55 protein-coding genes (2 of these 55 cut by a window edge) are annotated in these 56353 nt (G+C 66.7%); 30 read left to right on the forward strand and 25 right to left on the reverse strand.

All coding sequences use genetic code 11. The features are described 5' to 3' along the window. On the forward strand, positions 1–670 hold the 3' portion of the coding sequence (locus OB895_RS10670; protein ID WP_079112041.1) for an SDR family oxidoreductase. The gene continues 959 nt to the left of window position 1, outside the view; the window shows 670 of its 1629 coding nt (coding positions 960–1629); its start codon lies beyond the left edge, outside the window; the stop codon is at positions 668–670. Positions 671–821: 151 nt separating this feature from the next. Here the strand turns inward: OB895_RS10670 and OB895_RS10675 are convergent, their stop codons facing one another. Genes OB895_RS10675 through OB895_RS10685 form a run of 3 tightly spaced genes read right to left on the reverse strand, consistent with a single transcriptional unit; the run spans position 822 to position 5167 of the window. Beyond that, positions 822–2816 carry a BCCT family transporter gene (locus OB895_RS10675; protein WP_311877490.1) on the reverse strand — a complete coding sequence of 665 codons (1995 nt, stop codon included), beginning with the start codon at positions 2814–2816 and terminating at the stop codon, positions 822–824. Positions 2817–2863: 47 nt separating this feature from the next. Continuing rightward, positions 2864–4555 (reverse strand): ABC1 kinase family protein, encoded by a 1692-nt coding sequence (locus OB895_RS10680; protein ID WP_311877492.1) that lies wholly within the window; start codon positions 4553–4555, stop codon positions 2864–2866. Between the two features lie 24 nt (positions 4556–4579). Further along, positions 4580–5167 (reverse strand): PadR family transcriptional regulator, encoded by a 588-nt coding sequence (locus tag OB895_RS10685; RefSeq protein ID WP_042540719.1) that lies wholly within the window; start codon positions 5165–5167, stop codon positions 4580–4582. 241 nt (positions 5168–5408) lie between these two features. On the opposite strand from OB895_RS10685, the gene OB895_RS10690 reads away from it, so the two are divergent. Next, on the forward strand, positions 5409–6938 hold the full coding sequence (locus OB895_RS10690; RefSeq protein WP_311877496.1) for a glycosyltransferase family 2 protein: 1530 nt from the start codon (positions 5409–5411) through the stop codon (positions 6936–6938). Positions 6939–6941: 3 nt separating this feature from the next. Here the strand turns inward: OB895_RS10690 and map are convergent, their stop codons facing one another. Then, positions 6942–7730 (reverse strand): type I methionyl aminopeptidase, encoded by a 789-nt coding sequence (map, locus tag OB895_RS10695; RefSeq protein ID WP_311877498.1) that lies wholly within the window; start codon positions 7728–7730, stop codon positions 6942–6944. Between the two features lie 79 nt (positions 7731–7809). Between map and OB895_RS10700 the strand changes: the two genes are divergently transcribed. Together OB895_RS10700 and OB895_RS10705 are read left to right on the forward strand one after the other, a co-directional pair. Continuing rightward, positions 7810–8088 (forward strand): helix-turn-helix domain-containing protein, encoded by a 279-nt coding sequence (locus OB895_RS10700; protein WP_056376399.1) that lies wholly within the window; start codon positions 7810–7812, stop codon positions 8086–8088. Between the two features lies 1 nt (position 8089). Beyond that, complete coding sequence (locus tag OB895_RS10705) at positions 8090–8848, forward strand: SDR family NAD(P)-dependent oxidoreductase (RefSeq protein ID WP_311877500.1); 759 nt, start codon at positions 8090–8092, stop codon at positions 8846–8848. A 210-nt stretch (positions 8849–9058) separates the two neighbouring features. On the opposite strand, the gene OB895_RS10710 is transcribed toward OB895_RS10705, so the two are convergent. Continuing rightward, complete coding sequence (locus tag OB895_RS10710; protein WP_042540718.1) at positions 9059–9364, reverse strand: ArsR/SmtB family transcription factor; 306 nt, start codon at positions 9362–9364, stop codon at positions 9059–9061. Between the two features lie 99 nt (positions 9365–9463). Between OB895_RS10710 and OB895_RS10715 the strand changes: the two genes are divergently transcribed. From OB895_RS10715 to OB895_RS10725, 3 genes are all read left to right on the forward strand, one after another. Beyond that, positions 9464–10681 carry an MFS transporter gene (locus OB895_RS10715; RefSeq protein WP_311877503.1) on the forward strand — a complete coding sequence of 406 codons (1218 nt, stop codon included), beginning with the start codon at positions 9464–9466 and terminating at the stop codon, positions 10679–10681. A gap of 455 nt (positions 10682–11136) precedes the next feature. Further along, positions 11137–11625, forward strand: coding sequence for a DUF2975 domain-containing protein (locus OB895_RS10720; protein ID WP_311877506.1), 489 nt, complete (start codon positions 11137–11139; stop codon positions 11623–11625). Beyond that, on the forward strand, positions 11625–11828 hold the full coding sequence (locus OB895_RS10725; RefSeq protein WP_042540715.1) for a helix-turn-helix domain-containing protein: 204 nt from the start codon (positions 11625–11627) through the stop codon (positions 11826–11828). The genes OB895_RS10720 and OB895_RS10725 overlap by 1 nt, the downstream gene beginning before the upstream one ends. Positions 11829–11885: 57 nt before the next feature. Here OB895_RS10725 and panB read toward each other — a convergent pair whose 3' ends face one another. The 5 genes from panB to OB895_RS10750 all read right to left on the reverse strand — a co-directional run bounded on the left by panB (position 11886) and on the right by OB895_RS10750 (position 15548). After that, the gene (gene panB / locus OB895_RS10730) at positions 11886–12755 is read right to left on the reverse strand and encodes a 3-methyl-2-oxobutanoate hydroxymethyltransferase (RefSeq protein ID WP_311877508.1); all 870 of its coding nucleotides are present in this window, start codon (positions 12753–12755) and stop codon (positions 11886–11888) included. Then, complete coding sequence (gene panD, locus OB895_RS10735) at positions 12752–13138, reverse strand: aspartate 1-decarboxylase (RefSeq protein WP_079112033.1); 387 nt, start codon at positions 13136–13138, stop codon at positions 12752–12754. The genes panB and panD overlap by 4 nt, the downstream gene beginning before the upstream one ends. Then, complete coding sequence (gene panC, locus OB895_RS10740) at positions 13138–14049, reverse strand: pantoate--beta-alanine ligase (RefSeq protein ID WP_311877510.1); 912 nt, start codon at positions 14047–14049, stop codon at positions 13138–13140. Before panC ends, panD begins: the two co-directional genes overlap by 1 nt. Beyond that, positions 14046–14837 (reverse strand): DUF2520 domain-containing protein, encoded by a 792-nt coding sequence (locus tag OB895_RS10745; RefSeq protein ID WP_311877511.1) that lies wholly within the window; start codon positions 14835–14837, stop codon positions 14046–14048. Before OB895_RS10745 ends, panC begins: the two co-directional genes overlap by 4 nt. 240 nt (positions 14838–15077) lie before the next feature. Next, on the reverse strand, positions 15078–15548 hold the full coding sequence (locus OB895_RS10750; RefSeq protein ID WP_311877512.1) for a hypothetical protein: 471 nt from the start codon (positions 15546–15548) through the stop codon (positions 15078–15080). Positions 15549–15797: 249 nt separating this feature from the next. Here OB895_RS10750 and OB895_RS10755 point away from each other — a divergent pair, with 249 nt between their 5' ends. Beyond that, positions 15798–17300 (forward strand): SulP family inorganic anion transporter, encoded by a 1503-nt coding sequence (locus OB895_RS10755; protein WP_042540710.1) that lies wholly within the window; start codon positions 15798–15800, stop codon positions 17298–17300. A gap of 141 nt (positions 17301–17441) precedes the next feature. Here OB895_RS10755 and OB895_RS10760 read toward each other — a convergent pair whose 3' ends face one another. The 4 genes from OB895_RS10760 to OB895_RS10775 form a co-directional block, all read right to left on the reverse strand. Then, entirely contained in the window at positions 17442–18764 is a 1323-nt protein-coding gene (locus OB895_RS10760) for an enolase C-terminal domain-like protein (protein WP_311877515.1), read from the reverse strand. Then, the gene (locus OB895_RS10765) at positions 18761–20347 is read right to left on the reverse strand and encodes an aldehyde dehydrogenase (NADP(+)) (RefSeq protein ID WP_311877517.1); all 1587 of its coding nucleotides are present in this window, start codon (positions 20345–20347) and stop codon (positions 18761–18763) included. Before OB895_RS10765 ends, OB895_RS10760 begins: the two co-directional genes overlap by 4 nt. Before the next feature lie 48 nt (positions 20348–20395). Further along, positions 20396–21331 (reverse strand): 5-dehydro-4-deoxyglucarate dehydratase, encoded by a 936-nt coding sequence (locus tag OB895_RS10770; RefSeq protein ID WP_311877519.1) that lies wholly within the window; start codon positions 21329–21331, stop codon positions 20396–20398. 116 nt (positions 21332–21447) lie between these two features. Beyond that, positions 21448–22425: a 2-hydroxyacid dehydrogenase gene (locus tag OB895_RS10775; protein ID WP_311877522.1), complete on the reverse strand. Its 978-nt coding sequence runs from the start codon at positions 22423–22425 to the stop codon at positions 21448–21450. A 260-nt stretch (positions 22426–22685) separates the two neighbouring features. Between OB895_RS10775 and OB895_RS10780 the strand changes: the two genes are divergently transcribed. The 4 genes from OB895_RS10780 to OB895_RS10795 are packed head-to-tail and all read left to right on the forward strand — an operon-like array spanning position 22686 to position 26973. Further along, complete coding sequence (locus OB895_RS10780; RefSeq protein WP_311877524.1) at positions 22686–24254, forward strand: ABC transporter substrate-binding protein; 1569 nt, start codon at positions 22686–22688, stop codon at positions 24252–24254. 35 nt (positions 24255–24289) lie between these two features. After that, a complete protein-coding gene (locus tag OB895_RS10785; RefSeq protein WP_082041104.1) occupies positions 24290–25279 on the forward strand; it encodes an ABC transporter permease in 990 nt (329 codons plus the stop codon). Continuing rightward, positions 25272–26240 (forward strand): ABC transporter permease, encoded by a 969-nt coding sequence (locus tag OB895_RS10790; protein ID WP_311877529.1) that lies wholly within the window; start codon positions 25272–25274, stop codon positions 26238–26240. Before OB895_RS10785 ends, OB895_RS10790 begins: the two co-directional genes overlap by 8 nt. 7 nt (positions 26241–26247) lie before the next feature. Further along, on the forward strand, positions 26248–26973 hold the full coding sequence (locus OB895_RS10795) for a sulfite exporter TauE/SafE family protein (protein ID WP_311877532.1): 726 nt from the start codon (positions 26248–26250) through the stop codon (positions 26971–26973). Between the two features lie 62 nt (positions 26974–27035). Here the strand turns inward: OB895_RS10795 and OB895_RS10800 are convergent, their stop codons facing one another. Continuing rightward, the gene (locus OB895_RS10800) at positions 27036–28043 is read right to left on the reverse strand and encodes a 2-hydroxyacid dehydrogenase (protein WP_311877533.1); all 1008 of its coding nucleotides are present in this window, start codon (positions 28041–28043) and stop codon (positions 27036–27038) included. After that, complete coding sequence (locus OB895_RS10805) at positions 28040–29353, reverse strand: glucarate dehydratase family protein (protein ID WP_311877535.1); 1314 nt, start codon at positions 29351–29353, stop codon at positions 28040–28042. Before OB895_RS10805 ends, OB895_RS10800 begins: the two co-directional genes overlap by 4 nt. A gap of 133 nt (positions 29354–29486) precedes the next feature. Here OB895_RS10805 and OB895_RS10810 point away from each other — a divergent pair, with 133 nt between their 5' ends. From OB895_RS10810 to OB895_RS10840, 7 genes are all read left to right on the forward strand, one after another. Then, positions 29487–30395 carry a LysR family transcriptional regulator gene (locus tag OB895_RS10810; protein ID WP_042540702.1) on the forward strand — a complete coding sequence of 303 codons (909 nt, stop codon included), beginning with the start codon at positions 29487–29489 and terminating at the stop codon, positions 30393–30395. A gap of 123 nt (positions 30396–30518) precedes the next feature. After that, complete coding sequence (locus OB895_RS10815; RefSeq protein WP_311877537.1) at positions 30519–32225, forward strand: dipeptide ABC transporter ATP-binding protein; 1707 nt, start codon at positions 30519–30521, stop codon at positions 32223–32225. 515 nt (positions 32226–32740) lie between these two features. Beyond that, entirely contained in the window at positions 32741–33814 is a 1074-nt protein-coding gene (locus OB895_RS10820; protein ID WP_311877538.1) for an extracellular solute-binding protein, read from the forward strand. A gap of 41 nt (positions 33815–33855) precedes the next feature. Beyond that, the gene (locus OB895_RS10825; RefSeq protein ID WP_311877539.1) at positions 33856–34872 is read left to right on the forward strand and encodes an ABC transporter ATP-binding protein; all 1017 of its coding nucleotides are present in this window, start codon (positions 33856–33858) and stop codon (positions 34870–34872) included. 172 nt (positions 34873–35044) lie between these two features. Continuing rightward, a complete protein-coding gene (locus OB895_RS10830) occupies positions 35045–36757 on the forward strand; it encodes an ABC transporter permease (protein ID WP_311877541.1) in 1713 nt (570 codons plus the stop codon). Next, positions 36754–37782 (forward strand): LacI family DNA-binding transcriptional regulator, encoded by a 1029-nt coding sequence (locus tag OB895_RS10835; protein WP_311877544.1) that lies wholly within the window; start codon positions 36754–36756, stop codon positions 37780–37782. The genes OB895_RS10830 and OB895_RS10835 overlap by 4 nt, the downstream gene beginning before the upstream one ends. A gap of 40 nt (positions 37783–37822) precedes the next feature. Further along, complete coding sequence (locus OB895_RS10840; RefSeq protein WP_311877547.1) at positions 37823–38716, forward strand: metallophosphoesterase; 894 nt, start codon at positions 37823–37825, stop codon at positions 38714–38716. A gap of 73 nt (positions 38717–38789) precedes the next feature. On the opposite strand, the gene OB895_RS10845 is transcribed toward OB895_RS10840, so the two are convergent. Then, the gene (locus OB895_RS10845) at positions 38790–39368 is read right to left on the reverse strand and encodes a DUF7255 family protein (protein ID WP_311877550.1); all 579 of its coding nucleotides are present in this window, start codon (positions 39366–39368) and stop codon (positions 38790–38792) included. Beyond that, entirely contained in the window at positions 39368–39571 is a 204-nt protein-coding gene (locus OB895_RS10850; protein ID WP_311877552.1) for a hypothetical protein, read from the reverse strand. The genes OB895_RS10845 and OB895_RS10850 overlap by 1 nt, the downstream gene beginning before the upstream one ends. A gap of 200 nt (positions 39572–39771) precedes the next feature. Between OB895_RS10850 and OB895_RS10855 the strand changes: the two genes are divergently transcribed. Continuing rightward, entirely contained in the window at positions 39772–41616 is a 1845-nt protein-coding gene (locus OB895_RS10855) for a DUF262 domain-containing protein (RefSeq protein WP_311877553.1), read from the forward strand. 182 nt (positions 41617–41798) lie between these two features. Here OB895_RS10855 and OB895_RS10860 read toward each other — a convergent pair whose 3' ends face one another. Then, on the reverse strand, positions 41799–42074 hold the full coding sequence (locus tag OB895_RS10860) for a zinc-binding dehydrogenase (RefSeq protein ID WP_311877555.1): 276 nt from the start codon (positions 42072–42074) through the stop codon (positions 41799–41801). A gap of 4 nt (positions 42075–42078) precedes the next feature. Between OB895_RS10860 and OB895_RS10865 the strand changes: the two genes are divergently transcribed. Then, complete coding sequence (locus OB895_RS10865) at positions 42079–42666, forward strand: MarR family winged helix-turn-helix transcriptional regulator (protein ID WP_311877557.1); 588 nt, start codon at positions 42079–42081, stop codon at positions 42664–42666. Between the two features lie 297 nt (positions 42667–42963). Here OB895_RS10865 and OB895_RS10870 read toward each other — a convergent pair whose 3' ends face one another. Next, entirely contained in the window at positions 42964–43629 is a 666-nt protein-coding gene (locus tag OB895_RS10870; protein WP_311877559.1) for a hypothetical protein, read from the reverse strand. A gap of 960 nt (positions 43630–44589) precedes the next feature. Here OB895_RS10870 and OB895_RS10875 point away from each other — a divergent pair. From OB895_RS10875 to OB895_RS10890, 4 genes are all read left to right on the forward strand, one after another. Continuing rightward, complete coding sequence (locus OB895_RS10875; protein ID WP_311877561.1) at positions 44590–45564, forward strand: DNA cytosine methyltransferase; 975 nt, start codon at positions 44590–44592, stop codon at positions 45562–45564. A 14-nt stretch (positions 45565–45578) separates the two neighbouring features. Beyond that, a complete protein-coding gene (locus OB895_RS10880; protein WP_311877563.1) occupies positions 45579–46550 on the forward strand; it encodes a DNA cytosine methyltransferase in 972 nt (323 codons plus the stop codon). Between the two features lie 49 nt (positions 46551–46599). Further along, entirely contained in the window at positions 46600–47763 is a 1164-nt protein-coding gene (locus OB895_RS10885) for an HNH endonuclease (protein ID WP_311877565.1), read from the forward strand. 230 nt (positions 47764–47993) lie between these two features. Further along, positions 47994–48995: an SDR family NAD(P)-dependent oxidoreductase gene (locus OB895_RS10890; RefSeq protein WP_311877567.1), complete on the forward strand. Its 1002-nt coding sequence runs from the start codon at positions 47994–47996 to the stop codon at positions 48993–48995. Positions 48996–48998: 3 nt separating this feature from the next. Here OB895_RS10890 and OB895_RS10895 read toward each other — a convergent pair whose 3' ends face one another. Beyond that, positions 48999–49274, reverse strand: a complete 276-nt coding sequence (locus tag OB895_RS10895) for a hypothetical protein (protein ID WP_311877569.1) — start codon at positions 49272–49274, stop codon at positions 48999–49001. Positions 49275–49348: 74 nt separating this feature from the next. Here OB895_RS10895 and OB895_RS10900 point away from each other — a divergent pair, with 74 nt between their 5' ends. Both OB895_RS10900 and OB895_RS10905 read left to right on the forward strand, forming a co-directional pair. Beyond that, positions 49349–49660, forward strand: a complete 312-nt coding sequence (locus OB895_RS10900; RefSeq protein ID WP_311877573.1) for a hypothetical protein — start codon at positions 49349–49351, stop codon at positions 49658–49660. A gap of 32 nt (positions 49661–49692) precedes the next feature. Further along, the gene (locus OB895_RS10905; protein ID WP_311877575.1) at positions 49693–50073 is read left to right on the forward strand and encodes a hypothetical protein; all 381 of its coding nucleotides are present in this window, start codon (positions 49693–49695) and stop codon (positions 50071–50073) included. Positions 50074–50484: 411 nt separating this feature from the next. Here the strand turns inward: OB895_RS10905 and OB895_RS10910 are convergent, their stop codons facing one another. Beyond that, positions 50485–52035, reverse strand: coding sequence for a reverse transcriptase domain-containing protein (locus OB895_RS10910; protein WP_311877576.1), 1551 nt, complete (start codon positions 52033–52035; stop codon positions 50485–50487). Between the two features lie 401 nt (positions 52036–52436). Between OB895_RS10910 and OB895_RS10915 the strand changes: the two genes are divergently transcribed. Further along, the gene (locus OB895_RS10915; RefSeq protein ID WP_311877578.1) at positions 52437–53030 is read left to right on the forward strand and encodes a hypothetical protein; all 594 of its coding nucleotides are present in this window, start codon (positions 52437–52439) and stop codon (positions 53028–53030) included. A gap of 48 nt (positions 53031–53078) precedes the next feature. Here the strand turns inward: OB895_RS10915 and OB895_RS10920 are convergent, their stop codons facing one another. The 3 genes from OB895_RS10920 to OB895_RS10930 form a co-directional block, all read right to left on the reverse strand. Then, positions 53079–53648, reverse strand: coding sequence for a TetR/AcrR family transcriptional regulator (locus tag OB895_RS10920; protein WP_311877581.1), 570 nt, complete (start codon positions 53646–53648; stop codon positions 53079–53081). Positions 53649–53675: 27 nt separating this feature from the next. Then, positions 53676–54236: a dihydrofolate reductase family protein gene (locus tag OB895_RS10925; RefSeq protein ID WP_311877585.1), complete on the reverse strand. Its 561-nt coding sequence runs from the start codon at positions 54234–54236 to the stop codon at positions 53676–53678. A gap of 143 nt (positions 54237–54379) precedes the next feature. Further along, entirely contained in the window at positions 54380–54700 is a 321-nt protein-coding gene (locus tag OB895_RS10930; RefSeq protein WP_311877587.1) for a hypothetical protein, read from the reverse strand. A gap of 85 nt (positions 54701–54785) precedes the next feature. Between OB895_RS10930 and OB895_RS10935 the strand changes: the two genes are divergently transcribed. Beyond that, positions 54786–55172, forward strand: coding sequence for a VOC family protein (locus OB895_RS10935; RefSeq protein WP_311877590.1), 387 nt, complete (start codon positions 54786–54788; stop codon positions 55170–55172). 351 nt (positions 55173–55523) lie between these two features. Beyond that, positions 55524–56353 carry the 5' portion of a G5 domain-containing protein gene (locus OB895_RS10940; RefSeq protein ID WP_311877593.1) on the forward strand. It continues 139 nt past the right edge of the window, so the window shows 830 of its 969 coding nt (coding positions 1–830); the start codon lies at positions 55524–55526; the stop codon falls past the right edge of the window.

Here is a 56353-nt window from a genome sequence, read left to right on the forward strand (position 1 = left end):
CGCGCTGGGTCGCGACGCCGCAGACACCATCGAGACGAGCTGGAAGGATGCCGAGGTCTCGGGCGCCCCGAGCGATTCGCTGCCGAGCGACCCCGACTGGGCCGGCCGCACGGTGTTCACCGATACGCGCAAGCTGCGCACCGACGCACCGGTCGACGGCCTGTGGCGCGTGATCATCGGCATCGGCGGCTCGAACGGCTGGTACTCGTCGAAGTTCCTGTGGGCCGTGCGCGGGTGGATGGACCGCCTCGTCGGCGGCGTGGGCCTTCGGCGTGGGCGCCGCAGCAAGGCCGAGGCGCGCGTCGGCGACGCCATCGACTTCTGGCGCGTCGAGGCCGTCGAAGAGCCCGGCCGCAAGACCGACTCCTCCCCCGCGAGCGGCGGACTGCTGCGCCTGCGCGCCGAGATGAAGGTTCCTGGCGATGCGTGGCTCGAGCTGCGCGCGCTGCCCGATGGCGACGGGTCGCGCTACGAGCAGCGCGCCGTGTTCTTCCCCCGAGGGCTCGCCGGTCGGCTGTACTGGCTCGGTGTGCTGCCGTTCCACGGCTTCATCTTCGCGGGCATGGCGGCGAAGATCACCGCCGCCGCGGCCGTGCCGGTCGAGACCGTCGCGGGTGACGAGACCGCTCCGGGCGAGACCGCTGCCGAGTCGGAGACGGCCGCGGTCTGAGTCCGCCTGCGCGACTCGCGTGCGCATCCCGCGCGCGGGGTCGATGTCGCATCGCGACTCGCGTGCGGGGTCGATTTCGCACCGGAAACGGCTGATTCGGATGCACTTTCGACCCCGCACCGCGTACGGACCGGCGCCGCGACGCGTGAGGTCAGGAAGGGCGCTCGGCGAGGCCGGAGGGGTCCGATCCTGCGTCCGCACCTGCACCCGCATCCGCATCCGCACCTGCATCCGCATCCGCATCCGTGGAGCTGGCGGCGTCGGCGGGGATGATGTCGATCGCCTCGGTGGCCGTCGCGTAGACCTCGGCCAGGCTGTCGTCGACGTCGGCCTCGTCGATCCAGGCGAGGTCGTCTCCCGAGTGGTCGTACTCGACCGGCACGAGGGCGAAGTCGTCGCCGTACTCCTCGAGACCGGCCATGACGCTGTGGCGCACGGCCATGCGGGCATAGCGCTCGCGCAGGATCATCGGGTCGCGCCGCAGGTCCTTCATGAACGCGACCATCATGAACGCCATGATCACCGCGAACGGCAGAGCGGCGATGATCGTGACGTTCTGCAGCGATCTCAGACCGCTGCCCTCTTCGCCGGTGACGAGCAGCACCGCGGCGATCACGCCGACCAGGACTCCCCACACCACGGCGACCCAGCGAGACGGCTCGGGGCGGCCCTGCTGCGAGAGCGTGCCCATCACGAGTGAGGCCGAATCGGCTCCGGTGATGAAGAAGATCGAGATGAGCAGGATCAGGACGATGCTGGTGATCAGCGGGAACGGCAGGTTCTCGAGCACGCCGAAGAGCACTTCCTCCGGCGGATCGACCGAGAGGTTCGCGCCGTTCATCTGCTGCTGGATCGCCGTCGTGCCGAAGATCGCGAACCACACGAGCGAGATCACGGCGGGCACGACGATGACGACCGAGACGAACTGGCGCAGCGTGCGGCCGCGCGAGATCTTGGCGATGAACATGCCGACGAACGGCGACCACGAGATCCACCACGCCCAGTAGAAGATCGTCCAGCTCGACAGGAACATCTGCGCCTCATCGCCCTGCGATGCCGAGCGGGCGACCATCTCGGGCAGGTCGCCGAGGAACTGCACGGCGACGGAGGGGATGACGTTGAGGATGAGCAGCGTCGGACCGACGAAGAACACGAAGAAGGCGAGCAGCAGCGCGACGACCGCGTTGATGTTGGAGAGCGCGCGGATGCCCTTCGATACGCCCGATACGGCAGATGCGATGAAGCAGGCCGTGAGCACGGCGATCGCGGCGATGAGCACGCCGTTGCCGAGCTCGCCGATGCCGCTCACGATCTCGACGCCGTGGCCGATCTGCAGTGCGCCGAGGCCGAGTGATGCGGCGGTGCCGAACAGCGTGACGATGATCGAGAAGATGTCGATCGTGCGGCCGAGCGGGCCCGTGGTGCGGCCCTCACCCAGCAGCGGGGCGAAGATCGACGAGATCAACGGGGTGCGGCCGCGGCGGAACGCGCCGTAGGCGATCGCGCCACCGACGAGCGCGTAGAACGCCCACGCCTGAGGTCCCCAGTGGTAGAGGACCTGGGCCTGCGCGGTGTGCATGGCCTCGAGAGTGTCGGCCTCGACGGTGCCGGGCGGCGGGTTCTCGAAGAAGGTGAGCGGCTCGGCGGCGCCCCAGAAGACGAGCCCGATGCCCATGCCGGCGGCGAAGAGCATCGAGATCCACGAGAACATCGAGAACTCGGGCTCTTCGTCGTCACGGCCGAGGGGGATGCGTCCGTAGCGGCTGAAGCCGATGAACAGCATGAAGACGAGGATGACCGTGGCGATCGTCGTGAAGAAGAAGCCGAAGTACTCGACGACCCATGCGAGCACGGTGGACGTCGTGCCCGAGAGGTTGTCGCCCGCGAAGACTCCCCATGCGATGAAGGCGACTGTCAGCGCGACGGCGATGCCGAAGACGAGCGGATCGGTGCGATAGGTGCGCCCGGTCTCTTCGACCGAGACCCCTGGCACGAGCGCGGGGTGCACGCCGCGCGGCGGCACGGCCGCGATGTCGCGGACGATCTTCTGGGCGGCTTCCGTGGCCTTCGCAGCCTGTCGGACTGCGGCGGTGTTGGTCTTCGGAGCGTCGGTCCGTGAGGTGGGGGTGTCGTCCGGAGTGTCCATGGGAACCAATTCTCCCATGCCGGCATTCTGCGGCCGGGGTCGGCCCGTCAGCGCGGCTGGCGGCGACCGCCGAAGACCGAGTGCAGCAGGGGCAGTGCCGAGACGCAGATGAGCGTGATGCCGAGCGGCGGGATCGAGGGCACCAGCAGCGCGCCGCCGACGAGCATCGCGGCGAAGAGCACCCCCGAGCCGATGCGGCGCGCGATGCCTTCGAGTCGGTCGAGGCGGCGTTCGAGGGCCGAGGTGTCGAACGTGACGTTGCCGTCGTCGACGCGGGTGATGATCGCGTCGATGCGCTTGGGCAGGCGGTATGTGACGGCGGCGGTCTCCATGGCCTGCTGCGCCATGTCCTGCATGAGGTTGCCCGATTCGTCGCGCAGCAGCCGTGCGGCGTAGGGCTCGGCAGCATCCCACACGTTGAACGAGGGGTCGAGGCTCGAGCACATGCCCGAGGTCAGCGACACGGCGCGGATCAGCAGCAGCATGTTCTCGGGCAGCTGCAACGGCAGCGAGCGCACCATGTCGCCGAACTCGTCGGCGAAGTCCGTGAACTCACGGGGGTCGACCTTGCTCAGCTCGGCGAAGCCCATGCCGCCGAAGCGGGCGAACAGCGCACGGAGCGCCCGTTCGAGCTCGGCGGTGTCGGCCGACGGCAGCAGCACGCCGATCTCCTGCGCCGCGGTGACGAGCCCGCGGCTGTCGCGACCGGCGACCGCGATCAGCAGCGTGCGCAGGCCGTCGCGAAGGTTGTCCGGCACCTCGGCCATCATGCCGAAGTCGATGAAGGTCAGGCGGAAGTTCCTGCCGGTGGCGGATGCCGGCTCCGGCGTCACGAAGATGTTGCCGGGGTGCGGGTCGGCGTGCACGAAGCTGTGCGTGAACACCTGATCGAACATGACCTCCGCGAACACGTCGGCGACCTCCGACGGATCGATGCCCGCCGCACGCAGAGCATCGGTGTCGTTGATCTTGATCGCCGTGACGTCGGACAGCGTGAGCACGCGGCGCGTCGACCGCTCCCAGACGATCTCGGGGGCGTCGACGCGAGCATCCCCGGCGAAGTTCTCCCGGAACCGCTCGGCGCTCGCGGCCTCGTGCAGGTAGTCGATCTCCTCGAGGCTGGTCTGGGCGAACTCCTCGACGAGGCCGGGGGCGTCGACGCGGTCGCTGACGAGCCTGACGCGCATCGCCCAGCGAGCGACGCGGCGCAGCGCCGCGAGGTCGACCGCGACGATCTCGTCGATGCCCGGACGCTGCACCTTGACGACGACGTTCGCGAGTCCGGTGTCGACGGCATCCTGCGCCGACAGGCGGGCTCGGTGCGCCTGGCCCAGGGATGCCGCGGCCACCGGATTCTCGTCGAACCAGGCATACGCCTGCTCCAGCGGCATGCCGAGTTCGGCCTCGGCGGCCGCGCGGATGCCGGTGAACGGCACCGCCGGAACCTCGTCCTGCAGGCCCTCGAGCTCTTTCGTGATCTCAGGGGGCAGCACGTCGAGGCGCGACGACATGAACTGCCCGACCTTGATCATGAGTCCGCCGAGCTCGACCGCGAGCACGTGGAACCGCTTCGCGAAGCGCTGCATGCGCGGGGCGCGGGTGCGCTCGGCGATCGAGCTCATGCCGAAGCGCGGCAGCACGAGCTCGAACCACCAGACCTTGATGAACTCGCGCGCCGCGAACGACAGGATGCGGCGGTACCGGGCACGATGGGCGCCCTGCGCCGCAGCATCCGTCATGTGTCGTCCCTGGGTCGTGTGCGATCAGTCCTGAGCGAGGATCGAGTACAGCCTACGGCGGGCCTCATCGAGGATCTCGACCGCCTGCTGCACCTGCTCGGTACTGCCGCTGCGACCGACCGCTGCGGCGGCGGCCGCGAGGTCGACACCGGCCTTCGGCAGTGCGCTGTAGCGGGGGTTGTCGTGCGAGCCCTCGCCCTTCGACTGCGACTCCCACGGGGCAGGGGTCTCGGTGTGCTCGGCGGCGACGGCACGGCCGGCCTCGGTGAGCGAGTAGGTCTTGCGACCGTTCTGCTCATCGGCCTCGATGAGGCCCTCGTCGGCGAGCAGCTGCAGCGTGGGGTAGACCGAGCCTGCGCTGGGCTTCCACGAACCGCCGCTGCGATCGGCGATCTCGTTGATGATCTGGTAGCCGTGCATCGGCTTCTCGGCGAGCAGCGACAGCACCGCGGTGCGGACGTCTCCCTTCGCCATGCGCGAGCCGCCGCTGGGGCGCTGCTCGAACGTCTTGCGGAGCTGGTCCATGGCATCGAAGATCGCGGATGCGGGTCCGCCGGGGCCCGAGCCGAAGCCGGATCCGCCGAACGGGTTCGAGGGGAATGCGTTGTTCATGATGACCTCCCGGAAGGGTGAGCGATAGTCAACGATATATCGTTAAGGCTGAGTGCCGGGTGGGAATCCGGCATCGTCGAGAAACTCCGGCGGATGTGCGCAGCTCACACCCAGGGGCGCTGACGCGCACTGCACGCACGGGCTCCTGAAAGCAAGCCCCCTGCGCTCCACAGCCGACGATGTTTCACTGATGTCGATGTCGAATTCTGCTGCCGTTTCCCCTGCGTCCACTTCCATCCGGGTGAGCGTGGTCGTCCCTGTGTTCCGACCGGGAGCGGCATTCGACGAACTCATCGACTCCCTCGACCGACAGACGCTCGATCACGACCGGTTCGAGGTGCTGCTGTGCGACGACGGCTCGGGCGAGGAGACGGCCGCGCGATTGGTCGAGATCGCGCGCGATCGCGACTACGTGCGCGTGGCGTACCTTGCGCATTCGGGGTGGCCGGGAACCCCGCGCAACCACGGCATCGACGATGCACGCGGCACGTACATCCAGTTCGTCGATCAGGACGACTGGCTCTACGACGGCGCCCTCGAAGCCCTCTGCGACTATGCCGACCAGCACTCCTCCGATGTCGTGGTGGGCAAGGAGGTCGGCATCGGCCGCCGGCTGCCGAGCCGGATCTTCCGGAAGGACGTGCCCCGGGCGCGCCTCGGCGAGGATCCGCTGCTCGAGATGCTGACGCCGCACAAGATGTTCCGCACCTCGTTCCTGCGCGAGAACCGCATCCGCTTCCCCGACGGCAAGGTGCGGCTCGAAGATCACCTGTTCGTGATGCGGGCATACTTCGAGGCGTCGACGATCTCGATCCTCGCGAGCCAGCCCTGCTACGCGTGGGTCAAGCATGCGGGCAGCGCGAGCTCGTCGCGCATCGAGCCGGAGACGTACTTCCCTCATCTCGAGGCCGTTCTCGACCTGGTCGAGCGTTTCACCGAGCCCGGGCGACTGCGCGACAGGCTGCTGCGTCACTGGTTCCGCGGAAAGATCCTGAAGCGGCTGACCGGCAAGAAGTTCCTCGGCTATCCGGATGAGTATCGCGACTGTCTGATCGACGTGGTCGGGCCGCTCGCGAAGCGCCGATTCGGACCGGGCGTCGACGGCGGCCTGTCGTTCCCGAACCGCATCCGGGCAGGGCTGCTGCGCGCCGATCGGCGGGCCGACCTGGTGAGCTTCGCACGGTTCGAGATGGAGATGAAATGCCGCGCGGTCGTGACGTCGGCCCGGTGGTCGCGGGGTGGCGGCCTGTATCTGACGTTCGACGTCTCGGTCACCCGCGATGGACAGGAAGCCCTCGTGTTCGAACACGGCACGGGGCGTCTGACCTCGTTGCCGGTGTCGATGGACGGCCTGCCGACCGCTCTGCTCGAAGCAGGGCGCGAGCTGCAGAACGATCAGGTCGAGCTGGTGCTGCGCGACAAGGCCGCAGGGGTCGAGCGTCGCATCGCCTCCGTGCATCCGCGCAGCCTCGGTGCGATCTCGGTCGCGATCGATCCGCTGAAGGTGTTCGGGCCTGCCGACGAGTCACGCGGCGCGAAGCTGTTCGTGACGGTCAGGCGGGCGGGGTGGACGTTCGACGTGCCCCTCACCGCGGATGCCGAGACCCTCGCGGCCGCGGGGCACTCGCCGCTGCTCGCGGGTCGCACGTGCACGCCGGTCGTCGGGCGTGGCGGTTCTGTCGAGCTGCGCCGGCAGTGGCCCGGTGGGCGGCTCAAGGACCTGGCCGGCCGTGCGGTGCGCCGCGTGCGGAGCGGGTCGCGCAAGAAGTGACGATCAGCGCGGGAGCGTGAGGATCTCGGCTCCGGTCTCGGTGATCGCGATCGTGTGCTCGGTGTGGGCTGTGCGGCAGCCGGTGGCGCTGCGGAGGGTCCAGCCGTCGGCGTCGGTCACCAGCACGTCGGTGTCGACCATGACCCACGGTTCGAGCGCGAGCAGCAGACCAGGGCGCAGCGTGTAGCCACGACCGGGGCGCCCAGCGTTCGCGACGTGCGGGTCCTGATGCATCGTCGAGCCGATGCCATGGCCCCCGAACTCGAGGTTGATCGGGTAGCCGGCATCGCCGAGCACCGTGCCGATCGCGTGCGAGAGGTCGCCGATGCGGGCGCCCGGGCGGGCGACGGCGATGGCCGCGGCGAGCGCCCGTTCGGTCGCGTCGATCATCGCCAGATCCGCGGATGCGGCATCGTCGGTGGATCCGACACTGTCGCCGACCACGAAGCTGATGGCGGCATCCGCCGAGATCCCGTGCAGAGTGACCGCGAGATCGAGGGTGAGCAGGTCGCCGTCCGCGAGCGCGTAGTCGTGCGGCATCCCGTGCAGCACCGCATCGTTCACCGCGGTGCAGACGTAGTGTCCGAAGGGCCCGCGGCCGAACGACGGGGCGTAGTCGACGTAGCAGGACACTGCGCCGGCGTCCTCGATCATCTGCTTCGTCCAGCGGTCGAGGTCGAGCAGGTTCACGCCGACCGTCGTGCGCTGCTTCAGCGACTGCAGGATGCTGCCGACGAGCGCCCCGGCATCCCTCGCCCGGGCGAGCTGGTCGTCGTTGAGGATCTCGATCATTGTGGTCTCCGCATTCGGCGTCGTGGTCAGTCCAATAACTATCCCGGTAATACTATCCCGGTATTAGAATGGGCACATGATGGTTCGCATGCCCCTGACTCCCGCCGAGGTCGAACGCGGAGAGCGTCTCGGCGCCCTGCTGCGGCGAGCGCGCGGCGAGCGGTCGATGCTGAGCGTCGCCCTCGACGCGGGCGTCTCACCCGAGACTCTGCGCAAGATCGAGTCGGGTCGGGTCGCGACTCCCGCCTTCTCGACCATCGCGGCGATCGCCGGTGTGCTGCACCTCTCGCTCGATTCGGTCTGGGCCGAGATCGAGCCGCCGGTGCACGCGATCGGTCGTGCGCAGGTCGCGTCCTGAGATGGCGCATGCGCTGATCACGGGCAGCTCGCGAGGCATCGGTCGCGCGGTCGCTCAGGCGTTCGCCCGCCGAGGCGACCATGTCGTCGTGCACTACGGCCGCGATCGGGATGCCGCAGAGCAGACCCTCGCCTCACTCGAGGGATCGGGGCACGCGGTCATCGGCGGCGACCTCGGGGATCCGGTCGAGGCGCAGCGCGTGGTCGAGGAGGCCGTCGCCGCCCTGGGTTCGCTCGACATCCTCGTGAACAACGCCGCGGTCGCGCCGAGCGCTGCCAACGCGCATCGCGTCGACTCGGCGTCGTATGCCGAGTGGCAGGCCGCCTGGTCTGCGATGGTGTCGGTCAACCTGCTCGGGGCGTCGAACGTGACCATTCTCGTCGCGCAGCACCTGATCGAGCGCGGATCCGGCGGGGCGATCGTCAACGTCGGGTCGCGTGGAGCGTTTCGCGGCGAGGCCGACCACCCCGCATACGCCGCGACGAAGGCGGGGCTGCAGGCGTTCGGCCAGTCGATGGCCCTCGTTCTCGCCCCGCATGGCATCTCGGTGACCTCCGTCGCTCCCGGCATGGTGGCGACCGAGCGACAGTCGGCGAAGCTCGAGAGCGAGCAGGGCGACAGCATCCGCGGGCAGAGCCCGTTCGGTCGCGTCGGCACCCCCGAAGAGGTGGCGGATGCCGTCGCCTACCTCACGTCTTCCTCGGCGGTATGGGCTTCGGGCACCGTGCTCGACCTCAACGGGGCGTCGTACTTCCGCTGAGCTCGCCGCTCCCTCGGCCCCGCACACCCTCGGGCACACACCCTCGGTCTCGCACACTCGGGCAGACACCCTCGGGCTCGCACACCCTGGGGCTCGCACACCTTGGGGAGGAGATCTGTCCGCGGGGAGGAGACTTCGCGCGAATCTCTCCTCCCGAGGGGCAGATCTCCTCCCGAGCGGCGAGCTCGCTCCCCGCGCGCGGACCGGTGTTCAGGCCCGGAGAACGGACTCGAGCAGCCCAGGGAACAGCGCGTCGAGATCGTCGCGCCGCAGCGTCAGCAGCCGTCGCCGACCGTTGGCCTCATTGCGGATCACACCCGCCTCACGCAGCACCTTCATGAAGTGCGACTTGGTCGACTTGGGGAGGTTCGGATCGGTCGAGTGGCACGCGGCCATGTCGAGCGGGCCGTCGGCGAGCTGCCGCGCGATCGCCAGGCGCTCGGGGTCACTGAGCGCGAAGAGCACGTCGGTGAGCTGGATCTCGGAGCGATCCGGGTGCGGGAGTTCGCCTGGCATGGTTCGAGAATAGTTGAACAATCCGTGGAACGCGAGTACGCTCCGATAGTTCGATGATTCTCGAACTCAGGACTCGAGACCGACCCCGCGGGAGCACGCATGACCACCACGGCACCGATCACCACGACCCCGGGGCCAGCATCCGCCATCCGCCGCCCGCGGTTCGGATTCGCGCTGGCGATCGTGACGCAGATCGCGATGATGACCGGCGCGAGCGCTCCGTCGCCGTTCTATCCGGTGCTCGCCGCCGAGATCGGATTCGACGCGATCGTCATCAGCGCGGTCTTCGCCGTCTACGCAATCGCACTGCTGCTCGCGCTGCTCTCGGCCGGCTCCCTCTCCGATCACATCGGACGCCGTCCCGTCGCGATCGGCGGGCTCCTGCTGCTCGCCGGCAGCATGCTGCTCTTCTGGCACGCCGACTCGGTCGCGACTCTGATGCTCGCGCGCATCCTGCAAGGTGCCGCGAGCGGTGTGCTCATCGCAGCACTCTCGGCCGCTGCCCTGGATCTCGCACCCGGCGGACGCTCGAGGGTCGCCGCCCTCTGGAACGCCCTCAGCCCCGGAATCGGCCTGGCGCTCGGCGCGCTCGTCTCGGGCATCGCACTCGATGTGACCGGCCAACCGCTGCTCGACGTCTTCGCACCGCTCACCGTCATCTACCTCGCGCTCGCCGCACTGTTCTTCCTCGCACCCGAGACTGCACCGCTGCATCCTGGGGCGTGGGGGTCGCTGAGTTTCCGGCTGTCGGTGCCCGCCGGCATCCGCTCGGACTTCTGGCGGGGCGCACCGGCGATCATCGCCGGGTGGGCGACGGGCGGGCTCTTCCTCTCGCTCGGCGCCAACATCGTGCGCACCGAGCTCGGCGGCGACGCGCATGTCTGGCAGGGCCTCGCCGTCGCGATGCTGGCGGGCATCGGCGCGATCACCGCGTTCGTGTTCCGCAATCGCCGACCGCGCACCTCTGTGATCTTCGGCACCGCGGCTCTCGCGACCGGCACGGCACTGTCGCTCATCGCGCTCAGCGTCGAGTCGCTCCCCTTCTACCTCGCCGCGACGGCTGTGACCGGCATGGGCTTCGGCACCGCGTTCTCCGGAGTCGTCGCCTCACTCGCACCGCGCATCCCCGCCACCGACCGCGCCGACACTTTCGCCGTGATCTACCTGCTCGCGTACCTCGCATTCGGCGTGCCGGCCGTCGTCGCCGGAACCCTGGTCGGCGTGTTCGGGCTCGGCGCGGTGTGCGTGGGATACGGGGTCGTGGTCATCGTGCTCGCGGTGGTGGCTCTCGTGCTGCGGGTACGCCGCGCGGAGTAGGCGGGCGCGGGGTTGGCGCGCGCGGGCCCTCACTTTTCGTGAGGCCGCATCGGGGTGCGCAGCGAGAGGACCCGCATCGGAGGACCCGCATCACAGAGTGCTCACCTCTTCGGGAGGAGAACTGCGCCTCAGGAGGAGACCTGCCCCAGGGAGGAGATCTGCTCCTGGGGAGGAGACTTCGCGCGAATCCCTCCTCCCGAAGGGCGGATCTCCTCCCGAGGCGCCGCGTCCCCGCGGGGCTCACAGCCCTCTTCGGGAGCCCGCATCGAGAGGACCCGCATCACAAGGTGCTCACCTCGTAGGGAGGAGAACTGCGCCTCGGGAGGAGACTTCGCGCGAATGCCTCCTCCCGAAGGGCAGATCTCCTCCCGAAGCGCCACGTCCCGCATCCGCCGACTTCCCCTATCGAACGATTAACGATAGATTTCTGTTGTTGCTCGATGAGAGGTGGAGTCATGGGGAAGTCGACGATCGTGGTGTTGAAGGTCGTGATCGTGGTGGCGCTGATCGGATCCGTGGCGGTGCAGGCGCTCATCGTGCCGCTGCTGTGGATCGACCTCGCGGCCGAAGAGCTGTGGGGCCGGATCGCCTTCGTATCGATCGTGGTTCTCGGCGTCGGCACCCTGCAGGTCTTCGGCATCTGCGTATGGATGCTGCTGACGAAAGTGCGCCGCGGATCGATCTTCTCGACCTCGTCGTTCCGCTACATCGACGTGATCATCGGAGCGATCCTCGCGGCCGCGGCACTCGCCTGGATCCTCGCGGCGATACTCGCCCCGGGCTCGGCCGCGCCGGGCCTCGTGGCGCTCATCGGCGGCGCGGGCGTCGTGCTCGGCGGCATCGCCCTGCTGGTCGTCGTCATGAAGGCGCTGCTGCGACAGGCCATCGAGCGCGACACCGAAGCACAGTCGCTGCGCTCGGAGCTCGACAACGAGGTGATCTGATGCCCGTCGTCGTGGATATCGACGTGATGATGGCGCGGCGCAAGATGGGTGTCGGCGAGCTGGCCGAGCGCATCGGCATCACCCCCACGAACCTCGCTGTGCTCAAGAACGGGCGCGCGAAGGCCGTGCGCTTCTCGACCCTCGACGCTCTGTGCGAGGTCTTGGAGTGTCAGCCGGGCGACATCCTGCGCTGGGAGGCGTGAGGGTCGGGAGGCCTGCGACGCGGATGCGACGCACGCGCAGCACCGGATGCCGGATGCCTACCGCCCCGCGAGCAACTCCCGCAGCCGTTCGGCCTCGCCCTCGGCCATCCCGTATCCGTGCTCGGGCCCCGGGTACACGCCCTCGCGCACCTCGCTCGCGTACGCCGCGACTCCGGCCACAGACACAGACCGCACATCGGCATAGCGCTTGACGAACTTGGCGGCCCCGCCGGCATAGATCCCCAGCAGGTCGTGGAAGACGAGCACCTGGCCGTCGGCATCCGTTCCGGCTCCGATGCCGATCAGCGGAATGCGCAGCAGGGGCGCGAGCACCGCGGTGACCTCCGACGGCACCGCTTCGATGACGATCAGTGAGACTCCGGCGTCCTGCAGGGCGAGGGCATCGTCGATCACGGTGAGTGCGGCGTCGGCGGTGCGTCCCTGCGCACGGTACCCGCCGAGCGACGTGGCTGTCTGCGGCGTCAGTCCGACGTGCCCGACGACGGGGATTCCGGCATTCACGAGCGCGCGGGCACGATCGACCGTGGCGCCGCCGCGTTCGATCTTGACGAGGTCGACTCCCGCCTCTTTGACGAAGCGCTGCGCGGTCGCGATGGCGATCTCGTCCGACGCCTCGTACGACCCGAAGGGGAGATCGCCGACGAGCAGCGGCGTGGTGAGTCCTCGCCGCACCGCCTTCGTGAGCATCAGCATCTCGTCGGTCGTGACGGGCACCGTGCTGTCATAGCCGAGCACCGTCATCGCGGCCGAGTCGCCGACGAGCACCATGTCGACGCCGGCATCCTCGACGATCTGCGCGCTCGGAAAGTCGTACGCGGTGACCATGACGATGGGTTCGCGGGCATGCTTCTTCACGTCGAGATCGCGCAGGGTGAGGCGCTTGGTCGGGGCGGCGTGAGCGCTCATCGGGTCGCCACCAGTTCACCGACGGCGTCGTCGACGCGGACGATGGCGTTCGACCGATCCACGTGCACGACGACAGGTTCGTAGTCGGCGAGGTCTTCGGGCGAGTAGTCGGCATAGGAGATGACGATGATCGTGTCGCCGGAGTGCACGAGGCGGGCGGCGGCACCGTTGACCTGGATGACGCCGGACCCACGTTCGCCGACCAGCGTGTAGGTCTCGAAGCGCGAGCCGTTGTCGACGTCGACGACGTGCACCTGCTCGTGCGGCAGGATGTCAGCGGCCTCGAGCAGGTCGGGGTCGACGGTGATCGAGCCGACGTAGTGGAGGTCACTGCCCGTGACGGTGGCGCGGTGGATCTTCGACTTCAGCATGGTGCGTCGCATCAGGCATCTCCCTTTCCGTCGGTGTTCGTGCTGGTCTCGGTGGTCGTGCTGGTCTCGGTGGTCGATGTGAGAGTCAGCAGGTGGTTGTCGATCAGCCGGGCAGCGCCGACGCGCGCGGCGACGAGCAGCAGCGCGTCGCGGTCGAGCACCGCCACCGGCCGCAGGGTCTCGGCATCCCGGAGTTCCAGGTATTCGGCGTCGATTCCGGCCGCCGAGAGCACAGCGTGGGCGGAGGAGAGGATGCTGTCGCCGTCGCGCTCCCCCGATCGGTGCGCCGCGTCGGCGGCATCGAGGGCGCGGTTGAGCGCGGTCGCCTGGGCGCGAGCATCCGCGTCGAGGTAGACGTTGCGCGAGCTCATCGCGAGCCCGTCTGCTTCGCGCACGATCGGGCACGCCACGACGCGCACGTCGAGGTCGAGGTCGCGCACGACCCGGCGCACGACCAGCACCTGCTGCGCATCCTTCTGACCGAAATAGGCGACGTCGGGCTGGACGATGCCGAACAGCTTGGTGACGACGGTGGCGACGCCGTCGAAGTGGTGGGGTCCGCGGCTCGCTCCGTCGAGCACCTCGGTGATGCCCGCGACGTGGATGTTCGTGGCGAACCCATCGGGGTAGATCTCGGCCCTATGCGGTGCGAACAGGATGTCGACGCCTTCGGCCTCGGCGAGCGAGGCGTCGTGGGCCTCGTCGCGCGGGTAGGTGCTGAGGTCTTCGTTCGCGGCGAACTGGGTCGGATTGACGAACAGCGAGACGACGACGAGGTCGTTCTCCGTTCGCGCCGCCCGCATGAGCGAGAGGTGCCCCTCGTGGAACGCGCCCATCGTCGGCACGAGTCCGACCGAGCGGCCCGCTGCCTTGGCGTCGCGAACCGCGGCTCGCACCTCGGCGATCGTGCGGAGGATTCTCATGCCTGTGGCTCCTCGGTGACGGCGGTCTGTTGGGTGGCCGCGTGATCGGCGGTCGTGTGGGCGGTCGCATGTGGCGCGCGTCCGGCGACCGCGCGGGTGGCGGTGGCGAGCGCGTCGAAGAGGTCTCGGTAGTCGCCGGATGCTGCGCGCTGCCGCGCCACGGTGGCCTCGTCACCGCGGGCGATCGGCCCCGTGAGCGAGGATGCCGCGCCGCGCGCCGCCCAGTTGTCGACCGTCTGTCGCACGAGTGGTGCGAGGTAGGCGCGGTCGATGCCTGCATCCTTCGCGAGGTGTTCAGCGGCATCGAGCACGGTCAGCACGAAGTTCGAGGCGAAGGATGCGGCGGCGTGATACTCCCCGCGGTGGGCGTCGTCGACGTGGAAGGGGTTCGCACCGATCACCCGCGCGAGCGCTTCAGCCGCCTCGAGCGCCTCGGGCGTGCGCCCATCGACGGCGACGCCGATGCCGCGGAAGACCTCGCTCGTCTCCTTGCCGGTGAAGGTCTGGAGCGGGTGGAGGCTGAAGTCGACGTCGGTGAGCGGCGTCGCACCGGAGACGTGCGCCACCAGCCGCGCGTGGGGGCGGGCGGCGAAGGCCACCGGTGCGATGGCGGAGTCCGGGACGCAGAGCAGCGCGATGTCGGCATCCGGCATCGAGTCCTCCCGGCGCAGAGGCCCCCGGACGACAAGGCCCGCCGCGCGCAACGCCCGTGCGAGTACGCCGCCGAGACGGCCGGCGCCGACGATGGCGATGGTCGTGTCAGGGGCGAGAGCAGGGGTTCTGTGCATGTCGATTCCCGGCCGAGACGTGCGGCGCGGATGGGATGAGTATCCGCCCGAGACGGGGTGCGCGCAAAATCTGAGAGCGATGTGCACACCGTTTCGCGTGTATGGGTTGCAGAAATCATCAACTATCGCGCTGCGAGCCGTGCTTATTGATTCGGCTCAACTTCCGCCCGGTCGTCGAGCGAGGCCGGCGAAGCCGCCCGAGACGAGACGCCCCGAACGCTGCGACGCCGCAGTCCCGAGTTACAGGTAGTACGTGCGCGAGACCAGTCCACCGTCTTCGCGGACCCACTCGATCGTGACGCCGCGCACCGCTGGACCTCCCAGAGTCCGAACCAGAAGCACCTCGAACGACGCTGTCGGCGGCACGTCGAGCGGAAGCTGCTCGCTCAACGTCACCTCGATGCCGGCCGTCGCCGTGATGCCTGACACGGTCAGAACCTCCCCGCTCGTGTTGCGGAAGCTCCCGACCCGTCCATCGCTGCGGAACATCCACGGCTCCGGCTCGGCAACCGACGACGCCCGGAGGCTGCGGCCACCCGGCTGTGCCGTCGGCTCGCGGTTGAGCGCCTCCCCGATCTCGCGCACCCCGCCCTTCGCGGACAGGCTGTTGATGAATGCGATGACAGCGACGGTCGACGCCGCGATGGATGCCACGGCGCCGAGCCACGAGGGCACGACGACGCCCCAGAAGTCGGTCGGCACGGGTTCCATGACCGCACTCTATCCGCGGCCGCCGACACCGGACAGGGGGGCTCAGCTCGATGACGGGCCCTCGCCGCGTTTCGTCTCAGTCGACTTCGTCGTCTTCGCTCAACGACCGGGGACTTCGCTCAACGACCGGGGGACGTCACTCAACGACCGGGGACGTCGCTCAACGACCCGGGGAACGGCAGGCCCCCGCATCCGCCGTACCCTTAACTGTTCTGCCCCACCCCCGGGCACCTTCTCTGGAGCATCCCCATGTCTGCAACTGCGGTCGACGATCGTGCCCGCTATCGGGCGAACCCGACGGTTCTCGAAGCGCTGAAGAGTCCGAGGATGCTGACGCGTGAGGTGCTCGCGGGTCTGGTCGTGGGTCTCGCGCTGATTCCCGAAGCGATCGCGTTCTCGGTGATCGCGGGCGTCGACCCGAAGGTGGGACTGTTCTCGTCGTTCATCATGGCGGTGTCGATCGCCTTCCTCGGTGGGCGTCCGGCGATGGTGACCGCGGCGACCGGAGCCGTCGCGCTCGTGATCGCCCCGGTCGCGCCGACGTACGGGATGGACTACTTCATCGCGACGGTGATCCTCGCCGGCATCTTCCAGGTCATCCTCGGGGTGCTGGGTGTCGCGAAGCTGATGCGCTTCATCCCCCGCAGCGTCATGGTCGGGTTCGTGAACGCGCTGGCGATCTTCGTGTTCAGCTCGCAGTTCCCGCAGCTGATCGATGCGCCGTGGCTGGTCTACCCGCTGGTCGCGCTGGGAATCGTCGTGATGATCGTGATGCCGAAGATCACCACGATCGTGCCGGCGCCGCTCGTGTCGGTGATCATCGTGACCGCTGTGGTGATGGCGTTCGCGATCACGGTGCCGACGGTCGGCGATCAGGGCGAGCTGCCCAAGAGTCTGCCCGAGCTGTTCATCCCGAACGTGCCGCTGACGTGGGAGACGTTCACGATCATCGCGCCGTTCGCGCTCGGGGTGGCGCTGGTCGGACTCATGGAGTCGCTGCTCACCGCCAAGCTCGTCGACGAGATCACCGACACCCACTCGAACAAGACGCGGGAGTCGTGGGCTCAGGGCGTGGCGAACATCCTCTCCGGAACCTTCGGAGGCATGGGCGGATGCGCCGTCATCGGCCAGACCATGATCGGCGTCAAGGCCTCGGGCGCCCGCACCCGCATCTCGACGTTCTGCGCCGGCATCTTCCTGTTCCTGCTGGTCGTCGTCTTCGGCGACTTCGTGAGCACGATCCCCATGGCCGCCCTCGTCGCCGTGATGATCATGGTCGCCATCGGAGCGTTCGACTGGCACAGCGTCAAGCCGTCGACCCTCAAGCGGATGCCGAAGAGCGAGACGTTCGTGATGGTGGCGACCGTCGTGCTCGTGCTCATCACCCACAACCTCGCGGTCGGCGTCGTCGGCGGAGTGCTGGTCGCGTCGGTGCTGTTCGTGCGGAGGGTCGCGCATTTCGTGTCGGTGAGCCGGACCCTGTCGGATGCCGGCGACGCCGTCACCTACACGGTGACCGGCGAGCTGTTCTTCGCCTCGAGCAACGACCTGACGACCCTGTTCTCGTACCCGGAGGATCCCGACCGCGTCGTCATCGACCTCACCGGATCGCACATCTGGGACGCCTCGACGGTCGCAGCTCTGGATGCGATCGAGACGAAGTACACCGCGCTCGGCAAGACGGTCGAGATCATCGGGATGAACGACAGCAGCCAGCGGATGCGGGGAAGGCTCACCGGCGGGTTCGAGTAGTCCCGCGCCGAGCATCCCCGGTCGTTGAGCGAGCACGGCGGAGCCGCGCGAGACGAAACGCACCTCGCCGGGTCCGTCGGGCCACCACGTTTCGTCTCAGGCGACTACGTCGTCTTCGCTCAACGAACGACAGGCGCCCGTTCAGCGCACCAGAGAGGGCCGCTTGCTGTCGAACTCCCAGCCAGGCACGAGGTACTGCATGCCGATGGCGTCGTCCCTGGCTCCCAGCCCGTGTTCGACATACAGCTCATGCGCCTCGGCGAGCCGAGCGCGGTCGATCGTCACGCCGAGCCCCGGGCGGTCGGGCACCCGCACCGCCCCGTCTCTGATCTCGGGCGCATCGACCGTCAGCTGCTGGCCGTCCTGCCAGATCCAATGCGTGTCGAGTGCGGTGATCTCGCCGGGCGCCGCTGCGCCGACCTGTGTGAACATCGCCAGCGAGATGTCGAAGTGGTTGTTCGAGTGCGACCCCCATGTCAGGTCGAAGTCGTGGCACAGCTGCGCCACCCGCACGGAACCGGCCATGGTCCAGAAATGCGGATCCGCGAGCGGGATGTCGACGGCGTCGGAGCGGATCGCATGCGCCATCTCTCGCCAGTCCGTCGCGATCATGTTCGTCGCTGTTCGCAGACCGGTGCGCCGACGGAACTCCGCCATCACTTCTCGACCCGAGAATCGGCCTTCCGCGCCGCACGGATCCTCGGCGTAGGCGAGCACATCGGCCAGGCGGCGGCCGATGCGCACCGCATCCTCGAGCAGCCACCCGCCGTTCGGGTCGAGCGTGATGCGCGCTTCGGGAAACCGTTCGGCGAGCGCGGTGACGACGTCGGCCTCGACCTCGCCGTCGAGCACGCCGCCTTTGAGCTTGAAGTCCGAGAACCCGTAGCGGATCTGCGCGGCTTCGGCCAGGCGCACGATGCCATCGGCCGTCATGGCCTCTTCGCGCCGCACGCTCTCCCACCCGTCGCCGCTCTCGCGCAGATAGGGGAGGTCGGTGCGGTCAGCATCGCCGATGAAGAACAGATACCCCAGCATCGGCACACTGTCGCGCTGCTGGCCGTCGCCGAGAAGCTCCGCGACCGGCACGCCGAGGTGCTGGGCGTGCAGATCGAGGAGCGCCGACTCGATGCCGGTGACGGCGTGCACGGTCGTGCGCAGATCGAACGTCTGCTGCCCTCGACCGCCCGCGTCGCGGTCGGCGAAGCGGGTCGCGATCGCCCGCAGCAGCGAGCGGTATCGGCCGACCGGCTGGCCCGCGAGGAACTCCGCGGCCTCGGCGATGGTGCCGCGGATCGACTCGCCGCCGGGGACCTCGCCGAGCCCCTCCCGTCCGTCCGAGTCCGTCGCGATGACGATGTTGCGTGTGAAGAACGGCCCGTGCGCGCCCGAGAGGTTCAGCAGCATCGAGTCGTGGCCGGCGACCGGGACGACCTCGATCCTCTCGATCGTGGGCACGGAGGTCATGCCGACACCTCGCGCCGCCCGTCGACGAGACGCGACACGTGCCAGGGGTTGGCGTCGCGCAGCACCTCGGGCAGCAGCCCGTCGGGGATGTTCTGATACGCCACCGGGCGCAGGAAGCGCTCGATCGCGAGGCTTCCGACGCTCGTCGTGCGCGAGTCGCTGGTGGCGGGGAACGGGCCCCCGTGCACCATCGCGTGCCCGACCTCGACCCCGGTGGGCCATCCGTTCGCGAGGATGCGCCCGACTTTGCGCTCGAGCACCGGAAGGAGCGCGGCGGCGAGTTCGTGATCGTCGGCGCTCAGCTGCAGCGTGGCGGTCAGCTGACCCTCGAGCCGTGAGGCGGCCTCCACCAGCTCGGCGGCGTCGCCGTAGCGCACCACCAGGGACGCGGCCCCGAAGATCTCCTCGTTCAGCACGGGATTCTCTTCGAACGACGAGAGCTCGGCGGCGTGGATCACCGGCGCCGGAGCGTGCGGCCCCTCGCCGTCGGTTCCCCGCGCGAGCACCTCGGCGTTCTCGTCTCTGGTCGCGACGCCGTCGCGCCACGCGTGCGCGATGCTCGGCGAGAGCATGGTCTGCCCTGTGGCCGCACGCAGGGATTCCGACACGGCCCGCAGGAACGCCTCGCCCTCGGCGCCACGAGGGACGAAGACGACACCGGGCTGCGTGCACAGCTGCCCGCTCGACCCCGTCGCACTCTGCACGTACCCCGCGGCGAGCGCCTCGACGTCGCCGTGCAGGGCCCCCGGCAGGATGAACACCGGGTTGACCGAGCTCATCTCGGCGTAGACGGGAATCGGCACCGGCCGCGCCTGTGCCGTGCGCACGAGCGCGAGACCGCCCTCGCGTGATCCGGTGAACCCGACGGCGTGGATGTCGGGGTCGGCGACGAGCGCCTGCCCGACGCTGCGTCCGGGACCGAAGATGTGCGAGAACACTCCGGGGTGCAGTCCGTGCGCGTCGATGGCGCGTGCGATCGCCGATGCGACGAGCTCGCTCGTGCCGGGATGCGAGCTGTGCGCCTTGAACACGACCGGGCACCCGGCGGCCAACGCGGATGCGGTGTCTCCCCCGGCAGTCGAGAACGCGAGCGGGAAGTTCGATGCCCCGAACACGGCCACCGGCCCGAGCGCGATCTTGCGCTGGCGGATGTCGACACGCGGAAGAGGTGTGCGGTCCGGCTGCGCCGGGTCGATCCGCACGCCGCGGTGCTCTCCGGCACGCACGACGTCGGCGAACAGCCGCAGCTGCCCGGTGGTCCGAGCACGCTCACCGAGGAGTCGCGCCTGCGGCAACCCGGTCTCCTGCATCGCCCGCGCGATCAGCGTGTCGCCGATCGCGTCGATCTCGTCGGCGATCGATTCGAGGAACGCCGCGTGAGCCTCGGGGGCGAGTCGGGAGAACGACGTGAAGGCCTCGGCCGCGGCGGCGGTCGCCGCGCGGAGCTGCTCGACGTCGATCTGCGAGTAGGGGGGTTCGAGCTGCTCGTCGGTGGCCGGGGCGATGGCGTACAGCGCGGTGCCGGTGCCGGGCACCGAACGTCCGGCGATCGACGAATGCCCGGTGAGGATGGCGGTGGTCATGTCACACTCCTTGAGTCGACGGCGGTGGTGCCGAGAGGATCGGCGAGGTCAGACTGGAACGGCGGCGAGCAGGCCGGCGCGCTCGAGAAGCTGCGCCAGATCGGCGTCGTCCTGCGCCGACAGGTCGTGCAGCGGCGGGCGCACGGGGCCGACGCCGTGTCCGGTCAGACGGAGACCCGCCTTGACGATCGAGACGCCGAATCCCTTCCCTCGATTGCGGATCGCGATGTACGGCAGCACGAAGCGCCCCAGCTTCTCGGTCACCGCGGCCCGGTCCTGAGCGCGCACATCGCGGTAGAACTCGAGCGCGAACTCGGGGACGAAGTTGAACATCGCCGACGAGTACGTGCTCATGCCCATCTGCAGCAGCGGCAGCGCGTAGGTCTCTGCGGTGGGCAGACCGCCCAGGTAGAACAGGCGCTCGCCGTTGCGCACGTAGACCGATGCCAGGTGCTCGATGTCGCCCGTGGCGTCCTTGAACCCCACGACGTTCTCGTGCCGTTCGGCGAGGATCGCCATCGTCTCGGCCGAGTAGATGGCGTTGCCGCGGTTGTAGACGATGATCGCGAGCTTCGTCGCCGCGGCGATCGCCGAGACGTGCTCGACGAGACCCGCCTGGTCGCACTCGGTGAGGTAGGGGGGCAGCACGAGGATCCCCTCCGCGCCGGCCTCCTCGGCCGCCCGGGCGTTCGCGATCGCGTGCCGGGTCCAGCCGCCGGCCGAGGCGAGCACCGGAACCTCGGGTCGCGACGACTGCACGGCCGCGCGGACGACTGCTGCGGACTCGGCCGCATCGAGACTGAACCCCTCGCCGGTGCCACCGGCGGCGAAGAGACCAGCCACCCCGAAGCTCGCCTGCCATTCCACGTGCTCGCGGTAGCGCTTCTCGTCGAATTCGAGCTCCGGCGTGAACGCCGTCGCGGGGAACGAGAGAAGACCTTCGCGAAGGTGGTCGGCCAGCTCGGTGGGCGTGAATCGTGCCACGGTGCACTCCTGGGGTGTCGCGCCGGTATCCGGCTCGGATCTGAACAATCGTCACGCTATGCGTGAAACGATGCGCCTACAAACCAAATGGTGGATGGATCAATGCGCCGTCTGCATCAGAGTGCCGACATCTCCGCCACCGGTGTCGGCAGCGGCCGACCGTCGAGGTGGGCCCGCAGGTTCGCGAGTGTGAGGTCTCGCATGTCGATCCTGGTCTCGTGCGTGCCGCTGCCGACGTGGGGCAGCAGCGTGACGTCATCGCGGATGAGCCGCGTGGGCACGTACGGCTCATGCGCGAACACGTCGAGGCCGGCTCCCGCGATCCGACCGTCCTCGAGAGCGGCGATCAGTGCATCCTCATCGACGACCGAGCCGCGTGCGATGTTCACCAGGAAGGCGTCGGGTCCAAGCGCGTCGATCACCTCGGCATCCACGAGGTTCTCGGTCGCCGCCCCACCGGGAACCGCGATGACCACGACGTCCGATCGGCGCGCGAGGTCGACGGCCGATGCCACGTGCTCCCACGGCACGCCCTCGACAGGACGTCGGGTCGTGTACAGGATCGTCGTGTCGAAGGCGGCGGCGCGTCTGGCGATCGCCTGCCCGATGCGGCCGAGGCCGAGCACGCCGACCGTGCTGCCCGAGAAACGACGCGTGAGCGGAAACCCTCCCGACTCCCACGCGCCGTCGCGCAGGAACCGCTCGGAGGCGCCGAACCGGCGGAAGACATCGAGCATGAGCCCGAGCGCCGTGTCGGCGACGCAGTCGGTGAGCACGTCGGGCGTGTGGGTCACCCGGATGCCGCGGGCGACCGCCTGGGCGACATCCGTCGTGTCGTATCCGACGCCGAAGTTGGTCACGATCTCGAGGTTCGGGAGGGCGGCCATCAGCTCGGAGGGAACGCCGTTGCGACCGCTCGTGACGACGGCGCGCACCTTCGCGGCATCCGTCGGGTCGAGGGCTACGAGGTCGTCGGGCAGGCGCACCACGGAGTACTCGTCCTGCAGCGTCCGCTCGAGAGAATCGAGCAGCGGCCCCGCCTGAGCGACGGAGCCGGGAGCGAACGGAGCGGAGGTTTCGGGAGAGTTGGTCATGGCGCGAGACTACGTCCGGCCAACGATGCAGTTCCATAAGCGAAGTTGCATGGATTGATGCGCCGCAAGCATCTATGGGGTGAGACCGGCGTAATCTCGCGGATCGCGACTCGGCCGACGGATGCCGCACGGCACCGGCCCTCGGCAGCGGCCGCCGGTGCGGCCTTCGCACCTGTTGACGCTCGGGAGGCGGTCTGCGACATTCACAACGGGCCGACAGCCAACGAGGGCCGCGGCCGTCCCCTACCTGGAGGAACCCGATGAAGCTTTCTTCCCCCCGACGCAGAGGCACCCGGGCAGCCGCGGTCACTGCCGGAATCGCATCGATCGCACTGCTGGCTTCGTGCTCCGTCGCCAACTCGGAGTCGGAAGGCGGCGGCGAGGGCGGCACGGGCGACACCCTCCGTGTCGTGCTCACGCAGGAGCCCCCGACCCTCGAGGCGTGCGACGCCAACCTCACCTCCACCGGCGTCGTCGTGCGCAGCACGGTCACCGAGCCGCTGGTCGAGCGCAACCCCTCGACGGGCGAGCTCGAACCGCTGCTGGCCACCGAGTGGGAGCAGACCGGCGACACGGAGTGGACGTTCACCGTCCGCGATGACGTCACCTTCCAGGACGGCACGCCGTTCGATGCCGAGGCAGCCGCCTACTCCATCGATCGCGCCGTGAACGGCGACCTCGGCTGCAACGTCGAGGGCTACATCTTCGGCGACGACGACCTCGAGGTCGAGGCGACCGACGCCACCACGCTCACGGTCACCACCCCGAGCCCCGACCCGATCCTCCCCCTGAAGCTGTCGTTCATCGAGATCGTCTCGCCCGAGACCTCGAACACGGAGTTCGTGCGCGAGCCGGTCGGCACCGGTCCCTACGCGATCGGCGAGTGGCAGGCCGGCACGAAGCTGACGCTCGAGCGCAACGACGACTACTGGGGCGACGCCCCGCAGTTCGCCGACGTCGAGTACCAGTGGCGCTCCGAGGGCACCGTCCGTGCCGCGATGATCACCAGCGGCGAAGCCGACATCGCCCTCGGCCTCAGTGCCGAGGACGGCATCGGAGACCTGGGCGTGAGCTACCCGAACAACGAGACGATCGCCCTGCGCTTCTCGGGCCAGACGGCTCCGCTCGACGACATCCGCATCCGTCAGGCGATCAACTACGCCATCGATCGCGAGGGCATCGTCTCGTCGCTCTACCCCGATGGCGACAAGGTGGCCGCGCAGCTGATCCCCGAGGGCATCGTCGGATTCAACGCCGACCTCGAGCCGTGGGAGTACGACCCCGAGAAGGCGAAGGCCCTGGTCGAGGAGGCTGCGGCCGACGGCGTCGCAGTCGACACGAAGATCCTCATGCCTGTGCGCACCGCGCAGTTCCCGAAGGTCAGCGAACTCGGCGAGGTGCTGCGCGAGCAGCTGGCGGCCGCAGGGCTGAACGTCGAGCTGCGCATGGTCGACACCACTCAGCACCTGCAGTACCAGCTGAGTCCGTTCGTCACGAACGAGGGTCCGATCTCGATGCTCATCCAGCACGGCAACCAGGCAGGTGACGCGCAGTTCACGGTCGAGCAGTACATGCTCACGGGCGGCGCACAGGCCGAGTTCGGCGACCCGGCCCTGGACGAGCTCATCACCACCGCGCGGACCCTCACCGGCGACGAGCGCCAGGCCGCATACGAAGAGGTGTTCGCCTACGAGCGCGAGAACGTGGTGGCCCTGGCCCCGATCGCGCACCAGACGGTCATGCTCGGTCTCGCCGACCGGGTGACCTACGAGCCCAACTCGTCGACCGGCGACGAGCTGCGCATCAAGGAGGTCTCGCTCGCGGGCTGACCGCGAGCGAGAGTGAGAGTGAGAGGCGGGCGACCATGTGGACCTACCTGAGAAAACGAATCCTGCAGAGCGCGCTGCCGCTGATCGCAGTCGTCCTGGGTGTCTTCGTGCTCGCCCGCCTCACCGGCGATCCGTCGCAGCTGTACCTGCCGCTGAACGCGACCGATCAGATGCGCGAGGACTTCGCGGCCCGCAACGGCTTCGACCAGCCGCTGTGGAAGCAGATGGGCGACTACTTCCTCGGCGTCCTGCAGCTCGACTTCGGTCAGTCGCTGCGCACCGGTGAACCCGCAGCCGAGATGGCGCTGCGCGCCTTCCCCGCCACCCTGCAGCTCGCCGCGGTCACGATGGTCCTGGCGATCGTCATCGCCGTGGCGCTCGGCAGCTGGGCGTCGCTGAAGCCGAACGGCATCGCCGACCGCATCGTGAGCTTCTTCTCGATGACGGCGGCGAGCGTGCCCGACTTCTGGGTGGCCATCCTCGGCATCTGGATCTTCGCGATCACGCTGGGCTGGCTGCCGACCTCCGGCACCGACGGAGCGCTCGTCTGGATCCTCCCGGTCGCGACGCTCATGCTGCGTCCGGTCGGAGTGCTCGCCCAGGTCGTGCGCGGGTCGATGGTGACGGTGCTGGGTCAGCCCTACATCCAGGTCGCCCGCAGCCGCGGTGCAGGGCAGATGCACATCGTCTCGAAGCATGCGCTGCGCAACGCCGCAGCCCCCGCCCTCACCGTGGCAGGCGACCTGACCGTCGGCCTCATCAACGGCGCCGTGGTCGTCGAGTCGATCTTCGGCTGGCCCGGCATCGGCAAGCTCATGATCGACTCGATCCTGCAGCGCGACTTCGCGGTGCTGCAGGCCGCGGTGCTGATCACAGCACTGGCGATCTTCGCTTTGAACATCATCATCGACCTCGGTTATGCACTGCTCGACCCGCGAGTCAGGCCGACGTCCGGCTCTCGCGCCCGTCGTCGCGGCCCGGGGGCGCTCTCCGACACGAAGGCAGAGGTGCTGACGAATGTCTGACAACAACGCATCGACAGTCACCGTCCTCACTCAGAAGGCGCGCGGAGCACGGTCGTCCGGCCGCGCCAACCTCTGGCAGCTGCTGTGGAAGGACAAGGTCGCCGCATCCGCCGCCATCATCCTCGCGTTCATCGTGCTCACCGCGATCGTCGGTCCCCCGCTGTTCGGCGAGATCGCGCAGCGGCAGGATCTCGGGGCGCGCAACATGCCGCCGTTCAGCTTCCAGCTCGGCTGGGAGTACGCACTCGGCAGTGACTCGCTGGGACGCAGCCTGCTCGCCCGCATCATCACCGCGGCAGGCACCACCCTGGGTGTCGCCGCCGCGGCCGTGGTCGTCTCCGCGATCGTCGGATCGATCTGGGGCATGTGGGCCGGATTCCACCGCGGATGGCGCGAGTCGGTGTCGATGCGCATCGCCGACGTCATCATGAGCTTCCCCTCGCTGCTGCTCGCCGTCGTTATCCTCTACGTCTTCAACCCGAGCGCGGCGAACATCGTGCTCGTGCTCGCGATCACACGCATCCCTCTCTACCTGCGCACCGCGCGAGCGGATGCCGCCGAGCTGCGCTCCCGGATGTTCGTCGATGCCGCGACGAACTTCGGAGCCACGAACCGCGCCATCGTCTTCCGGCACATCGTCCCGAACGTGCTGCCGACTCTCGTCACGCTCGCCACGCTCGAGTTCTGCTACGTGATGCTGGCCGAGTCGTCGCTGAGCTTCCTCGGCATCGGCATCCAGCCGCCCGACGTCAGTTGGGGCCTCATGGTCTCGCAGGGGCGCCAGTACCTCGCCGAGGCGTGGTGGCAGTCGGTGCTCCCGGGTCTTGCGATCGTGATCACCACGGTCTGCGCCAACGTGCTGGCCGCGTGGCTGCGTCTTGCGACGGACCCTGGCCAGCGCTGGCGCCTGCAGAGCAAGAAGCGTCGTCGTGTGATCGGCTCGATCGCCGCGCGCAGCTGAGCCCCTGGTGACGGTCCTCGAGTTCACGCTGCTGGGTGCGGTGATCCTCGCCGCCGCCTGCATGCAGGGCTCGATCGGATTCGGCATGGGCATGCTGGCTGCCCCATTCATCGCCCTCATAGACGCCACGCTGCTGCCGGTGCTCGTGATCATGCTGGCGATGGTCGTGACGCTGATCGTGGTGGTGATGGATCGCGCAGCGCTCGACCTGCGAGGCGCCGGCTGGGCGCTGGCAGGCCGCGTGCCGGGAACCGTCGTCGGAGCGGGGCTCGTCGCCGTCATGTCGACGACCGCGCTGTCATGGGCGGTCGCCGGCGTCGTGCTGCTGGGCGTCGTCATGTCGCTGCGCGGCTGGCACCCGCGGGTGACCAGGACGACCCAGGCGGTGGCGGGGGCGCTGTCGGGCCTCATGGGAACGACGACGTCTGTGGGCGGCACACCGATGGCGATCATCTGGCAGGGGTCAGAGGGGCCGCGGTTGCGCGGCACGATGTCGGCGTTCTTCCTCGTCGGGTCGTCGCTGTCGCTCGTGGCCCTGTTCCTGTGGGGCGCGGTCCCCGCGCATGCGCTCGCCACCGCCGCCTGGATGGCGCCGTTCGCCGTGGGCGGCGTGGTGCTGTCGCGGTTCGTGAACAGGTTCCTCAATCGGCGGCGCACGCGCGCGATCGCCCTCGGGGCGTCCGCTCTGGGCGCCGTGACGCTGATCGTCACCCGCCTGGTCGAGATGTTCTGACCGGATGCCGAGGCGCTCAGCGACCGTCGGTCCTCCTGCTCAGCGAGCCTCGGTCCTCCTGCTCAGCGCACCTGACGCTCGAGGGGAAGACCGGCGTCGAGCAGGTCGATGTTGCGGGCGATGTCGGCGGCGCGCGCGGTGAAGACCTCGCTGGCGTGACCCGAGTGGTGCGGGGTCAGCACCACCCGGTCGAGCGCGGCGAACCTCTGCACGACAGGAGGCGCCTCGGTGCCCTGCGGTGCATCCCACCACACGTCGATCGCCGCCCCTCCGATGCGCCCCTCGGCGAGGGCTGCGTACAGGGCGTCCTCGTCGATGAGCGCGCCACGGGCGACGTTGACGATCAGTGCGTCGGCGTGCAGCTGCACGAGCGCGTCGGCATCGATCATCCCGCGCGTGCTCTCGGTGAGGGGTGCGGTGACCACGACCACATCGCTCTCGCGCAGCATCGGATGCAGCTGCTCGTCGCCGTACACGCGGTCGAGCAGCTCGCTGCCGGGTCCGCCCGCGTCCGGATGCCGGCGCAGGGCGACCACGCGCATTCCGAACGCCTTCGCGAGGTGGGCGACGGAGCGGCCGATCTCGCCATAGCCGATGAGCCCCAGGGTGCTGCCGGCGAGCGATCGGTTGTACGGCACGCCCGCCGGAGGAGAACCCGGCACGGTGGCGATCGTGCGCCACTCTCCCCGGCGCATCTCGGCGTCGGCCTCGAGCGCTCGACGGCGCAGCATGAGCGCCGTCATGATCACGTGCTCGGCGATCGCGGGGCCGTGATGACCGGTGTTGCACAGCGGCACACCATCGGGCACGGCTTCGGCATCGATCCGGTCGACTCCGGCACCCGTCGCGTGCACGAGCCGCACGTGATCGGCACCGGCCATGTCGTCGGTCGTGAGCCGCGAGCAGATCACCACGTCGGCACCGTCGATCGCGGCGCGCGCGGAGCCAGGCACGCCAGGATCCGCGAACACCCACTCGTGCGGCCGCTCGGTGCGGCGCAGATCGTCGGCGAACGCCGACATGATCGCGTCGGTGACCGCGATGCGCAACGGACGGCTCGCCGCGCTCACCAGCGGGGACTTTCCAGCACGTATCCGGGGTCGACCCGCTGCATGTAGCCGGTGTCGTCGCGCTCGCGGATGCCGCCGTCGAGGTACTGCCGATGCAGCCGCGCCAGCGCCTCGGGGTCGAGGTCGACGCCGAGGCCCGGTGCGGTCGGCACCGCCAGCGACCCGTCGACGAAGCTCAGTGCGCCCGGCGCGATGACGTCCTCGTCCTCGCGCTTCCACGGCCAGTGCGTGTCGCATGCGTATCCGACGCCGGGAGTGGCCGCGGCCAGGTGGGTCATCGCGGCGAGGCTGATGCCGAGGTGCGAGTTCGAGTGCATCGAGAGCCCCCACCCGAGAGTCTCGGCGAACCCGGCGAGCAGGCGTGAACGCTCGAGGCCACCCCAGAAGTGGTGGTCGGAGAGCACGATGTCGATCGCGCCGAGGCGCACCGCCTCGGGAATGTGCGAGAACGCCACCACGCACATGTTGGTCGCGAGCGGCAGATCCGTGTGGCGGCGCACCTCGGCCATGCCCGCAAGGCCCGGGGTGGGGTCTTCGAGGTACTCGAGCACGTCCTTCAGCGCGTCGGCGACCCGCAGCGAGGTCTGGACGGTCCAGGCGCCGTTCGGATCGATGCGCAGCGGGTGATCGGGAAACTCCTCGCGCAGCGCCAGGATCGCCGCGATCTCGTCGTCGGGCGCGAAGACCCCGGCCTTGAGCTTGAGCGCGGTGAAGCCGTAGGCGTCGACGATGCGCCGCGCCTGCGCGACGATCCCCTCGGGCGTGAGGGCTTCGCCCCACTCGTCGACGGACCCTCCCGGATGACCCGCCCACTTGTAGAAGAGGTAGCCGCTGAACGGCACGGCATCGCGCACGCGCCCGCCCAGCAGCTCGCTGGCCGGCACCCCGAGCAGCTTTCCGCGGATGTCGACGGTGGCGACATCGAACGGCGAGAGCACCCGGTCGCCCGTGCTGGTGCCCGTGACCATGCCCGACATGCCATGCCCACCACGGATGCCGTCGCCGGCCACGCTGCGTTCGACCCGCGCGCGCAGATCATTGGTCGCGAACACGTCGCATCCCAGCACCGCGTCGGCGGCGACCCTCAGCCGCTGCAGGTGCGCGCTGTCGCCATAGGTCTCGCCGAGCCCAACGACCCCCGACTCGGTGGTCACCTGAACGATGGCGCGCAGCGCCAGGGGCTCATGCACGCCGACGGTGTTGAGCAAGGGCGGGTCGTGGAAGGCCACGGGCGTGATGCGGACGGACCGCACCGCGTTCTCGGCCAGCCGCGTGGCAGCAGGGACAGACAGCAGGAGCTCTTCGGACATCACGCCTCCGTTGGTGAGACTCCGGGGACTCCGCATCAGCGGATTCCGCGTCATCGAGTTTCTCCGACACTATGGTGGGGACAGATGCGCAGACAAACCAAAAGTCGCACTGATTGATGTCGGGAGTGGATCGATGATCTCGCTGGTACAGCTCGAATGCTTCATCGCCGTGGCCGAAGAACTGCACTTCGGGGCGGCGGCGACACGGCTGAAGATGACCCAGCCGCCACTCAGTCGTCAGATCCAGCAGCTGGAGCGCGAGCTCTCGACCAGGCTGTTCGACCGCACCAGTCGTCGCGTGGCGCTGACCCAGGCCGGGCGCGCGCTGCTTCCCAACGCGCGCCGCCTCCTCGACCTCGCGGCGAAGGCCGTCTCGGATGTGCGCTCCGTCGGCGAGGGCGCGGCCGGCACCGTCACTATCGCATACACGGCGATGGCGGGCCAGGCGGTCGTGCCCGATCTGCTGCGCCGCGCGTCAGCCGAACTGCCCGGCGTCACGCTGCTGCTGCGCGAGCTCGTCTCCCTCGACCAGGTGGAGGAGCTCGAGAAGGGCACGGTCGACATCGGCCTGATGCGGCCGCTGCTCGCCCGACCGCAGATCAGCAGTCGCGCGGTCTACCGCGAGCGCCTGTCGGTGGCTCTTCCGAGCGATTCGGCCCTCGCGCAGCGCGGCGAGCCGCTGAAGCTCATCGACCTCAAAGACGAGTCGCTGCTCATGTACTCGCCGAGCGGCGCACGGTACTTCCACGACCTGCTGCTGTCGATGTTCGTGGCGAGCGGGGTGCATCCGCACATCGTGCAGTACGCCGGGCAGGTGCCCGCGCTGCTCGCGATGGTGAGCGCCGGCATCGGGTTCACGCTGGTGCCGGAGTCGGCCGAGCGGATCTCCCCCGACTCGGTGACGCTGCTGCCGATCAGCGACGCCGATCCGTCGTCGCGGGTGAACAGCGTCGAACTCGACATCGCGTGGAACGCGGAGTCTCACAATCCGCTCGTCGAACGACTGCTGAGCCTGGTCGACGAGGTGGATGACTCCGCGTGATCGATGCAGCGAGCGCATAGCCCAATGCCGATGTAGGGCTTGATCAGGATGAATCCGCACGCCTAGCGTGAACGGAAGATGATCAGTGCTGATGGCACGACCCGTGCTCGATGAGGAGGACGCATGCCGAACGACGTCGCCGCGACCGCCGATGAGTCCGCTCGACTCGGCGAGTCCGTGAACCCGACGCCCAGCGGGCAACGCGCCGCGCGTGACGACATCCTGCGTGTCGAAGACCTGCGCGTCGCCTACCGGATCGGCGACCGAGAGGTCGATGCGGTGCGGGGCGTCGACCTGAGCGTGGGTCGCGGCGAGGTGGTCGCGATCGTGGGCGAGTCGGGCTCGGGCAAGAGCACCGTCGCGCAGTCGATCATGAATCTTCTCGCTCCGAACGCCGAAGTGGTGAGCGGGCGCATCGAGTTCGAGGGCGAAGACCTCATCCCACTGAGCGAGCGCCGCTGGCGCAGCATCCGCGGACGCCTGATCGGGCTGGTGCCGCAGGATCCGGCACTGTCTCTCAATCCCGTGCGGCGCGTGGGCGTGCAGGTGGCGGAGCCGCTGCTCGTGCACGGACTCGCGACGAAGCACGACGCCCACGATCGCGCGATCGAACTGCTCGAGATGGCGGGGCTGACGTATCCGGCCGAGCGGGCGAAGCAGTACCCGCATCAGTTCTCGGGTGGCATGAAGCAGCGCGCGCTGATCGCGGGAGCACTGGCCGCGCAGCCGAGCCTGATCATCGCCGATGAGCCCACGAGCGCGCTCGATGTGACGGTGCAGAAGCAGATCCTCGACCATCTCGCGAACCTGACCCGAGAACTCGGAACGGCGATCCTGCTCATCACCCACGATCTGGGGATGGCGGCCGAACGGGCCGACCGGGTCATCGTCATGAAGCAGGGCGAGATCGTCGACTCGGGGCCCGCAGAGCAGGTGATGAACGCTCCGACGCACGAGTACACGCGCAAGCTCATCGCCGCAGCGCCCCGGTTGAGCGCGCACGAGCGGCGGACCGCATCGACCACGGCCCGCATCGAGTTCGGCGGCGAGCCGATCGTGCGGGTGACCGAGCTGACCAAGATCTTCCCGCTGCCCAAGGGCGCAGGCGACCGCCGCACACTCACGGCCGTCGACGCCGTCTCACTCGAGGTGCGCCGCGGCGAGACGCTCGCCGTCGTGGGCGAATCCGGATCGGGCAAGAGCACGCTCGCGCGACTCGTGCTGCGCCTCGAGGAGCCGACGTCGGGATCGATCTCCTTCGCCGGCGAGGACATCACGCACCTCAAGGGCGAGAAGCTGCGTCAGCTGCGGCGGCGGTTCCAGATGGTCTACCAGAGCCCGTTCGACTCGCTGAACCCGCGCATGACGATCGAGCAGCTCATCACCGAGCCGCTGCTGTCGTTCGGCGAGGGCGATCGACAGTCACGATCGAAGCGCGCTCTCGAGCTGTCGGAGCAGGTCGCTCTCCCCGACGGGATGCTCGGCCGCTTCCCCGACGAGCTCTCCGGCGGCCAGCGACAGCGCGTGGCGATCGCCCGCGCCCTCGCGCTCGACCCCGAGTTCCTCGTGCTCGATGAGGCGGTCTCGGCGCTCGACGTGTCGGTGCAGGCGCAGATCCTCGCCCTGCTCGACGAGCTGCAGCGCGAGCGCGAGCTGACCTACCTCTTCATCACGCACGACCTCGGAGTCGTCGCCGAGACGGCCGACCGCGTCGCCGTTCTCAAGAACGGAAAGCTCGTCGAGTGCGGTGACGCGACGCAGATCTTCACGGCTCCGCAGGAGGAGTACACCCGGATGCTGATCGAGGCCGTGCCCGCGTTCTCCGCCTGACGCCAGCCGCGGTCGTTGAGCGAGCACGGCGAAGCCGAGCGAGACGAAACGCCCCCGCACCGGCCCACCACGTTTCGTCTCAGTCGACTTCGTCGTCTTCGCTCAACGAACGGCATACCGCCCCGGTCGTTGAGCGAGCACGGCGAAGCCGAGCGAGACGAAACGCCCCCCATCGAACGGCATCCCCGGTCGTTGAGCGAGCACGGCGGAGCCGAGCGAGACGAAACGCTCCCACACCGGCCCACCACGTTTCGTCTCAGTCGACTTCGTCGTCTTCGCTCAACGAACGGCATACCGCCCCCGGTCGTTGAGCGAGCACGGCGAAGCCGAGCGAGACGACACGCCCCCAACGCACGGCGCAACGTTCACTTCGCACTCCCCCTGCGTTCACTTCCGCCGCCTATCTTGAGTGCGGTCGCGCGAACGCGGCTAAGAAACAGACAGATCGTTGTACATAAACCACAACTCCGGGGTAAAGTCGGATCAGACATACCTCGATGACGAGAAAGGCGACCATGGTCGACATCCGAAAGAAGCGCTGGTCTCTCCTGGGAATCGCTGCGGTGGCGGCCGTGACCCTGACCGGCTGCGCAGGCGGCAGCACCGAGACCGACGGCGGCTCGAGCGACGGCGGGTCGGATGCGACCCTCATCGTCTACACCAACTCGAACAGCGACGGCCGCGGTGAGTGGATCACCGAGAAGGCAGCAGATGCCGGCATCGACATCGAGATCGTGGGCCTCGGCGGCGCCGACCTCACCAACCGCATCATCGCCGAGAAGAACAACCCGGTCGGCGATGTGGTGTTCGGTCTGAACAACATGTTCTTCGAACAGCTCAAGGCCGAAGAGGCGATCACCGCCTACGAGCCCGAGTGGAGCGGAGAGGTTCCCGCCGACGCGGGCGACCCGGCCGACGGCGCCTTCTGGCCGCTCGTCGAGCAGGCCATCGTCACGGTCTACGACGAGAACACGACCACCGACGCCCCCTCCGAGGAGGAGGACCTCTGGACCGAGGAGTACGCCGGCCGCTACGAGGTCAACCCGGCACTGGGCCAGGCCACCCCGCAGCTCGTGCTCGCCAGCATCCTGTCCCGTCACCTCGATGAGGACGGCGACCTGGGCGTCAGCGACGAGGGCTGGGAGCTCGTCGAGGCGTACTACGCCAACGGCTCGCCCGCGGTCGAGGGCACCGACCTCTATGCCCGCATCACGCGTGACGAGATCGACTACGGCGTGCTCCCCTCGAGCGGCATCGCCGCCCGTGACGAGGAGTACGGCACCAAGACCGGCATGATCGTTCCCGACTACGGCGTGCCGTACGTCACCGAGCAGATCGCGCAGATCAACGGAACCGGCAACGAGGCCAAGGCGCAGGAGTTCATCGACTGGTTCGGCAGTGCCGAGGTGCAGGGCGAGTTCGCCGCCGAGTTCAACTCGATGCCCGTCAACGAGGGCGCGGTCGAGCAGGCCAACCCCGAGGTCGTCGAGCTCATGGGCACCCTCGACCGTCAGGACATCGACTTCGGCTTCGTGAGCGAGAACCTCGGAGCGTGGGTCGAGAAGGTCACGCTCGAGTACATCGGCTGATCGAACCGAACCCCTCTTCACCACCTAGCCGGAAAGACAGCATGATCCGTTTCGAAGATGTCGAGGTCGCGTTCGGCGATCACCATGCGGTCTCGCACCTCGATCTGGAGATCCAGGAGGGTGAGTTCTTCACCCTCCTGGGTCCGTCCGGATGCGGCAAGACCACGGCCCTCCGCACACTCGCCGGATTCGTCGAGCCGACCGGCGGGCGCATCCTGATCGGCGGGCGCGATGTCACGCGCGTGCCGAGCGAGAAGCGAGGCGTGGGCATGGTGTTCCAGAACTACGCGCTGTTCCCGAGCATGAACGTGCGCGAGAACATCGCGTTCGGCCTCTCTGTCCAGAAGACGTCGAAGGCCGACCAGCGCCGCCGCGTCGACGAGATCGCCGACCGCACCGGGCTCGCGCAGTCGCAGCTCGAGAAGAACGTGTCGGAGCTCTCAGGCGGGCAGCAGCAGCGCGTGGCGATCGCCCGCGCGCTCGCGCTGACCCCCAGCATCCTGCTGCTCGATGAGCCGCTGTCGAACCTCGACGCGAAGCTGCGCGTGCAGCTGCGTGAGCAGCTGAAAGAGCTGCAGCGCGAGGTCGGCGTGACCACGGTCTACGTCACCCACGATCAAGAAGAGGCGCTCACCCTCAGCGACCGCATCGCCGTGCTCGACGCCGGCACGCTGCAGCAGGTCGGCACTCCCGAGGAGATCTACGACCGCAGCGCGACGCCGTTCGTCTGCCGGTTCATCGGCGAGAACAACCGTCTCAGCCCGGCGCAGATCACGAGCCTCGGCGGCGGACTGGATGCCACGGCAGAGAGCTATGTGCGGCCCGAGAAGCTACACCTCGCCGAGGCCCACGAGGTCTCCGCGGCATCCGCCTCCCTCGATGGCACCATCGTCGACCGCACGTACCACGGCAGCCACAGCGTCTACACGGTGACGGCCGAGGATGCCGCGCTGCGCGTCAGCGTTCCCGCCGCGGCGAGCGCCCGCCAGTGGAACCCGGGCGACGCGGTGCGCGTCGACGTCGACCCCCGCTGGATCCTGCAGTACCCGGCGGCGTGACATGTCGACTCCCCAGAACTCGCAGAACTCCCCGAACCCCACAGACCCCGCGGTCCCGCCGTCAGCGGCCGTGACCGGAGAAGCCGGCTCCTTGACGACCCACGCGGTCGTCGAGGGTCAGACGCCGGGACCGCGGCCCCGTAAAAGAGGAAAGCCCGGCAGCGTGAAGGCGATGCTGCGCTCGCCGCTCGCCTGGATCACGGGCATCATCGTGATCTGGTTCGCAGCAGCCTTCCTCGTGCTGCCGAACGCCGCCCTGCTCGGCGTCACCTTCTTCCCCGACGGGCAGTTCAGCATCCGCGCCGTCGAGAAGCTGTTCGGCAGCGAGCGCGCACTGAAGACGCTCGGCAACAGCTTCCTGCTCGCCGTCACCCTGTCGATCACGGTCAACGTGGTCGGCGTGTTCATCGTGCTGGTGACGAAGTACTTCCAGGTGCGCGGCGCGAAGATCCTCTGGCTCGGCTATGCCACGACCCTGATCTACGGCGGCATCGTGCTGGCCGCCGGATACAACTTCATCTACGGTCGGTTCGGGTTCTTCACGAACATGATGGTCAACGTGTGGCCCGACATGGACCGCGACTGGTTCTCGGGATACTTCGCGGTCGTCTTCGTGATGACCTTCGCGACCACGACGAACCACATGCTGTTCCTCTCGTCCTCGCTCGGCAAGGTCGACTACGCGTCGATCGAGGCGGCCAAGCTGATGGGCGCCTCGACCTGGACCATCCTGCGCCGCATCGTGCTGCCGGTCATGAAGCCGATGCTGTTCGCCGTCACGGTGCTCACGTTCCTCATCGGGCTCGGCGCGCTGACCGCTCCGCTCGTGCTCGGCGGGCCAGACTTCCAGACCGTCGCGCCGCTGATCATCGATCTCTCGCGCAGCCCCATCACGCGGGACATCGCAGCCCTGCTGGCGATCGTGCTCGGCATTGCGACGATCATCCTGCTCGCGATCATGAACCGCTTCGAGAAGTCGGGCGTGTACTTCTCGGTCGCGAAGGTCGCAACGCCGATCCAGAAGCAGAAGATCCGCAACCCGTTCGCGAATGTCGTCGTGCACGTCATCGCCTACCTGCTGTGGGTGATCTACCTGATCCCGGTCGTGCTGATCATCATCTTCTCGTTCGTCGATGCGCGCAGCATCCTCGCCGGGTCGATCACCCTCGACAGCTTCACGCTCGACAACTACGTCACCGTGTTCTCGAGCGCCGAGGCGATCCGTCCGTTCATCGTCAGCGTCGTCTACAGCGCCGTGGCGTCGATCGTCGTGGTCGGCGGTCTGCTGTTCGTGGCGCGGATGCTGCAGAAGCACCGCAACCTGCTGACGACCGCGATCGAGTACGTGCTGCACATCCCGTGGATCCTGCCGATCGTGCTGATCGCGCTCGCGCTCGTGACCGCGTTCGACGAGCCGCGGGCGATCGTCGGCGGACTCGTGCTGACCGGCACGCCGATCCTGCTGCTCATCGCCTACATCTGCGTGAAGATCCCGTTCACGCTGCGCCTGCTGAAGGCCGGGTTCGCGTCGGTGCCCGACTCGCTCGAAGACGCCTCGCGCATCCTCGGGGCGAAGTCGCTGACGACGTTCCGCAAGGTGCTGGTTCCGCTGGTGCTGCCGACCGCTGCGGCGATCACGGCACTGAACTTCAACAGCCTGCTCGACGACTACGACGCGGCGATCTTCCTCTACCACCCGCTGTTCAAGCCGCTGGGTGTGGCGATCCAAGAGAGCACGCGCGGCGAGAACAATCTCGACGCGATGCCGATCACGTTCGTCTATACAGTGCTGCTCATGATCATCATGGGTGTCACCATGTATCTCGTGTATGGACGAGGTTCGCGCGCCGGAGCGCCCCGCAAGGCCAAGAAGGCGCGCGCGTGAGTGGTGCATCGTCTTCGGATGCTCCGGGGCTGCGCGTCACGGTCAGCGATGTGGCCGCGGCTGCCGGGGTCTCCCGAGCGACGGCGACCAGGGCGCTGAAGGGCGAGGGGCGATTCGCGCCCGAGACCCAGGAGCGGATTCTCGCCGAGGCCGAACGCCTCGGATACGTGCGCAACACGATGGCCGCCGAGCTCGCCGCCGGTCGCACCGGCACGGTCGGGCTGATGCTGCGCGACGCGAGCAACCCGGCATACGGTCTGCTGTTCTCGCGGTTGCAGGATGAGGCGCACAGGCGTGGCCTCGACCTCGTGACCGTGACGATCGGCGCCGACGTGCAGGGCGCCGAGCAGGTCAATGCGCTGCACCGGCTGCTCGGCATGCGCGTCGCAGGACTGATCGTCGCGACCGGTGGCATCACGGCCGCACAGCTCGAGCCGTTCGCCGACCAGGTGCCGATCGTGCGCGCGGGTCGGGTCGAGACGGCGGAACGGATTCACACCGCGCACTATGACGATCCGGAGCACGGGCGTCTTTTGGCTTCGCATGTTTTGTCGTTGGGGCATCGGCGCGTGGTGGTGCTCTCCGGCGCGGAGGACGTGTCGTTCGCTGAGCATCTGCGGGCGTCGGCGATGGAGTCGACGTTGGTTGCCGGCGGGGCGTCGGTGACTCTGGTGTCTGCGGGAGCGGCGCCGACCGATGGGGTGGATGAGGCGCTGGAGGCCGTGCGCGATGGGGCCACGGCCGTGATGTGCGCGTCGGACTATCGGCAGCTCGCGGTCATGCGCGCTCTGCGTGATGCGGGGTTGTCTGTGCCTGGGGACGTGAGCGTGACGGGGTGCGACGGCATCCTGCCCGGTGCCGACCTGCTGGGGCTGACGACGCTGCGGATTCCGGTCGAGGCCGTTGCCGCGGCGGCGGTGGAGACGATGCAGCTTCTTCTGAGTTCTGACGCCGACTCTGCGCCGACCGTCAGGCAGCCGTTCGTCGGAACCCTCGTGCCCGGGTCGACCGCCGCGGCCGTCTGACTTCTGTCCTGTACTTGTTCGTCGTCTCACTGGAAGAGAAATGATCCTCACCGAACACTCTCGCCCATCGCACACCTTCGTGCACATCTCCGATACGCACCTTCCCGGTGAACGCGCGCCACTCTATGGAAGCGGGGCGGATGCCGATGCGAACCTTGCTTCTGTGTTGTCGCGGTTGGTGTCCTCGGGGCTTCGCCCTGACGCCCTGTTGTTCACGGGGGATCTCGCTGATCGAGGCGACGCGTCGTCGTATCGGCGGTTGCGGGAGTTAGTTCTGCCCGCTGTTTCTGCTTTGGGCTGCGATGTGGTCTGGGCTATGGGCAACCACGACGAGCGCGGGGCGATGCGGGCGGAGTTGGGGCTCGCCGGTGGCGCTTCGGATGCCGTCGTCGAGGTGCGGTGGTTCGGTGGGATGCGCGTGATCGTGCTGGATTCGACGGTTCCCGGGCAGCACTTGGGGCGGGTAGATAAGGCGCAGCTGGAGTGGCTCGCGGCTGAGCTTTCTACGCCCGCGCCGGAGGGTTCGCTGCTGCTGATCCATCACCCGCCGCTGCCGACCGTGCTCGACCTTGCGGTCACGGTGGAGCTGCGGGAGCAGGCTTCCCTTGCTGAGGTGTTGCGTGGTTCGGATGTGCGGGGGATCCTGTCGGGGCACGTGCACCACCCGTCGTTCGGGACGTTCGCAGGGATCCCGGTGGCGGCCGCATCGTCGAGTGCGTACGGGCAGGATCTGGCTCAACCCGTCGGAGCGACGCGGGGGCAGGATGCGGCGCAGGGGTACAACCTCGTGCACGTCTACGACGGGACGATCGTGCACTCGGTCGTGGGGCTCGAGGTCGGAGCGGATGTCGGGGAGCCGGTTGCGGCAGACGAGGCTGGGAGGCGGATCGCTGGGCGTGGGATCTCTTGGCGGGAGCGATCCCCTGGTCGTTGAACGAGCCCGGCGAAGCCGAGAAAAACGAAACGAGCCGAACGCGGACGACGCCGCTCACCTTGGACGTGAGGAGTCAGCGCACAGCAAGAAGGCGCGGCAGCCTATCCGCGGCTGCGGCGTAGGCCTCGTCGACCGAAAACCCTGGCACGGGCACTCGAACCATCCGATAGCCCATCAGCGGCGCCACGAGGTCGCGCAAGAGATCGTTGTACGCGCGTTGACGAGCCCGGCCATGCGACCCGGGAAAGCCCATCGCAACCTTTGACGCTCGGTATCTGTCGGATTTGGGACTCCACCGTCCACACAGTTCGGCGTAACGGTCACGATCGACCGAGCCGCTAGGCGCCGCCCGAAGTGTGAGCAGTCGGAATGAAGTGAAGTGCTGCATCTCGTCCACCTCCACCATCGTTCTGGATTCGAGGTGAAGGAGATCGCTCGGCAACGAACCCCAGCGCTTGGAACGTTGCTCGTCTTCGTTGCCGCCGAGATCATCGAATGCCCGCTGCAACACCGGCGTCGCCGATGCGGCCGCCTTCGGGAGGCTGAAATGACCGTGAGTATTGAGCCAGTCGACTCGCGGCATCGCCACGAGTACGACCCCGTTCGTGGCGGCGGCCCCCGCGACCGCTCGCTCCACGTCACCGACAGCCACTAGATGGCCTTCTGATCACCCTGCGTGCGACGCGGCACATTTTGACGAACGTCTGCGGCCTGCTGCTCATCCAAGACCCACAAGGCATTCTTCGGGTGCTCCGGGTATTTTTTCCTCAAGTATCTCCGGACAACGATCCCCGGACGGCTTTCGCCTTCGTATCCGAGCTCATCGGCCAGTTCGCGAGGGGTGTAAGTGGTCATGTCGTTGACCATACTCGATGCCTTCGTTGACCGCAGTGGACTCCGATGTTTCGCGTGAACAGCATTTTGTTCGTGGTGCCATCGGTGCTCACGCCCGCTCTCAATGAGCTCAACCAGAACTTTGGTCGACGTCTGCTGACGCAGAATCTCGGAAGCCTAGGGCGGTGCGGATGACGCAGCCGTCCCAATAGGATTCGGACATGGGACACAAGGAACCAATGACGATTGCCAGCGCTCTCCGACAGATCCAGGATCGCACGCTCATTCTTCCCGCGATCCAGCGGGAGTTCGTGTGGAAACCTTCGCAAGTGATTCGAGTTTTCGATTCGGTGATGCGTGGGTACCCCGTCGGTAGCTTCCTGTCTTGGAAGGTTCTGCCGGAGACCATTAGTGAGTTCAAGTTCTATGGCTTCATGCGCGACTACAACGCCTTCGACAACCGCCACAACCCAGTCGTCGATATTCCCACAGACCGTGAGGTAGTCGCGATCTTGGATGGTCAGCAGAGGCTGACGTCGCTGAACATCGGTCTCCGCGGTACATACGCCTATAAGAACCATGGCGGATGGGCCAACAAGTCTTGGTCGTACCCGGAACGCCAGCTCTACCTGAATCTCGCGGGTGAGGCACCGGAGAACGAGCTCGGCCTCAAGTACCACTTCCAGTTCCTTACGGGCAAGGACGTCGACGCGTCGCGTGATGACGACAGCAAGATCTGGCTGCCCGTGCCCGAAGTCTTCGAGGCGTCGGAGATGTCCTCCCTGATCCAGCTCCTGGCGAAGTACGGCGTGGGCAATGATCCCGTCGCTTCCGGGCTCGTCAGCAAGCTGTGGGATGCGATCCATAAAACAGCTAGCCTCCATTTCTATGAAGAGACCGAGCAGGACATCGAGCGTGTCTTGGACATCTTCGTGCGCGTGAACTCCGGCGGGACGGTGCTGTCGTACAGCGATCTCCTCCTCTCGATCGCCACTGCGCAATGGGACGGCGATGCGCGTGCGGCCGTCCATGGCTTGGTGGATGAACTCAACCAGACGGGAAACGGCTTCGGCTTCTCTCGTGACACAGTGCTCAAGTCAGGGTTGGTGATCGCCGACGTCGGCGATATCGGATTCAAGGTCAAGAACTTCACTTCGGCCAACATGGCGAAGCTCGAGGCGGGATGGGACTCACTGAGCACCTCTCTCCAGGTCGCAGTCGGGCTGCTGAGCGACTTCGGGCTGTCCGGCGGGTCGCTCACGGCGGACAGCGTTCTGATCCCCGTCGCGTACTACGTGCACCACCGTGGGCTAGGCCACGCTTATCGGGAATCACCGAAAACCCGGGAGGATCGGGAGGCCCTGCGTTCATGGGTGTTGCGCTCACTGATCGTGCGCGGGATCTGGGGATCCGGGCTCGACACGTTGCTGCGCGATCTGCGCGAGATCATCCGGTCCGAGGGTGACGAAGCGTTCCCTGTTGCCGCCATCGAGCGTGCGATGGCACGCCGCGGTAAGTCTCTCGCGGTCACGGACGCGCTCGTCGACGACGTCCTTAGCCTTGAGTACGGGCGACCCCGAACCTTCGCCGTGCTGGCCGCACTGTTCCCCCACGTCGACACACGCAACCAGTTCCACGTCGATCACATCTTCCCGTCTGCACTCCTCGACCCGAAGAAGCTGAATCGTCAGGTGAATGAGGACGGAGGACTGGCCTTCTCTCCGTCTCAGGTCGACGAACTCGTAGAACTGAAGAACCAGTTGCCGAACCTTGAACTTCTCCCCGGCCTGGAGAACATCGGAAAGCTGGCAGCCACTCCTGCAGCATGGCTGGCTGGCGAGTACTCCTCGTCAGAGGAGCGGGCTTCGTTCCTCGAAAGGAACGCCCTACCTTCCATCCTTCCGAGTTCCGCGGAAGAGTTCGTTGCCTTCTTTGATAAGCGCAGATCCAACCTCGAGGCGCGCATTGTCAAGATGCTGACGCCGACGACCCACCTTCCCGGAGGAATTTCGCAAACGTCGTCCGATTTTGACGAGGAACTGGTCGAGGGCGATGACACCGACTGAGGCCCGAGGTCTCCGAGCTGGTTGCTCCGAGCGTGGTGATCTGCGGGGAGAGGCCACATGTATCTGATCAACCGAAGGCCTCGCGCAAACTAAGCGCATCGCTTGGAGGGGCTGACTGTGGCCCGGATGAGTGACTCCGACCATCCGGGCCGGATCGATTCCGGACGTGGCCACTGGCGGCGTCACGGAATCACAACCACCTTGCCTGCGATCTGCCCTTCAACGGCCTCCGCGTGCGGGGCCGGAAGCTCAGTGAGCGAAGTGCGTCGAGTGACCTCCAGAGCGAACGCTCCGCTGTCGACGTGCGGCACGAGCTCGGCAAGCTTCTCCGCATCACGCCGAACGAACACCACCACAGACCGCACGCCACGCTCGGCGTCATCCGGCGCCGGCATCCAGGCCGTGGAGCTCACGACGACTCCCCCGTCGCGCACGAGTTGTACCAGGAAGGCCTTCACCGAGGTGAGCAGTCTGCTGCGGCATGCGGTCGAGAAGCAGCTGCGCGACGTCGGCAAGCTCAGCTACGTGCAGTTCCAGCGGCTCGCGCGGCTCGGCGACGCTCCGGACCGTTCGCAGCGGATGACGGACCTTGCGGATGGCGTCGTGTATAGCCGGAGCGGGTTGACGTATCAGGCACAGTCCTTGGAGGAACGTGGGCTCGTCACGCGCGGGCCGTCACCGGAGGATGAGCGCAGCGCCATCGTCACGATCACGGACGAAGGGCGGGACGTGTTGGTGAAGGTGTTCCCTGGGCACATCGAGGCGGTGAAGACATACCTGTTTGAGTCGCTAAGCACAGAGGGTTGTAGAGATGCTCGCGAAGGTGAGGACTCAGGTGAGCGGGCATCTGCGGGCGGAACCGCCTCGGAGTGCGGCGCCCAGCCGTCGGGCCACGAAGCCCCACTAACCGTGGCCTGCGCACAGTCCGACGTCGACGGGCGACGACGACGTCAGCGTTCGAGGACCGCGCGCACCTCGGTGAGCGACCGCCCGAGCTTGGCGACGCGCGCCGCGAGGTCGGAGGTGACCTGGACGACGGTCGCCCCGTGAGACATCCATCGGCTCCCACTCTGCCTGAGATCCAGACCCGGAAGCACCTCCGCCTGCGGCAGCTCGGGGAGGCCTAGGGCGGCCCGAGCGTCAGCCCCGAGCATCCCGACGAGCCATGCTTCGCCGAGCGCGTCCTGTGCTGCCCGGTACCGATGCAAGGTCGTCGTCCGGCTGCCGCTCGTCGGAACCCATGTATCCCAGTCGACCGCCGACCCGTCTGACCTTCTTTGTCGTTTCGTCTTCTCACTGGAAGAGGAAGAGGTGAGGTTCAGTGACCTTGACGCCTCCACCGGCGCGTTAGGTCCGCCCAATCCGCTTGGGCGTCTGGGCGTCGCCGAGTCTCTGGTCTGGCACCGGAATGCCGCTTCGTCTGATCACTCGCAGGCCATGAACAGAAATACTGGCTGGGGGCCACTGAAGCGGGCGGGAATCTCTGGCTACCGTCGACGCAACTGTTACAATTCCCGTCGCCATGGTGATTGCGTTCATGATCGACGTCAGATTGGACCAGTAACTTGCCGCTACCTCAGTCCAGCCCCAGATGTCACGAGGCGTGACAGACCCGTCGTTCTCGCGGTAGAGATGCAGTCGCCCGCCGCCACTCGGCGTGCGGTGGGCAACCTGATTTCGGAAAGCGCGCAGGGCTTTCGTCGTGAGAAACATCCGATCTAGCGCGACCAAATTCTCGCCATATTCGAGTTCTGTGCGGCAAGCGGTTTGCGAGAGGGTATGGATTATCTTCTGCGAGAGATCATCGATGCGGTCCCACGAGACGTACGTCTCCTTAATCCCATCGGCTCTGCGTTGGTCTCTATTGTGTTCGCTGGTGAAAGCCTCCAGAGACTTGAGGTTTTTACCGACGAGAACTCGCTTGCCCTCGTAGTACAGCATCTCCAGGTATCGTCGGGACTCGTCTTCTGCGCTTGATGCCTCGTACACGAAGTCCCCCAGCAGGGCCGCCAACCGCCTATTGTCAAGTCCTATCGGACGGCTTCGTCGGAATCGATCGTACTGAGCATATTCGTCCATAGATGTCATCATCTCAGCTCGCGCTCGATCAACGTGCTGGTCGTTCCCGCGCGCGCCGGGCCGTCGCTGCCGTCCATTGATCGCAATTCAGGAGAGTGTGGGCTGTTACCGGAGGACGAGCGCAGTACGATCGTCACCACTACGGATGAAGAGCGGGCGGTGCTGGCCAAGCTCGTCCCTCACCAGGCGCTCGCTGGGCGGCACCCTCAACGACCCGAGCAATCCGTCTTCGTGCCGGCGCACAGCGCCTCGATGCCGTCTGTCTACGCGTAGATATCGTCGATCTCCGCCTTCGCATGCCGCCTCGACGTTCCCCTCATCGAGCAGAGTGAGGCAGTTCGCCTTGCCATCGAAACTGAGGTCACGATCGCGGAGTCGCGATCGAGATCAGCTTCTCCCACCTCGGCGCTAGTGGTAGCGGCGCGGTCGTCGTATTGGTGATTCCGCACACACCGGCCGCCGTCGGTAGCCGATTGTGAACGCGTTCCCTGAAGATCTGCTGCGCCATCTTGAAGAGGAGAGTCGTGAACTGCTGACGCAGCCTCTCCGGCTCGGAACCTATCAGACACGCGTCCACGGCTTGGCACTCTTGCGGTTCGGCGCGCCGAGATCGGCACAGACGTGCCGGACGACGCCGTTCGTGAGTAACTACGATGGGCGTGTCGGTGACAGCGTAGTAACCTCCCCCGCATGAGCCCGCGAACGGCTCTTGAACGCCCCGTGATGATGGCGACGGGGCCCGCCGGACGACCCTGGCGTGATGTGTCACGAATCTGCGCTGAGCCATCCGCTGGAGTAACCGACAGACGCAGCCGGCGCGACATGATGGCGCGGCCAGGACCCTTTGTCGGGAGCCTCCCGTAGTCTTACCTTAGCGAAAGGGGCTCTACTGCCATGAGAGTTGTCTCACTGTTTTCAGGCGCCGGCGGCTTGGACCTAGGCCTGATCACCGCAGGCCACGAAGTCATCTGGGCGAACGACTACGACGCAGACGCGGTCGAGACTTACAAGCTGAACATCGGTGACCACATCGTGCACGGCGCGATCGAAACGATCACGTCAGATGAGATCCCCGAAGCGGATGCCATCGTGGGCGGCTTCCCTTGCCAAGGATTTTCGCAAGCCAATCGTCATCGCGCTCTCACGGACCCTCGCAACCTCCTCTACCGTGAGTTCGTGCGAGTTCTCGAAGACAAGCAACCCAGCTTCTTCGTCGCTGAGAATGTGAGAGGCCTCGCCAGCTTGGCCGGGGGGCAGGCGATGCAGAGCATCTCCCGAGGGTTCGAGGCTGCAGGATATCGTGTCCGCTCCAAGATCCTGAACGCAGCGGACTACGGTGTGCCCCAAAATCGCCAACGTCTGATCTTTATGGGAACCAGGGAGGACATTTCTCCTGAAGCGGATTTGGTCCACCCCGTCGCCACGCATGCATCGAAGCCGCAAGGCACAGAGCTCGAGCACGTAACGGTGCGGCACGCACTGCATGACATCCCGGATCCCGAGATGTTCCCGGACGCCGTTCCAAATCAGGAGTTCTCGAGGTACAAGTTCGTCGAACGGAATTTCACCGGTCACCGATCGACCGATTGGGATAAACCGTCTCCTACAATTCTCGCGCGAGGAAACGGTGGAGGTGGTGTTAACGCAACACCTCATCCTGACGGGGGACGGCGCATGAGCGTCCGTGAAAGTGCAACTATCCAATGCTTCCCCGACGACTTTCGCTTCATAGGCCGGCTAGGATCGGCCTATCGCCAGGTGGGAAACGCGGTGCCTGTGAAGCTGGGTCGCGCTATAGGCCTTTCTCTCATGTCTTCAGAAGAAAATTTACGAATTCCCCCCGCTAGCATACGATCGGTAATGGCGTGAATATGAGTTTTAGAGTGGTGTCCCTCTTCGCGGGCGCGGGCGGTCTTGACCTTGGCTTCAAGCAGACTGGAGGATTTAGGACAGTTTGGGCTAACGACAACGACCCCGACGCAGTCTCGACGTTCTCGAGCAATTTTGACGTGTCGGCGAAATTGGGCGACATTCGCAGTATTAGTTCGAGCGAGATCCCCGATTGCGACGTCGTGATAGGTGGATTCCCTTGTCAGGGTTTTTCCGTGGCGAACACAGGGCGACGCGTCGACGACGCGCGCAATGCATTGTACCTGGAAATGCTCCGAGTAGTTCGCGATAAGCGACCACTCGCGTTCGTGGCTGAGAATGTGAAGGGCCTCAAGCAAATGGCGAAGGGCGAAGTACTGCGGCGAATTCTTGATGACTTTCGCGAATTGGGATATGACGTACAATATCAACTTGTCAATGCGGCTGATTACGGCGTGCCCCAAAGGCGAGAACGCGTAATCATCGTGGGCACTCGCGCGGACGAGGGAATCACCTTCAACTTTCCCGATGCCACTCATAGCCCACAAGGAGGAAACGGCAAATCGCGATGGATAACATCCGGAGAGGCCCTATCGGAAATCCCCGATCCAGATTCCGACAACGATCTCCTAAACCATACCTACTCGCGCTACAAGCTCCGCTTCAATGGGTACATCGGAAATCGGTCTGTCGATCCAGACCTTCCTGCCCCCACTGTTACGGGTCGCGGTGATAACCGGGGCGGCGTTGTTGTACTTCACCACCCTTCCAATACTCGCAGAATGTCCGTCCGGGAACTCGCGACCATCCAGTCTTTCCCACTAGATTTCTACTTCAGCTGCAATCAGTCTGCCGCGTATCGCCTCATCGGTAATGCGGTGCCTCCCGCTCTCGGGAACGCAGTAGGAGGCGCGCTACTTCGTGCCCTGTCTGATGCTCTCGTTGTTCCGGATTCGGACGTGAAGACTTATGCCTTCGCCGGTTGAGGCCCCCGCTCTTCCGTTCGAAGAGTTCAAATGGCGTTGGGCGTCGAAGATGCCCAACGAAGGTCTTAACCGTCCTGATGTATTTCTGGGCGTATTGCGTGCGCTACGCCAGAACGAGGGCCGTGCACGATCCTCGCCTGAGCTCCACCAAAGCTTGACGGAACTACAGACCAGCCTCGGCGCGCAATACGGATTGGACCTGGCTCGGACTGGCGACCGCAACCTGCTCCGAAACGCCGGCCAGTATTGGACGACGCTTGGCGTCCTCAAGCGGACGCCCCTAATCGACCTAACGGATCTGGGGCGAGAATACGCCGACGGCCTGATCAGTCCTCGGCAGTTCGCCGTTCACACGATCGTCAGTCTTTACCTGCCAAGCTCTTCCTATAACGAGCCCGAGCATCAAGCTTGGTCGGGGGCTGGGATCAGGTTTCGGCCGCTCCTTCTCATACTCGAGATAATCCACGGCCTCGGTGCTTTCGGTGCGAGCACAGGCTACATTACGGATTTCGAGCTACGCCGAATCGTTCAGCCGCTGTCGGCCACCAGACCCGAGGCGTCCTACATCGCTGACGCGATCCGCCAGTACCGTGAAGGCCAACTCGACATAAGCTCCTGGCCGCGTACGACCACGCAGTCGAACGATTCAAGATCATCACGGGAGTTTCTGCGTTTTCTCACGGAGTACGATTTCCTCGTACACGATGGGTCCCTGGGCGAGGGGCAACGCTACCGCCTCGGCGACATCGATGGCGCGGATATCGGGTTGCTCGTTTCAATCGGATCAAATACTTCAACCACGGATGAAACGTCAACCGAATCGGTCGCATACGTTGCTACAACTCTTGAGCGGCGCCGAGCCACCAGATCCGTGCTCGAACGTCCGGGGCAACGACAGTTTCGCTTCGAAGTTTTCGACCGGGCGAACAAGACTTGTCTTATTACTGGCAGCACGGTGGTGACAGTGCTAGAAGCGGCGCACATCAGGCCCTACTCGATCTCGGGCCTCGATGACCCTTCTAATGGGCTCTGTCTCAGGGCAGACATTCATAGTCTGTTCGACAGTAACAAAGTCCGCATCGACCCTACAGGCGAGATCCACTACGCCACGGAACTGCGACGCGACGTTCACTACGCACAACTGCCCTCACGAGTCGAACTTCCTGCTTATGTATCTCCCGCGCACGTCAAGTGGCGATGGGACTACTACTGAGCGGATCGGCTCAACTCGCCGTGTCGAGCGCACGCCAGAAGGCTCGAGCCGCGCGCGGCGCACAAACAACATCTTTTGGTCACTCGCGTTATGGGGGACGGGACCCGTCACGTAAGTCACCCCCAAGCGCCATACCCGGATGACAACCGTCGTCAACAGTTTCGGGATCCGAATAGACTCTGAGTTAATAGACGCATCGTTGCGAAACACAAGCCTCAAGGAGCTCGATTATGGCCCTCACCGCACACTCCACCATCGGCGACTGGCTGAACGACCCGACCGGCGGGCCACTCATCCGCGCACTCTTCGAGCAGACGGGCGCCGACCCCGAGCTCCTCACCCCCGTACTCGGACTCCCGCTGCAGCAGCTCGTCGCCATGAGCCAGGGCGCGATGCCGCAGTCAATCGTCGATGACCTCGTGCGCGCAGCCAACGGCGGCGAGATCCCCGAGCCCGGCGAGTCCGAGGGCTGGACCGAGAAGCCCACCACCGGACGTTTCGCCGGCAAGACCGTGATAGTCACGGGCGCAGCATCCGGAATCGGCAAGGCCACCGCATCCCGCATCGCCCGCGAAGGTGGACGAGTCATCGCCTCCGACATCGCCGGCGACAAGCTCGACGCGCTGAAGGCCGAGCTGCCGGATGCCGACATCACCACCGTCGCCGGCGACCTCACCAAGCAGGACGCGATCGACGCCGTCATCGCCGCCGCAGGCGACCGCATCGACGCCCTCGCGAACGTCGCCGGCATCAACGACGACTTCTCTCCCGCAGACGAGACGACGGATGCCGTCTGGGACCGCGTCATCGCCATCAACCTCACCGCCCCCTTCAAGCTCATGCGCGCGGTGCTGCCGATCATGGAGAAGGCCGGCCGCGGCTCGATCCTCAACGTCTCGAGCGAAGCGGGTCTGCGCGGCAACTCGTCGGGCAACGCCTACACGGCCAGCAAGCACGGCATCATCGGCGTCACGAAGTCCGCGGCGTTCATGTACGGGCCGAAGGGCATCCGCGTGAACTCCGTCGCTCCCGGCGGCGTCGCCACCGGCATCCCGATGCCCCCGAACATGTCGGAGTACGGCTCCGGTCGTCTCGCTCCGTTCCAGCAGGCGATCCCGACGGTTGCGACTGCCGAGCACCTCGCCGCGTCGATCACGTTCCTGCTGTCGGACGACGCAGTGAACATCAACGGTGCGGTGCTGGCATCCGATGGGGGATGGTCGGTGCAGTAAGCGTCAGTCTTGGAGGCCGGCACGGCTGCCGTGCCGGCCTTCGAACTCACCGATCGCTCGACGCGCCTTGCGCAGCTCGAAGATCCCGGCGCCCACTCCGGCGCCGAAGACCACGAGGCTGATCCACCGATAGACCGCGCTCGGATCCAGCGCGATCGCGACGACCCATCCTGCGAGCAGGACAGTCGAGAACACGATCGTGTAGAGCGCGAAGTTCTTGCGGCGTTGCAACGCGATGCGCTGCTGAATCAGGGAGGGCTCGGCGGTGGGCTCGCTCATGGGGCGAGCCTAGACCGCTCCATCGCTCGAAGGCTCAGGTCGCCGCCTCTCACGACGGATGACAGACTGACCCCATGCCCGAGCGTCCGGAGATTGTCTGCATCTGCGGATCCATGCGATTCCTCGACGACATGCGTGCGGTGAGCCAGAGCCTGGCTCTTGCGGGCCACATCGTCCTCCGGCCCTCCGAGATCGACGGCCCGATCACCGACGCACAGAAGGCCGCGCTCGGTGAGTTGCATCTGCGCCGAATCGATCTCGCCGACCGCGTCGAGGTCGTGAACCGGGGCGAGCACTACGGCGAATCGACGCTCCGCGAGATCGCCTACGCAGAAGCCGCGGGCAAGCCCGTAACCTTCGTCGGCCTCGCCTGGGGCTCGCAGTAGTCCTCACATCTCCGCCGCCTACCCTGGCTCTCATGAAGAAGCTCCCCACGCTCGCGTCGCTGGCCGTCGGCATCCTGGTGCTCTCCGGATGCTCGCAGGCGTCGACCATCGCCGCCTGCGGTCAGATCGCCGCTCAGGCCGCGCAGGTGACCGGTGTGATCGGCAGCGTCAGCTCGCCGACTCCCGAGGCCGCGCAGGCAGCGCTCGACGAGGTCAAGAACGTCGCCGAGAACATCCGCGGTGTCGACGGACCCAAGGAGTTCGTCACGCTCCGCGACTCGTGGACGACGAGCATCGACGCATTCGCTGCCGAGGGCGAGAAGGCCATCGCGGGTGATATCACAGGCCTGGACGCGGCGACGACAGAGATGCGCGCGGCGACCGACGCGATGCTCGCGTACTGCACGACCTAACCGCAGCCCGTCACTCGTCCCATCGAACGCTCATCGCAGTCTCGAAGCTGCCATCGATCACCCGTCCCCCTTCGAACCCGGATTCCTCGTCCACCGGGTTCTCCGACGCACCCTCGGCGTGGCAAGTCCGCCGCATCGGCCGACTCGCTCGTCTGCCAGTAGTCGACGACGCGAATCGCGCCGTGGTCGCGACGCACCGCCGCCATCCGCGCCCGAAGTCGAGATAGGCGCCCTTGCTTTCCGTTGGCGCCGGGACCATCGTGGGATGTCGGCGGCGACCATGCTCGGCTCCCGTGAGCGGCGTCGAGTACTCGCGGTCGCGGTATCCGCCAGCGCCCTCGGCCGATCAGGGCGGTCTAGAGCGCGATGCCGACCCGGTAGCGCGAGCTACTCGTTGCGGAAGGCATGACGCTACTTAGCGAGGTCCTCCTCGCCGTAAAGATAGACGGGGGCTCGGCCGGAGACGGCTCGAAGGCCATGAGTGCTCACGGCTAACCTGATCACTGAGGCGATCTTTCTCACGCTTGGAATGCGTAGGTCGATGGAGTCACCAGTCCGAGACGAAACGGTTTGGAAGCCGATCAGCTGATGCCTGCCGACGCCATGGGGGGCGGGCGTGCGTAGTCTCGCAGCCCGAAGTAGCCGCGCTCTCTTTCGCATAGCCAGCCAGATCTGAGATGCGATCCACTCATCGAGATGACGGAGCCCCTCCGCGTCGTCCACCAGCGGAAAGAAGGACATGACGCCTTCAAAGGACATCGGCGGGATGGCGCCTCTTTGAAACTTGCGAACCTCCTTCTCGGTGAGGGGGCCGTAAAGGTATCGGCGGAGTTGCCAGAGCAAAGTCACGTAGTCGCGATCTACCGAACTCAGGCGGGATGGCTCCTGTGTTCCCGCGAGCGGCTCGAGCAAGAGGTTATTGAAGATCAGCGCGCCGACACGCCGCTTGATCCGGTCGACCGATGCTGGCTTCATCTGCACTGAGCGAAGGCCAATGCGGTGCCCGAGGTAGTCGACCTCCTTCGTCGCAGCCATTTCGACGTGCACGGTCTCGGACTTGGTCAGTAGACGGATACCCGGGCTCTTCTTGACGTTGATCGGAGAACCTATACGCGCCGACGCCTCATGCAATATAGACGCGGCCGCACCAACCTTCCCGTAGTCCGTACTCCAGATGAGTGTGTCGTCGGCGTATCGAACGAACCCCACGCCAAGACGTTCGAGCCCACGATCCAGATCGGCCGCCGCGATGTTCGCCAGGAACAGACTTAGCGATGTGCCCTGGGGGATGCCTTGGGAGCGAGCTCTTCCCGCAATCATCCCGCTGCTCGTGGCAACGTATGGCTCTGGAGTCTTTAAGAACTGCTCGATGACGTGATGCTCGAGCGGAGTGCGCGTTAGCCCGAGCTTGTCGAGCATTTCCAGGAGATAGTCGTGGTCGACGGTGTCGAAGAACCTGCTGAAATCGTACTCAGCGACAAATAGACGGTGCTCTCGAGCAAGCTCAGTGGTGATGTAGGAGATGGCGTCGTGCGGCCCGACGTCTGGACGGTATGCATACGCACGCGCGCTCAGCCGAGCGAGGTTCTTTCTCGTCAGCGATCGGAGCATCCGATTCGAAATAACCTCGTCCGCGATCTGGAAAGTGCTGATGAGCCTCTCGCCCCCGTCCGCCTTGGGAACATAGAACCCAGCTGGGGGACGCGGCTCATAGCTTCGGTCACGCAGTCTCTCCGTGATTGCGTGCCCAATCCGATGACGGCGCGAGCGGACGATGTATGGGTTGAATCCAGGATCGATGTCCCAGGTTTCGGGTCGGTGCAACGGAAGCCGTTCGGGGCGTCCAGTGCTTCGCCGACTCCGCCGGCGGTTCTCGTCATACACGGACTTTGCATAGGTCTCGTGCTCGACGATCAATCGAGTTGACGTCTCCAAGAGCCGCTCATCCAGCTGCCACCACATGCGCTCTCCTTCGGACGAGGCTGGGAGCGGCGGCGCCGCCCCCAGCCGCAGCATCGAGTCCAGGCAAAATGTGCTTCACGCAGGTTGTCGACTCGCGAAGACAACCCCAGTGGTGGCGGGGCGGTGATCAACCGGGATCCGCTACCAAAATGGACTGGCGCCTAGTTCCGCTTGGAACCTATGCGAGATAGTAGCGGAAGGCGGCGGGCCTTTCGCAGTCCCACGGGGTCGCCCCACTCAGTACCGACCGGGTCACTCAATCGATCAGTTCGTGCGTAGGCGACGGGTGCGATGATTCGAGACAGAGGGCGCAGATCAGAGGTGGAGACTTGGACGACGCAGCAACGGGACCTTCATTGAGCGGGGAGAGCTCGAGCTTCCTCGGCCCGCATGAGCGAGCCGTGGTGATCCAGACTCCGTCCTCGGTCTCTCTGCGCGACCTCGCCAGTTACGAGCGGGATTTCGAGCTCGCGGCGGGATACCTACGTCAGTACCTATCCGGTGACATCGAGGTTGACCGCACGTTCGCATCTCCCCTAGACGCGCTCTGGACCGCGGCAGTAGTCATCTATGCGCGCGCGTTCTCAAAGGGAGTGAGAGTTACGGACGGGCCGTCCGTCGACCAGCTGTCATCTGCAGATCGAGAGTTGCATGATTACGTCATAGATCTGCGAAACAAGTATCTTGCTCACTCCGTCAACGGATTTGAGCACACCGATGTCGTAGCGTTTCTAGTCGATTCGCCGCACCACCCCCGCGCGCTAGGAGGGATCGGAACGATCCACACAGCGCTGAGCAGGATGGAGCGGAGCTCCTGCGAGCGTTTCCTTTCGCTCTGCGAATCACATCTGGATGGGCTTCAAAAGCGATCAAGTGCCCTACATCGTCAGATCGCAGAGGAACTCATCGCAACCGGCGCGGCGAACGTCTACGCGCTGCCGGACCACACATCCCCGATTATCGATCAACGGGCATCTCGATCTCGACGCAAGTGACCACAATTCGTCACACGAGCCGCCGTCCACGTTGGATGGTGCCGTCACCTACCGGGCGATGCCTCGCAGCAGCCGCGTCACCGTCTCCTCGACCCGCTCTGCACTCAACGGCTGACCGATCAACGCCGCGTACGACGCCATGGCGATGAGCTGGTCGGCGATCGCGTCGGCATCCACGTCTGCCCGCACCTGACCGTCGACCAGTCCACGCGCGATCCGTTCGGCGACCCACGAGCGGATCGGAGCCGCGAGACGCTCGTTGAGCGCCAGGCCGAGTTCGTGGTCGGTGGCGGTCACCGCGATCAGCGCCCGGGCGAGTGCGACACCTTCGGGCCTTGCGAGCCCGTCTGATATGGCCGAGAACCACGCATGCAGGTCGGCCCGGATGTCGTCGCTCATCGCGACGGCGGGGTCGGCCCCTGGCAGGTCTCCTTCGAGCAGCGCCTCTCCGAGGATCGCCGCCTTCGACGGCCACCAGCGGTAGATCGTCTGCTTGGCGACTCCCGCTGTCTCAGCGAGCCCCTCGATCGTCACCGCTTCGTAGGCACCGGCCACCACGGCAGCGCGCATCGCCTCGAGCACGGACTGGCGCGCGGCTTCACTTCGGGGACGGGGCACCTGAACAGGCTACCGAGCCGAACACCCTCAGCTGCGCGGGCGGTAGGTGTGCGCGACCGCTCCCGACGCGAACTCCCGTCGCTCGACGAGCTCGAGCCGCGTCCGCTCACTGAGCCCGTCGAGCAGCCTCGGCCCGTGCCCGGCGATGATCGGATGCATGACGAAGGTGTACTCGTCGATCAGCCCCAGCTCGGCCAACGCGAGAGGGAGGGTCACGCCGCCCACCGACAGCCCCTCGCCCGGCTGATTCTTGAGCGCGCGAATCGCCTCGGCCAGGTCACCCTGAACGAGCTCGGCGTTCCAGTCGACCGCATCCAGCGTGCGCGAAACGACGTGCTTCGGCACGCGGTCGATGGCCTCGGCGAACGGGATCTCCCATTCCTGCATCCAGTCGGGCCACACTCCGGATGCCGGGCGACGCCACGCACCCTGCATCATCTCGTAGGTCGTTCGGCCGTAGATGACGGCATCCGCTCGCTCCATCTCAGACGTCCAGAAGCCCATCAGCTCCTCATCCGGAGCGACGCCCGCCTCGTGGTGGACACATCCATCGAGAGTGACGTTGATCGAGTAGCGCAGTGGTCTCATCTCGCCGATCTCCTTCGATGCGGGCGGTGGTTTTGCAGGATGGGACTCAGATTACTTTCGGGGGTCGACCGCTGGAAGCCCACGATCCAACTGCGGAGGCGCGCTCGAAACGCGGCCGCCGCCAGCTAGCCACCACTGACGACTCAGGCCCGGTTTCCCATTCGGAGCTCGTGCGCCTGCTGGGCACGAACCTCTTCAGCATGGCGCGCTGCATCTGCATCGGTATGGGCCCCGAGGGCCGAGCGGGTCTGGAGCCCCACAGCACGCGCGTGCATAGCGAGCAGACCCGCGAGGACACCGATACCGATGAGCGTCGAGCCAATGGACAGGCTGAAGCCGGCGGTGCGCAACTGCTCCGAATCAATGTCGAGCAAAGATCTGCTCGGCCACGACAGGTACCCGTCGATTGCAAAACCGGCACCGACGACCAGCGCGATGATCGTCGTCCAAACCAGAAGTCTCATGGACGGATCCTATTGGGCGACCAGCCGCGGCGATCCGGAGCAAGCCCCCTGTTCCGCACGCGCCGGCCGCTCTAGTGTGACCGGCATGTTGAAGATCGTGTCGATCGTGATCCGCGTGAACGACCTCCCGGCGCAGTCGCTCTTCTGGCAGGCGGCCCTCGACTATGTCGAGCGCGAACCGGCATCCGACGACTGGGTCGTGCTGAAGCCGCGCGACGCGGACGCCCCCTGCATCGCGCTCGACGCCCACCATTCGGAGCGGGTACTGCCGCCGCGCATCCACCTCGACATCTACGCCGAGGATCAGGATGCCGAAGTGCGCCGCCTGGCCGAACTCGGCGCCCGGGAGGTGCACTGGGACAACCTGCCCGACGATGCCGACTACGTGATCATGGAAGACCCCGAGGGCAACCGTTTCTGTGTCGTGGACCGACCGGACTGGGCGGGGTGGGAGCGGGCTCGGGCCGAGTGACGCACCCCCTCGTCGGCACTCAGATCGCCAGACGTTGTCGAGCGGACCCCGGGAGAGTGCGAGCGCTCGAGGTCCGCTCGAACGGTCGGGAGACATGTCAATCGGCGCCTTTGCCCGCCTTCGCGACCGCATGACGTAGCAAAGCACACATACGAGGACAGTGCAGTATCTTGCATCGCCGTCCGACCGGGGAGTGCGACGCGGTCCCACTCCGGCGCCGACGCTCTCGCCGACCGAGGCGCCATTCCGGTCTGAATCGTTACTTGTCCGACGCGTCCAGCAACCGATATACAGGTCAAAGCGCTCTGGGGGCGCTGGCGATTCGTCGCCTCACTGTCGAGGGGAACTCTCATGTCACTGCCGCCTGCCTCCTGGCATCCAGATCCGCAGAATCCGCATCAGCTGCGCTGGTGGGACGGCCATCGCTGGACGGATGCCACATCGCCCTCGCCGGCTGCTGCCGTGACATCGCAGCTGTCGCACCCCGCTCCGGCCGCAGCATCCGTCGCATCGAAGCGACGCAGCGGGTGGCGCACGGCCGGCATCATCATCGGCGCACTCGTGGTCGGCGGGGTACTGGCCCGTGTGTCGCCGATCGCGATCCTCCTGGTGGCCACGGCGATGGTCGGGATCGCCCTCTATGTGATGGCCGCTCGCCCTCTGCCGGCACTGGGACTGCGGTCACGGATGTCGGGTGTGGTCGCCCTGGGTATGGCCGCTCTTCTGGTCACGGGTGGCGGCATCGCCAGCGCGAACGGCGGAGGCACTCCGACGGCATCCGAACCTCAGAACTTCGCGGCCGTGGCGACATCGACTCCGAAGCCCAGCCCGACCCCCACGCCGACCACGTTCGAGACCGCGACCGAAGAGGTGCCCGTGCCGTTCGAGGCGGCCACGGTCGACGACCCGCAGCTCGATCAGGGCGCAACAGCACTCGTCTCCGCCGGTGTGAACGGTGTGAAGGTGATCACATACCGCGTGACCATGGTCGACGGTGTGGAAGTGTCTCGCGAGGTCGTCAGCGAAGCTGTCTCGTTGCAGCCGGTCAACGAGGTGACAGCGATCGGAAGCAAGGCTCCCGCACCGGTTGCCGTGCCCGCTCCTGCGCCCGCACCGGTGCCCGCACCGGTGCCGCTCGTGCAGCAGGGCGGTGGTGGCTGCGACTCGAACTACACCGGTGC

It is taken from the genome of Microbacterium forte (assembly GCF_031885415.1).
Lineage (GTDB): Bacteria > Actinomycetota > Actinomycetes > Actinomycetales > Microbacteriaceae > Microbacterium > Microbacterium forte.

Coding starts and splice junctions, on each gene's coding strand:
- OB895_RS10685 (WP_042540719.1), bottom strand. CDS start 5,167: ATGAACAACGCATTCCCCTCGAACCCGTTCGGCGGATCCGGCTTCGGC.
- OB895_RS10775 (WP_311877522.1), bottom strand. CDS start 22,425: ATGACCAACTCTCCCGAAACCTCCGCTCCGTTCGCTCCCGGCTCCGTC.
- panC (WP_311877510.1), bottom strand. CDS start 14,049: ATGAGAATCCTCCGCACGATCGCCGAGGTGCGAGCCGCGGTTCGCGAC.
- OB895_RS10785 (WP_082041104.1), top strand. CDS start 24,290: ATGTGGACCTACCTGAGAAAACGAATCCTGCAGAGCGCGCTGCCGCTG.
- OB895_RS10840 (WP_311877547.1), top strand. CDS start 37,823: ATGATCCTCACCGAACACTCTCGCCCATCGCACACCTTCGTGCACATC.
- OB895_RS10905 (WP_311877575.1), top strand. CDS start 49,693: ATGAAGAAGCTCCCCACGCTCGCGTCGCTGGCCGTCGGCATCCTGGTG.
- OB895_RS10755 (WP_042540710.1), top strand. CDS start 15,798: ATGTCTGCAACTGCGGTCGACGATCGTGCCCGCTATCGGGCGAACCCG.
- OB895_RS10780 (WP_311877524.1), top strand. CDS start 22,686: ATGAAGCTTTCTTCCCCCCGACGCAGAGGCACCCGGGCAGCCGCGGTC.
- OB895_RS10910 (WP_311877576.1), bottom strand. CDS start 52,035: ATGTGGTGGCAGCTGGATGAGCGGCTCTTGGAGACGTCAACTCGATTG.
- OB895_RS10790 (WP_311877529.1), top strand. CDS start 25,272: ATGTCTGACAACAACGCATCGACAGTCACCGTCCTCACTCAGAAGGCG.
- OB895_RS10745 (WP_311877511.1), bottom strand. CDS start 14,837: ATGCACAGAACCCCTGCTCTCGCCCCTGACACGACCATCGCCATCGTC.
- map (WP_311877498.1), bottom strand. CDS start 7,730: ATGATCGAGATCCTCAACGACGACCAGCTCGCCCGGGCGAGGGATGCC.
- OB895_RS10705 (WP_311877500.1), top strand. CDS start 8,090: ATGGCGCATGCGCTGATCACGGGCAGCTCGCGAGGCATCGGTCGCGCG.
- OB895_RS10680 (WP_311877492.1), bottom strand. CDS start 4,555: ATGACGGATGCTGCGGCGCAGGGCGCCCATCGTGCCCGGTACCGCCGC.
- OB895_RS10885 (WP_311877565.1), top strand. CDS start 46,600: ATGCCCAACGAAGGTCTTAACCGTCCTGATGTATTTCTGGGCGTATTG.
- OB895_RS10710 (WP_042540718.1), bottom strand. CDS start 9,364: ATGCCAGGCGAACTCCCGCACCCGGATCGCTCCGAGATCCAGCTCACC.
- panB (WP_311877508.1), bottom strand. CDS start 12,755: ATGAGCGCTCACGCCGCCCCGACCAAGCGCCTCACCCTGCGCGATCTC.
- OB895_RS10900 (WP_311877573.1), top strand. CDS start 49,349: ATGCCCGAGCGTCCGGAGATTGTCTGCATCTGCGGATCCATGCGATTC.
- OB895_RS10700 (WP_056376399.1), top strand. CDS start 7,810: ATGGTTCGCATGCCCCTGACTCCCGCCGAGGTCGAACGCGGAGAGCGT.
- OB895_RS10750 (WP_311877512.1), bottom strand. CDS start 15,548: ATGGAACCCGTGCCGACCGACTTCTGGGGCGTCGTCGTGCCCTCGTGG.
- OB895_RS10820 (WP_311877538.1), top strand. CDS start 32,741: ATGGTCGACATCCGAAAGAAGCGCTGGTCTCTCCTGGGAATCGCTGCG.
- OB895_RS10715 (WP_311877503.1), top strand. CDS start 9,464: ATGACCACCACGGCACCGATCACCACGACCCCGGGGCCAGCATCCGCC.
- OB895_RS10895 (WP_311877569.1), bottom strand. CDS start 49,274: ATGAGCGAGCCCACCGCCGAGCCCTCCCTGATTCAGCAGCGCATCGCG.
- OB895_RS10830 (WP_311877541.1), top strand. CDS start 35,045: ATGCTGCGCTCGCCGCTCGCCTGGATCACGGGCATCATCGTGATCTGG.
- OB895_RS10935 (WP_311877590.1), top strand. CDS start 54,786: ATGTTGAAGATCGTGTCGATCGTGATCCGCGTGAACGACCTCCCGGCG.
- OB895_RS10925 (WP_311877585.1), bottom strand. CDS start 54,236: ATGAGACCACTGCGCTACTCGATCAACGTCACTCTCGATGGATGTGTC.
- OB895_RS10855 (WP_311877553.1), top strand. CDS start 39,772: ATGGGACACAAGGAACCAATGACGATTGCCAGCGCTCTCCGACAGATC.
- OB895_RS10760 (WP_311877515.1), bottom strand. CDS start 18,764: ATGACCTCCGTGCCCACGATCGAGAGGATCGAGGTCGTCCCGGTCGCC.
- OB895_RS10875 (WP_311877561.1), top strand. CDS start 44,590: ATGAGAGTTGTCTCACTGTTTTCAGGCGCCGGCGGCTTGGACCTAGGC.
- panD (WP_079112033.1), bottom strand. CDS start 13,138: ATGCGACGCACCATGCTGAAGTCGAAGATCCACCGCGCCACCGTCACG.
- OB895_RS10810 (WP_042540702.1), top strand. CDS start 29,487: ATGATCTCGCTGGTACAGCTCGAATGCTTCATCGCCGTGGCCGAAGAA.
- OB895_RS10725 (WP_042540715.1), top strand. CDS start 11,625: ATGCCCGTCGTCGTGGATATCGACGTGATGATGGCGCGGCGCAAGATG.
- OB895_RS10815 (WP_311877537.1), top strand. CDS start 30,519: ATGCCGAACGACGTCGCCGCGACCGCCGATGAGTCCGCTCGACTCGGC.
- OB895_RS10930 (WP_311877587.1), bottom strand. CDS start 54,700: ATGAGACTTCTGGTTTGGACGACGATCATCGCGCTGGTCGTCGGTGCC.
- OB895_RS10805 (WP_311877535.1), bottom strand. CDS start 29,353: ATGTCCGAAGAGCTCCTGCTGTCTGTCCCTGCTGCCACGCGGCTGGCC.
- OB895_RS10720 (WP_311877506.1), top strand. CDS start 11,137: ATGGGGAAGTCGACGATCGTGGTGTTGAAGGTCGTGATCGTGGTGGCG.
- OB895_RS10890 (WP_311877567.1), top strand. CDS start 47,994: ATGGCCCTCACCGCACACTCCACCATCGGCGACTGGCTGAACGACCCG.
- OB895_RS10765 (WP_311877517.1), bottom strand. CDS start 20,347: ATGACCACCGCCATCCTCACCGGGCATTCGTCGATCGCCGGACGTTCG.
- OB895_RS10675 (WP_311877490.1), bottom strand. CDS start 2,816: ATGGACACTCCGGACGACACCCCCACCTCACGGACCGACGCTCCGAAG.
- OB895_RS10825 (WP_311877539.1), top strand. CDS start 33,856: ATGATCCGTTTCGAAGATGTCGAGGTCGCGTTCGGCGATCACCATGCG.
- OB895_RS10850 (WP_311877552.1), bottom strand. CDS start 39,571: ATGACCACTTACACCCCTCGCGAACTGGCCGATGAGCTCGGATACGAA.